The following is a 57,671-nucleotide window of genomic DNA, read 5'->3' on the forward strand; positions in this document are numbered from 1 at the left end:
AAAACTTTGCATTACCTGCTGCATGTAAGTAGTCAAGGCCAATTAATAACAACATGAATAGGAAAAACGAACCTGTTCCACCACCTAAGAAGCCATCATAATAACCAATAACAATTACACCAATAATAAAAAGTATCGCCTTTTTTAATGATAATTTTTTATATTGGTTAATATCTCCCCAATCTTTCTTTACAATGGAATACACTGTAACAAGAGCAAGAATGATAATAGCTAACGGCTTTAAATATTCTGGTGGTAAATAGGTCGCAGTTATTGCTCCGAAGATTGAGCCGATAAAGCTTAAAGGAAATAACTTTCCGACAATATCAAAATCCACTTTCTTTGCTTTAATAAACTTCATTGTACTTGTAAATGTACCAAAAGAACTTGCTAATTTATTTGTACCTAACGCAACCGCTGGATCCATTCCAACTGCTAGTAGCGCCGGTAAAGAAATCAAACCACCGCCACCTACAACAGAATCTATAAATGACGCAATTAAACCAAATACTATAATGATGAGTAGGATATTAATATCAAACTCCATCGTCTCATCTCCTCTACTTTATGAATACGACATCCCAACGTCTATTTTAAAGTAGATCATCCATCCATTCTTCTTTCTCTTTTTGAATATCATCATGTTTAGAAATTGTGATTGTTTCTACATTTTCTACCGCTTCATCAATTAATGGACCAAAATCAAAATTCGATTCAAAATATTCTACTTTTTCTAATTTTGGATTTGTTTTCGGGTTTTTCGGCGTAAAAATTGTACAACAATCTTCAAAAGGTTGAATCGATAAATCGAAAGTGTTAATAGCTTGTGCTTTTTTAACAATTTCATCTTTATCGAATGTTAATAGTGGTCTTAAAATAGGCATAGATGTAACACTATTTATTGCATACATACTGCCAAGAGTTTGACTAGCTACTTGTCCTAAGTTTTCTCCATTAACGATAGCATGTGCTCCAATATTATGAGCAACTTTTTCTGTAACTCGAAGCATCATTCTTCTCGTACTTGTCATTGTATAACTTTCTTCAACAACTTTATGAATTTGTTTTTGTAAATTCGTAAAAGGTACAATATGAAGTTTAATGTCCCCTGTTAAATAAGAAAGCTGTTTCGTTAAGTCGATAACTTTTTGTTTTGCTTGTTCACTAGTATATGGCGGGCTATGAAAATGAATAGCTTCAATTGTTACACCACGTTTCATTACTTCCATACCAGCTACTGGAGAATCTATTCCACCAGAAAGCATTAATAAAGTTTTACCCCCAGTTCCTACAGGTAAACCTCCTGCACCTTCTAGGACTTTATTATACATATAAATTGCATCTTTTCTTACTTCTACTTTAATTTTATGATCAGGCTGTTTAACATCAACCGTGATGTTGTTAGTGTTTTCGAGTACATGACCACCTAGAGCTTGGTTTAGTTGAAAAGTATCCATTTCAAATGTCTTATCTGCACGTCTAACATCTATTTTAAATGTGTCACCATCATTAAATTCATTCGCGAATTGAAGTGCAATTTCCTTCATAACATCTAACTCTTTTTCAATTCTTACTACTGGGCTAACTGAATGTACACCAAACACCGACGTTATACGTGTCATCATTTCTTCAATATCTGAACCTTCATAGACATCTATATACATTCTATCTCGATTAGCACGTACCTTATATCCTTGTAGTGGCATTAAGCGATCTTTAATGTTTGCTCTTAACTTATTTACAAACATCTTTCTATTGCCTGATTTTAAAGTTAATTCACCGTACCTAACTAATATATGATCATAATTCATTTTTTAATAACTCCTTTACTTCTATATATACTTTATTAAAGGCTTCTTTAAATGTTTCGATTTGTTCTTCTGTTATATCATACGTTATGCTAATTCTTATACTACCTTCTATACGACTATTACTCATACCCATAGCTTTTAGCGTTTCATTATGCGAGCTTTTTTTCGAAGAACATGCACTTGTAGTTGAAAGGTAAATATCAAATTTTGAAAAAGCATTAACCAATACTTCACCTTTTACTCCCGGAAATGAAATATTCAAAATATATGGAGCTGCGTCGGTCGGAGAGTTAATTACTATACCTTCATAATTTTCTATAAACGAACGAATTTCAGATCCCTTCGCATATAATACTTTACGATGTTGTTCACAATTCTCTTGCATAAATCTCATAGCTTTAGCTAAAGAAACATTAACTGGGGCATTTACTGTACCACTTCTAATACCGTATTCTTGTCCCCCACCAAATATGATTGGTTTAATAGATCTGAGTTGGTTCAACACTAAAATTCCAGAGCCTTTTAATCCATGGAATTTATGAGCGCTTAAACTATAACTATCCATTAAATTGATATCTAAAGGGATTTTACCAAATCCTTGAACACCATCTACATGAAAATGAACTTTAGGATAAGCTTCAAGCATTTTGCTAATCTCTTCTATAGGTTGAACTTGGCCCATTATATTATTGACATGCATACAAGTTACAAGGATGACATCATCATTAAGTAGCTTTTCTAAAGAATTTAAATCTAATTTACCATCAGCAGTTGTATTAATATATTTCAGGTTAAATCCTTGTTCTTCTAACGCTCGCACCGTTTCAAGTATAGATGGATGTTCCATTTTAGTTGTTAAAATCGTATTCCCAAATCTTTTCTTCGTTTGAGCCATACCTTGCAAGGCTATATTATTTGATTCAGTGGCTCCACTAGTAAATATGACATCAAATTTATCATTTAAATTTAAGTATTGTTTTATATTTTTTCTTGCTTTATCAATCAAATGTGCAATTTTTATTCCTGCACCATGAGGGCTATTTGGATTAAAAAAATAATGTTGGTTCATTTGAGTATATGACTTAATAACATCCTCATGAGGCTTCGTAGTTGCAGCATTATCTAGATATATCATACTGTCACCTCTTTTTTTCATTATATAATGATACCACAAGTCAAATGGTATAGATATACTTAAAAATGATAGAATAGCTAACGTGAAAAAATGAAGTTTGACAATTGATTATCCAAAAATAACAAGCTAGAACAATAATTTGTTCTAGCTTGTTATTATAAATATTTATTAATTTTGCTGATAAACTTCTTCTTCGATTTTATCACTGATTCCAGGTTCAACTTTTTCTAAAGCCGCTTCTGAAATTTCTATTGCACGTTTGTATCTATTATTAGCGAAAAGTCTTTCTGCTTCATTAAGACTTTTGTTTAATTCGTTATTTTCTTTTCTATATCTATTACCATATTGAATTAATGTTTCAGCATGAACTGCATTAATTAAAACGTCTGTTGTTTCATCTTCAAACTTATTCATTTGTAAAACGATATTGCTCACTTTATCTTTCACAAACTGAACATTAATCGGTCTTTGGCTAAAGATTTTATTAACTTCGCGTATTTCATGATCGATTTCATTTTTCATAATGATAAATCTTTCAGGTACGCTAGGTAAATTTGAAGCAAGTAGATTTCTGTATATTTCCTCTTTCTTAGATTGAACTCTAAGTGTGTTTTGTTGAGCTGTTGCTTCATCTTCACGTAATGAAACAAGGTGATTTTGAATTTTTTCTTGATTGTCATTAATAACTTTTACGTGTTCTTCAATATATAGTAAATTATCTTCGACTTCACTGTATCTAACACTTGCTTTTGCCATTTCACTCAAAATTTCATCATATACAGTTATTAAATTTTGAATCTCATTTTCATACTGTCTTACTTTATGAACATCTTCTTCAGAAATATAATAGTTTTCTTTTACATATTCAATTTCTGTTTGTAGCGTATAGTTCATATCTTTAGCATGGAATAATTCATCTGTAATAATTTCTTTGGATTGTTCAACTGTATTTTTAGATTTAACTTCATGTTCGATTAAATCGTACATATCATCTAATGAATCGTTAATCTCAGTAATAATGTTTTCAGCTTCACTTAGTTCTAATCTACCTATTAATGGTTCAACTAAATTCAATCTACCTCTTAAAGTTTGTAAAGTACTTTCTACTTTAACATGTTCTAAATTATAACCTTCTACTTTTAAATCACGACAACCAAATTTTAAATCTTGGAATTGTCCTGGTAATTCTTTTTGAACGTCTTTGATTAATAGAGGAATTTCATTCATGTCTTCTTGCATGCGTTTCATATCTGTATGTAATTGATCAATATGACCTTTTGCTTTAACATAATGTCCCTCATCAATAAGTTCTTCATACTGCTCAATTCTAGGATAAAATGCTTCGATATTTTTTTCGATTAAATCAGCTGCATCACCGAATTGGTGTCTGTTTGCTAACACTTCTCTTTTGGTTTCTCTGTAGATTTGCTTACATTCTTCATACAATTTATCGCTTGATTCTACTGTTGTAATTAATTCTGTAACACTCTGAGTTAAGCGCGTATATTTCTTTTCGATGCCATCCATAATCTTATCTGCATCAGCTATACTTTCTTCTGATTGCGAAAACTTAAATTTATCTAGCTCTGCATCGGCATCATGTATTTTAGCATCCACTACTTTCAAATCTTCTTGTAGCACTGTTTGCCACTCTCGTTTAAATTGATCATACTTATCTTTAGCTTCGCCGCGCACATTTAATTTTTTAAGTTTAGCTAACTCATCTTGAAACGGTAATTGTTTAATTTTTTGTTTACGCTGTTCAGTCTCAGTAATCAAATTTCGCTTTGATGTACGCAACCATAACATTATACCAATACCAATTAATATAATGATGATAATTGCAAGTGTTATATAAATTGCCATTATGTATTCTCCTCCTAAATCGTTCTCTTTATTATAACGTAAAATATTTATCCAACAAACCTTTTTCTGTGCAATTTGTATCTAAAGTTCTAAAATAGATTTATAATTTAAAAAAATAATGAAAAGAGGAATAAATATGTCTGAACATAATTTGAATTATTCACTATTAAGCAAACAATTAGATGGCCTTTTATCAGGTGAAAAAGACCTAATTGCAAATTTAAGTAATACATCTGCTTTTATTAATCAATTTTTACCCGAAATTAATTGGGTAGGTTTTTATCTTATTAAGAATAATGCATTAAAACTTGGTCCGTTTCAAGGATTACCTGCTTGCGTTGATATAGAAATTGGTAAAGGCGTATGTGGAACAGCTGTAGAAAATAACTCAACTCAGCTTGTAGATGATGTCAATGCCTTCCCTGGGCATATAGCTTGTGATGCAAACAGTAAATCTGAAATAGTTATACCACTATATTATAACAAAGAAGTTATCGGTGTGTTAGATATAGATGCACCAATAAAAGCAAGATTTACAGAAAAAGATAAAGATGGTTTAGAACAACTTGTGCAAGTACTCGAAAAGCATCTCTATATCTAAAAATAGTTTGACATTACCCATCAAGAACAGTATACTATTCTTTGTGTGAATTAACGGAAGTAGCAGTTAAATATTATAGGGCTCTATGTTATTCCCAGAGAAGGCGTGTTGTGTAACCGCGGCTGCAAGGTGAAGGCACACAAATATAACATATCCATATGAGCATTTAACATTCTTTCTTGTTTCTTCATAACAATCAAACAAGAAAAAGGAGGAACTTCAAAATGGCAAGATTTAGAGGTTCAAACTGGAAAAAATCACGTCGTTTAGGTATTTCATTAAGCGGCACAGGTAAAGAATTAGAAAAACGTCCATATGCACCAGGACAACACGGCCCTACTCAACGTAAAAAATTATCTGAGTATGGTATGCAATTACAAGAGAAACAAAAATTACGTTACATGTACGGAATTAACGAACGTCAATTCCGCACTATCTTCGACAAAGCTGGTAACATGCAAGGTGTTCACGGTGACAACTTCATGGCACTATTAGCTTCTCGTTTAGATGCTGTAGTATACCAATTAGGTTTAGCACGTACTCGTCGTCAAGCACGTCAATTAGTTAACCATGGTCACATCACTGTAGATGGTGGTCGCGTAGACATCCCATCTTACACTTTAAAACCAGGTCAAACTATTGGTGTTCGTGAAAAATCACAAAAATTAAACATTGTTGCTGAATCTGTAGAATTAAGTAACCACGTACCTGAGTACTTAACATTTGATGCTGATAAATTAGAAGGATCATTTGTACGCGTTCCAGAACGTAGTGAATTACCTGCTGAAATCAATGAACAATTAATCGTTGAGTACTACTCTCGTTAATAGTTTGAATTTTTATCCCCACTCCATTCGGAGCGGGGATTTTTTTATAAGATTTTATTCATTTAACCATTCACTTAAACTTTGAGGATAATCTGTAATAACGCCATCTACTCCAATTTCTATCATTCTTACAAAATTATGATAATCATTTACAGTGTAAGGTAATATTTTTAAACCATGCGCATGTATACTTTTCACAAACCCTTTCGTAAGCAATTTATAATTTGGATTTAAATACTGAGCATATTCACTTATTTTTTGTATTGTATCATTTCTAATAAGACGATGTCTTTTACTTATCAGCACACCAAGTTTTATATTTTTATTTAATTCTCGAACCTTTTTCACGCTGTTTCTATCAAATGATTGGATAATAATACGATTGATATCAAGTCCTGTCTTAATAATTTCATTTATTAATTCTTCTTCTATGCCTGGATATTTATCTGGATGTTTAACTTCTATTAGTAATTTAATATTGGTAGGCTTGATAAGCTGTAATACTTCTTGTAGCAATGGTATACGTTCTCCTATAAATTTCTCTCCTTTCCATTTACCTATATCATATTTTAATAATTCATCATAAGTTAAATCTTTAATGGTACCTTGTTCTAAAGTTGTTCTTTCAGTCGTAGGATCATGCATAACAACTAATTTTCCATCTTTAGTTCTATGTATATCAATTTCTAACATATCGATGTTTAATGTGAGAGCATATTTATAAGATGCTATCGTATTTTCAGGTATCAATGAAGGAACACCTCTATGTGCTACCTTAATTATTGAATTTATACTGTTCAGATTCATTGTCTACTCCTTAATTATCCGTCATAATGTAAAGTATACCTAAAATTATTTATTTAAAGAAAGGAAAAATAATTATGACTACACATATTTTTGACTTAAAAGGAACATGGACTAAAGGTAGAAATACTTCAGGCCATATTACAACTAATAATTTATCAACGAGAGTTTCGATTCCAGAGGTTATGGACGGACCTGAAATTGGCACAAATCCTGACGAAATGTTACTAGGCGCAGCTTCAACTTGTTATATGATTACTTTAGCGGCAATGATTGAGCGTTCTGAAATTGAAATCGAAAGAATTGAAGTTGATTCAAAAGGATATGTTGATGTAGAAAATGGTGTCATTACTTATAAAAAAATAGAACACTATCCTGTAATTTATATTGGGGAGGAACCTGATGAAGATTTACAAGGAAAACTTAAAAGACTTGTTCAAAAAGCAGAAGAATCTTGTATGGTGACACGTGCCTTAGCTGGAAATGTTCAAGTTATTGCCAGTGGTGAAGTAAGATATTGATATGAAAGCGTTTTAATCTGAATTTTCTATAAATTCACTATATTTTTATTATTTTCTTTGCTACAATATAGAACATAAATTCAATAAGGAGTGTATATAAATATGTATCAACATGATTCTTTATTACTCGCACCAGGTCCTACGACAGTTCCTAGGCAAATTCTAGAAAGTATGAACTTACCTATGACTGGTCATAGAACAAAGGAATTTAGTCAAATTATTCATCAAGCATCAAGAGATCTACAAACAATTTTTGGGGCTAAAAACCCTGTAGCTATCCTTACTTCTTCTGGGACAAGCGCTTTAGAGGCGGCAATGGTCAATATCGTAAACCCAGACGACCATATCGTGATTATAGTATCAGGCGCTTTTGGAGACAGGTTTAAAAAGATAGCTGCTTCCTATCCATTTAACGCTCATATTTTTGAAGTTGAATGGGGAAATGGTGTAGACATAGAAGAATTCGAAGCATATATTAATGCACTCGACGAAAATATAACTGCTGTATTCACTCAATTTTGTGAAACATCGACTTCAGTGAAACATCCTATCCGTGAATTAGGTAAATTAGTACATGATATTGATCCAAATATTTATTTTGTAGTAGATGGTGTAAGCATCATTGGTGCTGTAGACGTAGATATGGAAAGAGACAATATTGATTTATTAGTTGCGGGTAGTCAAAAAGCTATCATGCTACCTCCAGGTGCTGCTTTTGTAGCTTATAATGATCGATCTATAGAAAGATTTAAAGAAGTTACAACATCACGTTTTTATTTAGACTTAAATAAATACATTACTTCATTAAATGATGATTCTACTCCTTTCACACCAGCAGTTTCACTTATAAGAGGTGTTCAAACTTATTGCGATTTAATTAATGAAGAGTCATTCGAAAATACTATTAAGCGTCACGAAGTGTGTAAAGAAGCTGTTAGAGCTGGTATAAAAGCATTAGATATCGATTTATTAGTAGAAGATCAATTTGCATCCCCTACTGTTACAGCTTTTGTACCTAATAAAGAAGAAGTAAAACCAATTAAAGATGAATTACTAAATCGTTTTAATATAACAATTGCTGGTGGTCAACAACATCTTAAAGGTTCAATTTTAAGAGTTGGACACATGGGTAAAGTGTCGCCTAATGATATGTTGAAATTCATTAGTGCATTAGAAATTGTATTATCAGAACTAAGAAGTACATCCGTACTCGGAAAAGGTATCACAAAATTCCAGGAGGTAATTAATCAATATGTTTAAAGTTATAGTCGTAGACCCAATTTCAGAAGAAGGTCTAAAAAGTTTATTAGAACATGATAATTTTGAAGTTGATATTAACACAGGTCTATCTGAATCTGAACTTACTGAAATTATAGGCAATTACGATGCATTAATAGTAAGAAGTCAGACTCAGATAACTCCTCCTATATTAAGTGCTGCAAAACAATTACGTGTGATTGCACGCGCAGGTGTTGGCGTTGATAATATTGATGTTGATTATGCAACAAAAGAAGGAATATTAGTAATCAACGCACCAGATGGTAATACAATTTCTGCAACTGAACATTCTATGGCTATGATTTTAGCGATGGCTAGAAATATTCCCGAAGCTCATCGTTCATTGCAAGAAGGAAACTGGGATAGAAAAACATTCCGCGGTACGGAGTTATATCAAAAAACACTAGGTGTTATTGGTGCTGGCCGAATTGGTCTTGGTGTTGCAAAAAGAGCACAAAGCTTTGGTATGAATATACTCGCATTCGATCCTTATTTATCAAGCGATGAAGCAAAGCGTTTAGAGGTTACACGAGCTACAGTTGAAGAAATTGCAGAACAAGCAGACTTTATAACAGTACATACTCCTCTTACACCTAAAACTAAAGGTATTGTAAATGAGGACTTTTTCAATTTAGCAAAACCCAATTTACAAATCATTAACGTTGCTAGAGGTGGTATTATAGACGAAGACGCCTTAATTAAAGCATTAGATGAAGGTAAAATTGCTAAAGCTGCACTCGATGTATTTACAGAAGAACCAGCAAACAACACACCTTTAACGCAACACGATAAAATCATTGTAACTCCTCACCTAGGTGCATCTACAATTGAAGCACAAGAAAAAGTAGCGGTATCTGTGGCAAATGAAATCATTGATATTTTTGAAAATAATAATGTTTTACATGCTGTGAACGCCCCTCAAATTTCTGGTGATGTTGAAGAAGAATTAAGACCGTTTGTACAGTTAAGTAGAACTACTGGTGAAGTAGGTATACAATTATTTGATAAAGGACCACGTGAACTTAAAATTAAATATCATGGTGAAATAGCTTTAGATGATACTAGTTTAATTACACGTCAATTAGTAATGGGTGTACTAAAACAAGATTTAGGCGATCACGTTAACCTTATAAATGCATTAGTTTTACTAAATGAACAAGGTGTAACTTATCAAATTGAGAAGAATAGTAAAAAATATGGTTTCAGTAACTATATAGAACTTGAGTTAATCAATAAAGAACATTCAGTTAAAATTGGTTCAACCGTTCTTAATGGATATGGTCCTCGCATCGTAAAAATCAACGACTATCCGGTAGATTTCAAGCCTGAAAAACATATGTTAATTATTAATCATAATGACCGTCCAGGTATTGTTGGTAAAATGGGACAATTACTTGGAGAGCATAAAATAAATATCGCTTCAATGCACTTAGGTAGACATTCTATCGGCGGCGAAGCAATGATGGTACTTTCAATTGACCAAGAAGCAACTGATGAAACTATTTCAGACCTTTATGGCATTGATGGTTTCCAAAGAATTAATAAAGTAGAATTAGATAAACCAATAGATTAATCTATAAATATAAAAGGGAGTGGGACAGAAATCTCATTTTATTAAAAAGATTTCGTAGTCCCACCCCTGCAAGGATGACTTGGTATAAAAAAAGCTTGATATAAGCGCATTTTCATACCAGTCATCTACTGCCAATACAAAAAGAGAGTCTGGGACAATTATTTATGTCCCAGACTCTCTTTATTATCTTTATCAACTCTATTTAATTAGTATATTTCTAATATCCAATACATTATCTACTATATAATCTGCGTCATTTTCTTCTAATTCTGCTCTAGCTGCTTGCCCTTTCAGTCCTGTTAAAGTGCCTATGAAAGTTGCGCCTGTTTTCTTAGCGCTTAGAAGATCTGCTAACGAATCGCCTACTATATATATTTCTTTATCTTTAAATGCTTCTTCTTGATTATTAATATAAGTTAAATAATTTTCATCACTATTACCACCGTGTGCTATTAAATAGCTAAATGGGTTTGGTTTACCTAAAGGTTTGTGCTCTGGGTATGTAGTTTCAGCATTTAGCACTTCCGAAGCAGTACCAATATGATATTCATCAAATTGTGTTAACCAACCAATCGTTTCAAAAGGCACTAGTGTTTCTGTTCTTGGTCTCCCAGTTGCTATACCAATTTGAAAACCATTATTTTTTAAATCAGTTAATAATTCATTTACTTTAGTAATGTCTGCTAACACAACTTCTTCTTTTATGTAGCCTTTCTTAAAATCAGTTTTAGCTGATTTCTTTTCAACTTCTTCATATAGTTCGAAACCTAAATACCATTCTTGATAAAGTTCTTGAGCGATATCCCAGAAACGGCTTTTCAATTCAAAAATAGAAGCATCTTCAATATTTAATTGAGATTTTGCAAATTCAATTAAGTCAGAGTAAATATTTTCTTTACCAGAAGTTGCTTGAGATAAAAATTCAAGTGGCGTTTCAAGCTCGATATTATAGTTACTTAATTCTTTAGACCACCCTTTTAATGTTTCTATAGAAAAGTTTTGATTACTCAAGTCAAATTTACTTGTATTTGCTTTTTTTAATAAATCAATTAAATGTGTACTAATCACTATAAAAAGCATATCCCAATTGGAATTTAAACCTAATGATTTAAGTTGATTTAAAATTTTGTCATCTAGAAATACATCTTTTCTAATTTTTCTAATATCATTTTCACTTAAATGAGTTAAATCTATAGTGCTTTGTAAATTTAAAAATTGGTCACTATATAACATTTCATATACAGTTAAAGCCGAAACGTCAAAACACCTTTCTTCACTTAAAAACACACCATCTACATCGAACAATATTTGTTTCATAATATGCCTCCATTTTTAGAACATTCTGATTATAATTTTATCATATCTATATATTTAAAACAGTAGATATTGTGGTCCTTTTAAATGAAAACGTTTTATATTAAAATTCTATAAATATTTAAGAGAGCGAGGCAGAAATCTTATTAAAAAATAAGATTTCTGCCTCGCTCTCTTAAGATAAATTGTTATTTTTTATTAGCTTTATTAGCAATATAAGTTACTTCTTTTTGAAGTGTATTTGTTCTTTCTTCTAATAATTCCATTACTTTTGCAATTTTTTCACTTTTTTTCATATCACTAGGAAATTCACTTGGATTTATAGGATCGCCATATTTGATAAAAGATTTATGTCTAAATGTAAAAATAGACTTCACTTTTTTAGGCCCTTCAAACGCTGCAGGTATAATAGGTTTATTACTTAAGACAGCTATTGTTGCAGCACCTCTTTTTAGTGGCGCTTCACCCGCTTCTGCTCTATGTCCAGATGGAAATATTCCTACGCTTTTTCCTTGGTTTAGTAGTTTTACAGGTGTTTTTAAAGTGCTTGGTCCTGGTTTTTCTCTATCTACTGGAAAAGCATTTAACGAATGGAAAAACTTATCTGACCAGTCTTTAGAGAACAATTCTTTTTTAGCCATATAATGAATTTCTGTAGGATATAAACTTAGTGCTAACATAATTACTTCAACATAACCACTGTGTGTACATGTCACAATATATGGTTGTTCTGGTACTTTTTCTTTATTAATAATCACGAGTTGTTTTCCGAATTTTTGAAACACTGAATACAATACACTACTTGCAAATTTATACATATGTTGACCACTCTCTTCTTAATGATATTCATATTTTATCACTCTACAACTTTAGTCTCAAGTTTTCATACAAAATATTGTAACAATTAAAATACATCATATTATTGGCAATTTTTCTTGATTTCTATAATAATTATTTTATGGATAGCATTAAGGAGGCGTTAAGTAAACATGGATCAAAATGATCAAAATCAAAATTCAAATCAACTAAATGGTACTTCAAATGAATATTACTACAAAAAGAAAAATAATATTCCGTGGTACCAAAGTTGTCTTATTCCATTTTTATCAGGTATTCTTGGTGCAGCTTTAATACTTGCACTATTTTTTGGCGGTTCTAAATTATTGGATGTATTTAATTCAACCAATGATGATGCCAATGTTACAAACGCGCCAGCAAGTGAAAAAGGTGGAAACACTAAAGATAAGGAAGCGAAAAACAATTCGGTTTCTAAAATGGTCGAAGATGTCTCCCCTTCTATTGTCGGAGTTATAAACAAACAAAAAGTGAGTGGCTTAGAATCATTTTTTGGAGGTAATAATTCTGAAGGTTCAGATGAATCACAAGAAACTGGTGCCGGAACAGGCGTGATTTATCAAGTCGATAAAAATAGCGCTTATATTGTGACTAATAATCACGTTATTGAAGGTGCTAATGAAATTGAAGTTAGACTTCATAACGATAAAGCTGTAAAAGCTAAATTAGTTGGTAAAGATGTTATGACAGATTTAGCAGTACTTAAAATTGATGGTAAATATGATATTAATCCTGTTAAATTCGCAGATTCTTCAAAAGTTAAAGCTGGTGAAACTGTATTTGCATTAGGTAATCCTCTTGGTGTAGAATTTGCAAATAGTGTTACCCAAGGTATTATATCTTCTGAAGAACGTACTATGAATGTTCAAACATCTGAAGGTGTTACAGAAGCAACTGTTATTCAAACTGATGCTGCAATCAACCCAGGTAATTCTGGTGGTGCTCTTGTCGATTTAAATGGTAATTTAATCGGTATTAACTCTATGAAAATATCACGACAAGATGTTGAAGGTATAGGTTTTGCCATACCAAGTAATGAAGTTAAACATATCATTAAAGATATTATGGACGATGGAAAAGTAACTAGACCATACATTGGTATTAGTATGATTTCAATCGACGATATCCCTGACCAATATAAAAAAGAATTAAAACTTACTGTTGATAGTGGCGTATACATTTCAGAAGTTGACGAGAAAGCAAATAATGGAATTAAAAAGGGCGATGTCATCACTGAAATAGATGGTAAGAAAGTTAAAGATGATTCGGATATTCGAAATTATATTTATAATGACAAAAAACCAGGTGACAAAATCACTCTAAAAGTCGTTAGAGATGGTAAAGAAAAATCAGCAAAAGTCACATTAAAAGAACAGAATTAAAAACTAACTAGGGACATAAATATTAATTCAAAATAAATAAGCATATCACTTAACTAATATTTTAGTTCATAAGTGATATGCTTATTTTTATAAAAACATGACTATTACACATTTTAATGTCTCAGCCTGGTTCTTTATAATGGCAGTGTATGTGTTATTAGAATCCTCTGCCAGCACCACCGCCGGAGAAGCCGCCGCCTCCGCCGAAACCGCCGCCAGAAAATCCGCCACCGGAACTACCAGGTGGCCCACCAAACATAAACGGTCCAGCCGAACCTCTTCTCGTTCTTCTTCTTGTACCACCTCGTGGTGGTTTACCTCCACCATTTAAGAAATAAATAATGAAAAATATAATGATAAAAATAATAAATACTATAAAGGGAATTTTACCTAAACCACTACTTTGTGGTTCATCCTCAGTAAAATCTTTCCCGTCATATCCATAGCTTTTAGCAATTTCGTCCCAAACTGCATCATACAATTTAGTTAAACCTTTACTATAATATGCTTTAGATTTATTTTTATCGGAAGTTTTTGCTGCTTTTTCTTGATAAGGCATAAAATTATCATCTATTAATTGCCCTACTTTTGAATCATTTAATACGCCTTCAAGTCCATCTCCAACAGCTATATCTATACCTCTATTATTATTTTCATTACCATTATCTAAATTAAGTAGAATAACTATACCACGGTTATGTTTCTGGTCTCCTACTTTATAATGACGTCCTGCCTCGAGCGCATAGTCTTGCCTAGGTGTTTGACCAATTGATTTCATTGTCATTAACATAATATCTGCGTCGGTACCATCTTGTAGTTTTTGACCTTTTTTATTTATGTTGTTCTTATCTTTATCTAATACTAAATTAGCATGATCTTGAACAAATACTGGCTTTTCAAGTTTAGGAAATTTATCCGCTGCAAAAGCTGTCGAGCTAAACGTGAGTAAAATTGCGATTATTAATAAATTTACGCGTTTTAAAAATTGATTCATTAAGAATCATCTCCACCAAAGTCAACTTTAGGTGCATCTTTTGCTTCACCTTTTGCTTGGAAATATTCTTTCTTATCAAAATTGAATAAACCAGCTATGATACTTGATGGGAATTTACGTGTTGCTTGATTATATTCATTAATAGAATCGTTATAATCTTTTCTTGCAACAGCAATTCTGTTTTCTGTTCCAGCAAGTTCATCTCTTAAACCTGTGAATTGTTTATCTGCTTTTAAATCTGGATAATTTTCACTTATCGCTATTAATCGGCTTAATGCACTATTTACTTCATCATTTGCTTCTGCTTTTTCTTGTGGCGTATTTGCACCGGCTAATTTACTTCTTGCATCTGAAACATCTTTAAACACTTTCTCCTCATGTTTCGTATAACCTTTTACTGTATCAACTAAGTTAGGTATTAAATCTACACGTCGTTGTAATTGGTTGTCGATATTAGATAGAGATTTGTCCGCTTCTTCTTCTAATCCTACCAACCTGTTATATGGTCCAATCATAATTAAACCAAGAATAACGAATACTGCTACAACAGTAATTATAGGTGCTAAGTATTTTTTCATTATTAAACTTCCTTTCACTGAATTTTACACTATTCATTATACATTATATGGTAGATAAAACTATAATTCTACAATAGAAAAGGAGTGGTAAAGAAATCTAGTAGTTATAACAAGATTTCATTGTTCCTCTCCTTTTCTAAATTTTTATGAATATTTAACCATTGTATATTTCTTCTTACCTCTTCTTACAATTGTAAATTCATCTTCAATTTTGTCTTCAGAAGTTATTTCATGATTAACATCTTGGATTCTTTCACCATTTAAATATATTGCGCCATTATTAATGTCTTCTCTTGCCTGTCTCTTAGATGGAGATACACCCGCTTCTATAATAAACTCTACTAATTTAGTTGTTTCTTTACTAACTACAGCTGTTGGCACATCTTTGAAACCTGCTTCGATTTCATCTTTTGTTAAAGATTTAATATCTCCTTTGAATAAAGCATTTGTAATTCTTTTTGCTTCTTCTACAGCATCTGTACCATGGATAAACCCAACCATTTCTTCAGCAAGTACTTTCTGTGCTTCTCTTAAATGAGGCGCTTCTTCTACCGTTTTTTCTAATCTTTCAATTTCTTCTCTGTCTAGGAAAGTAAAGTATTTCAAGTATTTAACAACATCAGCGTCTTGTGAATTAATCCAGAATTGGTATAACTCGTATGCAGAAGTTTTACTTCTATCTAACCAAACTGTACCTGATTCTGATTTACCGAATTTTTTGCCATCTGCTTTTGTAACTAATGGAATTGTGAATCCAAACGCTTCAGTTTCACCATACATTCTTCTCATTAAGTCAAGACCCGTTGTAATGTTACCCCATTGATCTGAACCACCGATTTGCATTTTACAGTCGTAATTTTTATTTAAATAACCGAAATCAATAGCTTGTAAAATCATATAAGTAAATTCAGTGTATGATATGCCCGTTTCTAAACGTGCTTTTACTGAATCTTTACCTAACATATAATTCACACCAACATGTTTCGCATAATCTCTTAAGAAAGAAATTAAATCTATTTCTTTCAACCAATCTTTATTATTTACTAAAATTGCAGCATCTTCGCCTTCAAATTCAAAAATCTTATGCATTTGATTCATAATGCCACGAACGTTTTCTTCGACTTGTTCATCAGTCTGTAATTTTCTTTCCTCAGTTCTTCCAGAAGGATCACCAATCATACCTGTACCTCCGCCTACTAAAACAATAGGTGTATGACCATGATTTTGGAATCTTCTTAAAGTTAAATAAGGTAATAAATGCCCTATATGTAAACTATCTGCAGTTGGATCTGCACCACAGTATATTTTTACTGACTCTTTATTTAATAATTCTTCAATTCCCTCTTCATCAGTTTGCTGATAAACAAGGCCTCTCCATTTTAAATCTTCTAATAATGCATTTGCCATAATATTTTCCTCCTCCAAAATAAAAAAAATAAAAAAGCACCCTTACAATAAAATGTAAGGGTGCTTGAATACACGGTACCACCATACTTATGACATTATTATGTCATCTCTCATTAATGTTACGTACATTAAAAACGTAGAACTATTTTTTACAAGGTGTATTCACAATTACCTCTTTATCAGTTCCCAGCACCACTGACTCTCTTAAAAAGATAATAATCACTACTTCTCCTTTAGTTCATCACAATCTGCAATTAATTACAAAGTATAAAGCTAACAATTTTAAAAGTCAATATTATTTATATATGTTATAATTATGATGATTAGATTGGAGGTTAAAATTTGAGTTCAAATCAGTCTAAAAATAAATTCAAAGATCAATTTAATCGTTCAAGTAAGAAATATAAAAATACTTTTAAAGAAGCAAAATGGACTCCAAAACTAATATTCTTTACAACTTACCAAGTCATAAGCAATTTGTTTTTTATTATTCTTTTTATTAGTTGTTTATTACTAGCATTAGGTTTAGGTATTGGTGGCGGATACTTTGCAGGCCTCGTCAAAGATGAAAAAGTGATGTCTAAGAAAGAAATGAAAGAACAGCTTTATTCTATGACCGAAAGCACGTCTGTATATTTTGGTTCTGGAGAATCTCTTGGCCGATTAAAAAGTGATGTCCAAAGGGATGTTATTAAGGGAAATGAAATAAGTGATAATGTAAAAAACGCACTTATAGCAACAGAAGACGAAGAGTTTTACCAACATAATGGTATTGTACCAAAAGCATTTTTACGTGCCTCAGTACAAGAAGTACTAGGTAGTTCAAATTCTTCTGGTGGTAGTACTTTAACGCAACAATTAGTAAAAAATCAGTTATTAACAAATGAAACATCATTCGAACGTAAAGCAAAAGAAATGCTGCTATCTATGAATGTCGAAAAAAACTTATCAAAAGATGAAATTATAGACAGTTATTTAAATGTAGTATCATTTGGACGTAACTCTAATGGGTCTAATATTGCAGGTATTGAATCAGCTGCACAAGGTGTATTTGGAAAATCTGCTAAAAATTTAAATGTTGCACAATCAGCTTATTTAGCAGGATTACCTCAAAACCCATACACTTACACACCATTTTTACCAAACGGTGATTTAAAAGATGATAAATCATTAGAATTTGGTATTAATCGTCAGCACTATGTACTTAAAAGAATGTACCAAGAAGAAAAAATCAGTAAAAAAGAATACGATGAAGCTTTAAAATTTGATATTAAAAAATCATTTGTCGATAAAGTTGAAGAACCAAATCAAAAATATCCATTCTTAACTGAAGAAGTGGAAGATCGTACAATCGACATTTTAAAATATCATTTAGCTAAAAAAGATAACATTTCTAAGAAAGAATTAGACCAAACGCCAGTGTTAATGACTAAATATACTGAGAAAGCTAATAAAGCAATGCGTACTGAAGGATACAGGGTCGATACAACAATCGAAAAAGATATGTATGACACTCTTCAAGATGTAAAAAATAATTCAAATAGCTATTCTTGGGATAGAGAAGCAAGCTACACTAATGCGGAAGGTAAAAAAGCAACAAAAGATTTCCAACACGAAGTTGGTGCACTACTAAAAGAAAATGGTAGCGGTAAAATCTTAGCATTTGTAGGTGGTCGTGATTATGAAAAATCACAAATCAATCACGCAACAAAAGCAAAAAGATCACCTGGTTCTACAATGAAACCACTCTTAACCTATGCACCAGCATTTGAACATGGTTTAATCACACCAAACACTGCTTTACTAGATAAAAAGTTTGATATTAATGGTTATTCACCTGATAACTATGATAGAAGAGAGTTTGGACCCGTAACTGTAGATTATGCATTAAGAAATTCACTTAACTTAAGTACATTAAGATTATACAGTAACGTACAGGATTATAAACCATGGGAAAACCTTAATAAAATGGGTATGAACGTACCAGAAAACGTACAAGATGGATTAGCTCTAACATTAGGTACAGCTGACTTCACTTTAGGACAAGATGTTGATGGATTTAGTACTTTAGCTAATAAAGGTGAATATAACGATAGTTATATGATTGAATCCATTAAAACACGTGACGGTGAAGTTGTTTACCAACATAAGAAAGACCCTAAACGTATATTCAGTGAATCTACTACTTATTTAACAACTGATATACTAAAAGGTGTACTAGACGATGGGTCAGGTTATCAAATTAAAGATTCTTATGATGGAACATGGGCAGCTAAAACAGGTACATCAGAATCTGGTAAAGACAGCTTATTAGTAGGATATACACCGAAAGTAACATTAGGTATTTGGATGGGCTACGATCAACCAATTACATTTGACGAAGATAGTCATTATCAAATCTTTATGTGGAGAGATATGGTTAACGCCCTATCAAATACAGATAGAGAGAAATTAGGATATGACAGCGATTTTGAAAAACCAAGTACAGTTAGTGAGAAGACAATTTGTCAATACACAAATTCTACTGGTAGTTGTAGTAAAGGCGAATCAAAAGCTTCTACATTAATCTCTGATAAAGTAGATACTTCTGAAAAAGACATTTATTCAGAATCAGTATTGAAACGACTTGGTATTGCTGTAGATGGAAATACATCATCTAAAATCAAACCTAAAGAGAAAGTATCTAAAAACTCTAAAGAAGCTTGGTCATACAACTCAAGCGAAAATAAAAAAGCAGATTCAGATAGCGGTAAACCATCCAGTGGTACAAGTACTAAACCACCAAGTGGCGACTAACCCAGCAATCATAAAACGAATATAATAAAAATAGGTTGAGACAATTATTTATATCCCAGCCTGAAACTTAAAACATCAATCCTTTAGTTTTATAACTTTCGGATTGATGTTTTTTTATTTGATATATAATATTTTTTTTAGAATAAACCTTTCGCTGTGCCATCTTCATTAACATCCATATTCAAAGCAGCTGGTTGTTTCGGTAATCCAGGCATCGTCATAATATCTCCTGTCAATGCTACTATAAAGCCCGCCCCTGTTTTCGGCAATAATTCTCGTATTGTTATATCAAAATCCGTAGGCGCACCTAATTTTTTAGGATCATCGGTAAATGAATATTGTGTTTTAGCGACGCATACTGGATACTTATCCCAACCATTTTCTTTTATTGTTTTCAATTGTTTATAAGCTTTATCTGTAAATTTGACTGTACGACCACCGTAAACTTTTTGAACGATAGTTTCAAGCTTATCTTCTATAGACATTTCTAAACCATATAGTGGTTTAAATTGTTGAGGTTCTTCTAGTACTTTTAAAACTTCTTTTGCTAAATCTATACCACCTTTACCACCTTTTTCCCAAACTTCAGTTAAAGCAACTTTCACACCTTGCTCTTTACACCAATCTTCAACAAATTTTACTTCTTCATCCGTATCATGAATAAAAGCATTGATTGCTACAACTGGTTCTACACCAAATTGTTTAATATTTTCAATATGTTTATTTAAGTTTACAATACCTTTTTTGACTGCTTCTACATTCTCAGTTTTTAGTTCATTTTTTGAAACGCCGCCGTGCATTTTTAAAGCTCTAATAGTAGCAACAATTACAATAGCACTTGGATCAAATCCTGCTTTACGCGCTTTTATGTCTAAAAATTTTTCTGCCCCTAAATCGGAACCAAACCCACTCTCTGTTACAACAACATCCGCTAGTTTACGCGCAGTGTTTGTTGCAATAATTGAATTACAACCGTGAGCAATATTAGCAAATGGCCCACCATGTACTAGTGCTGGTGTACCTTCAATAGTTTGAACAATATTAGGTTTGATAGCATCTTTTAAAATGAGCGTTAAAGCTCCTTCTACTTTTAAGTCTCTTACTGTTACAGGTTTTTTATCGACTGTATAACCAACAGTTATATTGGCAAGGTTTTCTTTCAAATCTTCTATTCCGTTTGAAAGACAGAATATCGCCATTATTTCAGACGCTACCGTTATATCAAATCCATCTTCTCTTGGAACACCTCTACCTGGTCCACCTAGTCCAACAACTACTTGTCGTAGTTCTCTATCGTTCATATCTAATACACGTTTCCATTCAATTCGTCTTGAATCTATATTGAGTTCATTACCATGATATATATGATTGTCTATAAAGGCAGATAATGCATTATTAGCAGTTGTAATAGCATGTAAGTCACCATTAAAATGCAAATTAATTTCTTCCATTGGGAGTACTTGAGCGTAACCTCCCCCAGTTGCTCCACCTTTCATGCCAAAAACAGGTCCCAGTGAGGGTTCACGTAGAGCTACCATAACTTTTTCATTCAATTGATTTAAAGCATCAGCTAGACCTACTGTTACAGTAGATTTCCCTTCTCCTGCTGGTGTGGGACTTAACGCTGTAACTAATACAACTTTCCCTTTTTCTGTTTTGTCTTTTAATTTTGTAATATCAACTTTCCCGCGAAAATGTCCATAAGGTTCAAGTGCCTCGTTTGTTATGCCTACTTTTTCAGCTATTTCATTAATGCGTTTTAACGTACTTTGATTTGCAATTTCTAAATCTGATAAATGACTCAAGCTCATTCACTCCTTAAAATTAAATAACAAATTCATATGTATATCTTTTCAACTTATATCTTTAGCATATACAAATATGCATAAAAAGTCGATTAATATTATTGTGAAATTCATATGAAATACCGTTGTTAAAAATCAAATTTTTGACATAAAGAAAGCCAAGAAACTCCCTTATATTTAAAGGGTTATTCTTGGCTTTTTAACATGATTAATATTAACTTATTCTTCTAAAGTAGATAAATCTCCTGCTGGTAAGTCTAGTTCCCAAGCTTTTAATACACGTCTCATAATTTTACCTGAACGTGTCTTAGGTAATTTATCCTTAAATTCTATCTCACGAGGTGCTGCATGCCCAGCTAAACCTTCTTTAACAAACTTTCTTATTTCTTCTTTTAATTCATCAGATTCTTCATATCCATCTCTTAAACCAATGAATGCTTTAATGATTTCTCCACGAACCGGATCTGGTTTACCTATTACACCCGCTTCAGCAACTGCTGGGTGTTCAACAAGTTTAGATTCAACTTCAAACGGTCCTACTCGTTCACCTGCAGTCATGATGACATCATCAACACGCCCTTGGAACCAGTAATAACCATCTTCATCTTTATAAGCTGAATCTCCAGAAACGTACCATTCGTCGTTAATGAAATATGAATCATATTTAGGCTGGTTATTCCAAATTGTTCTCATCATTGAAGGCCAACCTTTTTTCAGAGCTAAATTACCCATTCTATTTGGTGGTAGTTCATTACCTTGATCATCAACAATTGCTGCTTCAATACCTGGTAACGGTTTACCCATTGAACCAGCTCTAATATCCATTGAAGGATAGTTAACAATCATGTGTCCACCTGTTTCAGTCATCCACCAAGTATCATGTACGCGGTGATTGAATACATTATAAGCCCATTTAATCACTTCTGGGTTTAGTGGTTCACCCACTGAAAGAACATGTCTTAATGATGAAAGGTCATACTTTTTAACAATGTCATCACCAGCGCCCATTAACATTCTTAGTGCAGTTGGTGCTGTATACCAAATTGTAACGTTGAATGTTTGGATGAATTCATACCATCCTTCAGGAGAAAATCTTCCACCTGCCACACAATTTGTTACACCATTTAGCCATGGACTAAAGATACCGTATGATGTTCCTGTAACCCAACCTGGATCAGCAGTACACCAGTATACGTCATCTTCTTTAAAATCTAAAACATATTTACCAGATATATAATGAACTAACATTGCTTCTTGTACGTGTAATACACCTTTAGGCTGTCCTGTTGAACCTGAAGTGTAATGTAAAATTAATCCGTCTTCTCTATCTAACCATTCTATTTCAAATTCACTATCAGCTTTTTCGAGTTCTTTATTGAAGTCAACATACTCTTCAGAAACATTTTCATCAACAATTACAATATGTTCTAAATTCGGTAATTCATCTTTAGGTATACGATCTACTAGATCATTAGTTGTGATGATTACTTTAGCTTCACTATTTTCTAAACGATCTTTTACCGCTTTTTCCATAAACGCTTCAAACAATGGTCCAACAATACCACCAATTTTTAATGTTCCTAACAAAGCAAAATATAATTCTGGTGTTCTTGGCATAAATATAAATACACGGTCGCCTTTTTCAACATTTGCTTTATCTTTTAAAAGATTAGCGGCTTTATTACTAGCAATTTGTAAGTCTTTAAACGTATAACTATCTTGTCTATTTTGATCTTTATAGTGGAGTGCAAATTTGTCCCCTTTACCATTGTCCACATGACGATCTATACATTCATATGCCATGTTTATTTTACCAGTTTCACTCCAACTGAAATTTTTCTCAATATCTTTCCAGTTATGATTATTAACTGCATTCTCATAATTTGATAGATTATAATCTTCGTTTAATGCTTCGTATACTTCGACTTTCATCTAAATCTCCCCTTTTATAAATGTAATCGTTTCCAATAAAGCCTGAGTCTATTATAATATAAGTAGATGATACTTTTCAAAAAAATTTGATTATTCAAAATAAACTTTATATTTACACATTACCATATTAATAGGAAGGAGGTATACTATGGACTATAAAAAGACCTTCATATCAGAAACTATACCCTTTACATCTGATTCTAATATAACAATTGAAGGTCCTGTAGAACCCGAAAAATTAAAAGAAATGACTTTTGATGAAGGGCTAGATAGTTTTCGCGTACCTAAGGAACAATTTGAAGCGCTAATAGAAATTTCTGAATTACCTGAAGGAAGAATTATTGTATGTAGAATAGATCAACATATTATCGGTTATACAACTTACGTTTATCCTGATCCACTTGAGCGTTGGTCAGATGGTAACCTACCCTATATCCTTGAGTTAGGTGCTATTGAACTTTCTTTAGAATACAGAAAATATGGACTTGGAAAGAAAATGCTTAAATTAGCTATGAACTCACCAGAAATGGAAGATTATATCGTTATCACTACAGAATACTATTGGCATTGGGATTTAAAAAACAGTGGTTTAGATGTTTATGAATATCAAAAAATCATGCATAAAATGATGGCAGAAGGTGGTTTAGAAGTATTTGCGACTGATGACCCAGAAATAATCAGCCATCCTGCCAATAGTTTAATGGCAAGAATAGGAGCAAATATTAGCCAAGAGCAAATGGAAGCATTCGACAGACTAAGATTTATGAATCGTTTTTTCTTTTAAGGAGGTATATTATGTTAGTTGAAAAAATTATGACTTCACCTTGTACAACAATTCAAGGTAACCAATCTATTGAAAATGCTTTAGAACTTATGACACAAAAAGAAATTAGGCATTTACCAATTGTAAATGAAAAAGACGAATTGTTAGGAATTATTTCAGATAAAGATATAAAAATGGCTTTACCAAGCATTTTATCTGATGAAGACCCAAATAATAGTTTAAGTTTATCTGTTTCTAAAATTATGAGAAGAAATGTTATTAGATGTCATCCTTTAGATTTTGTAGAAGATATAGCTTTAGATTTTTACGAAATGGCAATTGGAGCTATACCAGTTCTCCGTGATAATAAAGTTATTGGTATCGTCACACAAAAAGATATGTTAAATACATTTTTAGAACTAACTGGTGTTACAATTCCTGGTTCTATAATTGAAGTACATATTGACGATAAAATTGGTGCATTACACGATATTACTGCTATATTTAAAGAACAAAATATTGATATATTAAACGTCCTTGCTTATGCTGATCAAGAAAATGTTAAGAAAAGATATCTTATGTTACGAGTAAAATCAATGAATCCTGAAAAAATATATAAATTATTGGAAGAAAAAAATTACCATGTCATATATCCATTTGGTATAAGAAATGACTAATGTTAAATATGTGTATTCAGAGGATTTATTGAAATATCGTTTTTCAGATAGTCACCCTTTCAATCAAATGCGTTTAAAGTTAACGACTGATTTGCTTATTGACCTAGGTGTGCTTAAATCTGAACATTTGATACAACCAAGAATAGCAACTGACGAAGAATTAGAACTCGTTCATGAACCGAGCTACATAGAAGCTATTAAAAAAGCAGGCAATGGAGATTTACCAATAGAAGAATATGATAAATATGGATTAAATAGTGAAGACACCCCTCAATTTGTAAACATGCATGAAAATAGTGCAAGAGTTGTAGGTGGAACTTTGAATGCAGTTGATGCAGTTATGTCTGGTGAAGCAAAGAGAGCATGCCATTTAGGTGGTGGATTACATCATGGATTCAAAGGGAAAGCAAGTGGATTTTGTATTTATAATGACAGTGCTGTTGCAATACAATATTTACAATCCAAATATAAACAAAGGGTTTTGTATATTGATACAGATGCACATCATGGAGATGGCGTTCAATGGTCATTTTATACTAATGAAGATGTAATGAATTTTTCTATTCATGAAACAGGTCGATATTTATTCCCCGGAACAGGTGCCATTACTGAGCGTGGAGATGGTAAAGGATTTGGTAGAACTGTAAACATACCATTAGACGCATATACGGAGGATGAATCATATATAGACGTATTTAAAGAAACTGTAGAAGCTGTATGTAAAGCTTACAAGCCAGATATTATACTAAGTGTAAATGGTGTCGATATTCATTATTTAGATCCACTCACGCATTTAAGTTGTACTTTGAATACGTTATATCAAATACCATATATCGTAAAAAATCTAGCAGACGAGTATTGTGATGGTAAAGTCATTATGATCGGTGGAGGCGGATATAATATTTGGAGAGTTGTACCTAGAGCTTGGTCTCATGTTTGGTTTGCTTTAAATGATCTTGATACCCCAAAAGGAAATATACCACAGACTTGGCTTGATAAATATCAAAGCAGCGCTCCGTTTCCTTTACCAAAAACATGGATAGATGAAAAAGATGATTATATGGAAATACCAAGAAAAACCGAAATAACTGAAAAAAATAATAACACGAAATTAAGAATTTTAGAGTGGTATAAATAAAAAAGAGGGAGATTCGTTTATCGAATTCCCTCTTTTATTATTTAGTTGTGCCTCTATATTCTATTCTATACGGCAATATAACATTAGGCTCGTCAATTTGTTCGTCATTCATATATTTAGTTAACAACCTCATTCCAACAGCTCCAATGTCATAAAGCGGTTGAGTAACACTTGATAATTGTGGTCTAACCATATGAACAAGTCTTGTGTTATTAAAGCTGACAACTTGCAATTCTTCAGGTATTTTAACACCTGCATCTTGAGCAGCATGAACAATACCAATTGCTTGTTCATCACTTATACAAAGAATTGCATCAGGATTAGCTTGAGATACTGTCTCATATGCTTTACTGCCATCTTTATATGTTTCATTACCAACATATTTAGCATTGTCATTAATATCTAGACCAGCCTCTTCTAATGCAGACTCAAGACCTTGGATAGCATCGTCTTGGGCTTTCTCTGAGTATCCACCACCGACGAATGCAAACTTCTTAGCACCGTTCTCAATAAGTGTATTTGCTATTTCTTTACTAGCTTGTGTGTAATTAATGTTTACAGATGCTAATTTTGATTCTTTATCATTTGTTCCAGATACTACAACTGGTACAGATGATTTCTCAATTAACTCAACAGTTTCGTCAGTTAATGTTCCACCAAGGAAGATAATACCATCAACTTGTTTACTCAATAAGTTGTTAAATATTTCTTGTTCTTTATCACTATCGTTATCAGAGTTAGAAATAATTGTATGATATTTATACATTGTTGCTATATCTTCTAACCCTCTTGCTAATTCAGAATAATAAACATTCGAAATATCTGGTATAATTACGCCAACTGTTGTAGTTTTTTTACTTGCTAAACCACGTGCAACAGCATTTGGTCTATAGTTTAATCTCTTAATAACTTCGTTTACTTTATCTCTAGTTGACGGTTTAACATTTTGGTTACCATTTACAACACGAGATACAGTAGCCATTGAAACTTTTGCTTCTCTTGCTACATCATATATTGTTACAGTCATAATATCCTCCCATTTTTGAAAACGTTTTCTAGTACATTCTATCACGTTTTCATATTGTTTTCAAAGCATATGAAAGCGAACTCACAATTACTCATTATAAGATATTCATAAACTCTTGTCGATAAAAGAAACTTAAGTTTTTAAAAGAAAGTGTAAAATGAAAATTGTTTTTCAGAAAACGGCGATAAATTAAACTATACCACATAAAGCTTATGTTTTTCCATAATAAAATCCCTCTAAAGTGAACACATATTATGTTTACTTAAAGGGATAATATTAATAAATATTTTTTAATTGAGCTTATTTCTCATAAAGTTTTGCAGCTTTTACAATTTCTTTGTAAAATGCATCAAACTCATTTAAATCCATTTGTTGTCCAGCATCACTTAATGCTACTGATGGATCTGGATGTACTTCTGCCATAACACCATCAGCTCCTACTGCTAATGCTGCTTTAGCACATGGTAACATGATATCTTTACGGCCAGTACTATGTGTAACGTCAACCATAACTGGTAAGTGTGTACCTTGTTTTAAGATTGGAACAGCTGAAATATCTAAAGTATTTCTAGTTGCTTTTTCATACGTTCTAATACCACGTTCACATAGGATGATATTGCTATTACCTTGTGAATGTATGTATTCTGCAGCGTAAATAAATTCTTCAATAGTTGCAGATAATCCGCGTTTTAATAATACAGGTTTATTCGTTTTGCCTGCTTCTTTTAATAACTCAAAGTTTTGCATGTTACGAGCACCTATTTGGAATACATCTAAGTAGTCGTCTGCCAATTCAAAGTGAGCAGGGTTTACGATTTCACTTACAACATTTAAACCGTATTTATCTTTAGTATTTTTTAAAATTTGTAGACCTTCTTCTCCAAGCCCTTGGAAATCATATGGAGATGTACGTGGTTTAAATGCGCCACCTCTTATGAATTTCTCACCTCTATTAGCTAAATCTTGTGCTACTGTATCTACTTGTTCTTGTGACTCTACAGAACATGGACCAAATACAAATTGCTTTTTATTATTACCTACTATTGCACCATTATCAAACTGTACGATAGTATCTTCTGGTTTTAATTTACGAGAAACATATAAATGTTTTTCATTTTCAGATTTTTGTAAATCAGTTGAAGCTTTAAATATTTCTTTAAATAATTGCTTAATAGTATTATCGTTAAATGGTCCTTTATTAGCGTCAATTAATTTATTTAACATTTCTTTTTCACGCTGTGGATCATAAACTTGAGTACCTTGTTTACTTTTTTCTTCACCGATCTTTTTAGCTAGGTCACCACGTTCTGATAACAATCCTAAAATTTCGTCATTAATTTCTTCTACTCTCTGTCTTAAATTCTCTAATTCATTTGTCATCCTCTTCACCTCATGTAAACAATTTAACTCACATACTTTAAAGCGATAAAATATATAAGTGATTAGATAGTAGTATAACAATTAAAATCGAGCTATTCAACCTTAATTGTTATTTTTCTGAAAATAATTATAATTTATGTTTATGTTATATATAATACCTCATTTGTATAAATATTAAAAAGAAAGTGGGACAGAAATCTCATTTTTTAAAAGAGGTCGTAATCCCACCTTAGTCAGCTACTGCCAATATAATAAATCAGGCTGAGACATTAATATGTCTCAGCCTGGCTTCTATCTTTAATGCTTACTTTTTATCAAAAGTCTTTTTTTCTACTACTGTTTTAGGCCCTTTTAGCTCTTCATCATTAACTTCAGACTTAATCGCACCTTTTTGTGCTTTTAATTCTTCGTCATCGACATCGTCAGCTGTTACAACATTTTTGTTTGCTTTCTTTTCAGCTTGTTTAGATTTTACTTCGTCAGCTTTTTTCTTTGTTTCTGTTTTTTTCTCTTCAGCTTTAGCTTTAGCTTGTTCTGCTTTATCAGCTGCTTCTTCTTTCTTTTCTTCAGTTTTAGCTTTTACTTCTTCTTTTTTGTCTTGAGCTTTAGCTTTTACTTCTTTTGCTTTTTCAGTTGCTTCTTCTTTCTTTTCTTCTGCTTGTGTACGAAGTTCTTCAGCTTTTGTTTGAGCTTGAGCTTTTAAATCGTCTGTTTTAGTTTTAACATCTTCAATAATTTTATTTGACTGTTCGCTTAGATCATCTTGAAGAGCTCTACCTGATTTAGGAGCTAATAATAAACCGGCAATCCCACCTACTACGGTTCCTAAAATCACACCAAATACAAAATCTCTACCACTTGTATTATTTTCATGTTTTGCTTCATATGTTTCTAAACCATGTGTATATAAATCTCTATTATATTGATTTTCCATCAATAAAACCTCCTGTTTAAATTAATTAATGTTAATAGACAATAAAATGTTTGAGGCTGAGGCATTTAATTATGTCTCAGCCTCATTAACTTTATTTTTTCAATCCTGCATTAATTTTATCTTCGTCTAATTTATCACCAGACGTCGTTTGTTCATTATAATCTTTAGGAACTTCCGCTTCATAATCTTTAGAAGTCGTTGTACCATTTTTAAATGAAGCATAACTTCTACGATTCTTTCTCATTTGCCATTTGTCTGCAACTTCCATTGCAACATTTGACCATTGTACTACTTGAGAAATTTTATCTTCATTTTGAGAGATATTATGCGTAATTGAATTTGTAACTCTATCTACTGAAGAGTTAAGTGTTTGTACTGAATCTCCAACACCTTTAACTGCATCTACAACAGAATTTAAACGTAATGATTTATCTTGAATATCTTCAGTTAAGCGGTTTGCTTTGTGAAGTAAGTCAGTTGATTCACGTGTAATTCCTTGTATTTGGCCTTGAATGCCATCTAAAGTTTCATTGATTCCTTTAACTGTTTTTAATAATTGCACTAAGAACATTGCTAATACTACACAAATAACTAAAAATGCAATAGCAGCAATAATACCTGCTAATGGTAATAACCAATCCATACTGAACGCCTCCTAATAATTATAAAACTTAATATGATTTACTAATATTTAATACCCTTAATCATTATGCATAAACATAATATTATGATTCAGTAAGAGTACTCACATAGGCTCTTTGAACTTTTTGTATGTCTCCAGCGCCCATAAATAGTATAACACCATTTGAATGGTTTTTAAGTTGTGAAACTGTTTCTTCACTAATTAATTTTGAATTTTCAATTAACGCTTGTAGATCATTTATTGTTAATTCACCTTGTTGCTCTCTTATAGAACCAAATATATCACATAAATAAACTTGATCCGCTTGATTTAAGCTTTCTGCAAATTCATTTAGAAATGTTTCAGTTCTTGAAAAAGTGTGTGGTTGAAATACTGCAATCACTTCTTTTTCAGGATATTTTTTTCTCGCTGACTCAATTGTAGCATTAATTTCCCTTGGATGATGTGCATAATCATCTATTAAAACTTGATTATCATAAAAACTTTCACTAAATCTTCTTTTTACACCGCCAAATGTTAATAATGCTTCTTTTATATTATTAATATCTAAGTTTTCTAAATAACATACTGCAATAACTGCAAGTGCATTTAATACATGGTGGTCTCCATACATAGGTGTCGTAAATGAACCTATATATTGCTTACCATTTTTAAAGTAAACATCAAAAGTAGTGCCTTTTGAAGAAGTTTGAACGTTTTCAGCATAAACATCATTTTCATTTTCAAATCCATAAAAATAAATCGGAATATCTGCTTTTATTTTTCTTAATTCTGCGTCGTGGCCCCAAGCTATAATAGCTTTCTTTACGTTATTTGCCATTTCTTGAAAGGCATTCGTCACATCTTGTAAATTCTTGAAGTAGTCGGGGTGATCGAAATCAATATTTGTCATAATTGCATAATCAGGGTAGTAACTTAAGAAATGCCTTCTATATTCACATGCTTCAAATGCAAAATAAGAACTATCAGGTAAGCCCATACCCGTTCCATCCCCAATTAAAAATGATGTTTTTTGATCACCATTCATAACGTGAGAAAGCAAACCAGTTGTTGAAGTTTTTCCGTGAGCACCTGTTACTGCTACAGAAGTATATTGAGACATAAATTCACCTAAGAATATGTGATATCTTTTAACTTCAAGACCTAACTCGTATGCTTTAGCAATTTCGGGATGAGTATCAGGAAAAGCATTTCCAGCTATAACTGTCATACCTTCATGAATATTTTCTACATCAAAAGGTAATATTTTTATTCCTTTATTTTTCAATGCAATTTCAGTAAACACTGTATTTTCTATATCAGAACCTTGTACATTATGGCCCATGTCATGCATAATTTGTGCTAAAGAACTCATTCCAGCCCCTTTTATTCCGACAAAATGAAATAATGTCATTTCATGTCACTCCTTCTATTTCTTATATGTTAGTTTTTCCATTTTCTAATGTATCTTTTGAAATTAAAACCTCTCTCGGTTTCGAGCCATTTGGTCCTGAGATAAAGCCGTTTGCTTCTAAGTTATCAATCATTCTAGCAGCTCTATTATAACCAATTTGAAAATGCCTTTGTATCAATGACGTAGATATATGACCTTCATTAACCATAAATTCACATACATCATCAAATAGTGCATCAGCTGGTTGCTCATTCACTTTTTTCAATAATGTTTCTTGTTTGAATAAATAGTTAGGTTCCATTTGATCGCTTACATAGGAAACTGTCTCGTCAATTTCATCATCTGACACAAATGCACCTTGTACTCTAATCGGTTTATTCATACCATTTCCTAGATATAACATATCACCGTTACCAAGTAGTTTTTCAGCACCACCAACATCAAGAATTGTTCTAGAATCTATAGAAGATGAAACCATGAATGATATTCTAGTAGGAACATTTGCTTTTATCAATCCTGTAATAACATTTACAGATGGTCTTTGTGTAGCTAAAATCATGTGAATACCACACGCTCTTGCTTTTTGTGCAATCCTAGCTATTGATTGTTCAACTTCTTGTGGAGACATCATCATTAAATCTGCTAATTCGTCTATTACAATTACAATTTTAGGCATGCGTTTTTCATAAGTGGCTTTCTTATTATAAGCCGTAATATTTCGAACATGCAATTCCGCAAACTCTTTATACCTTTTTTCCATTTCTTCTACAGCCCATTTAAGACTTGCTGTAGCAGCTTTAACATCTGTAATAACTGGTGAAACTAGATGTGGTAAATCGTTATATGGCGCTAGTTCTACCATTTTTGGATCAATGAGTAGCAACTTCAATTCATCAGGATGATTTTTGTATAACAAACTCGTCAAAATTGCGTTGATACATACTGACTTTCCTGAACCAGTAGCTCCAGCTATTAATGCGTGCGGTGTTTTTGAAATATCCATTAATAAAGGTTCATTATTAATCTTAAAGCCCATAGCTACTGTTAATTTACTTTCAGCTTGTTGAAAAGCTTTAGATGTAATCATTTGACCTAATGGTATTTTTCTAGGTGTTTGATTTGGCACTTCAATACCTACTAAACTCGTTCCTGGAATTGGCGCTTCGATTCTTATATCTTTTGCTGCTAATGCCATTTTTATATCATCTTGAAGTGCTGTAATTCTTGAAACTTTAACGCCTTTTTCTACAGATAGTTCAAAGCGAGTTACAGTTGGCCCTTGTATCATATTGACAACATGAGCAGGTACATTAAAGTGATAAAACGCTTCGTCTAATTCTTTTTTCTTCTCTTCTAACCATTCTGTATTATCCTCTTGTTCAACTACATCGTCTAAAATTGTCAATGGTGGTAATACAAATGATGGTCCTTTACGTTTTGTCACTGTTTCAAGGCTCTCGTTGTTGAAATCAATATTCGTCTGATTATTTTCAGAAGCATTATTCACTTTAGTTTCTTGCTTTACATTTGTTGAAGTCTGATTTTTAAATGTATGATATTTCTTTTTATCTGAAGGCGTCATAACAACATTAAATGGAGATGATTTTTTATTATTAGGTTTAAGTACTGGTTCTAAAGATTTCTTTTTATTTTTTGGTTCATCTCTCAACTGTGGCTTATCTTCAAGTTCTTCGTTTGATTCAGAGATTTCAACTTTAGATTGAGTATCTTCAGTTTCATTTAATTCTTTTTCTGATGTCGTAAACTCATCATCTATAAATGACAGTTCTTCGTCGTCATCTTTTTCTTCAAAGTCTTCATTAGTGGTTTCTGGGACTTCTTCAAATTCAATATCATCTTCTACAAAATTATCTTCTTTGAAATTATCGTTATTTTCATTTCCATTAAAGGCAGACTCTACCCCTTCTATAACTTCTTCTTCAAAATATTCATTAGAGTTTTCTGGAACTTCCTCAAATTCAATATCATCTTCTACAAAGTTTTCTTCTTCGATACTATTATATTCACTTTCATTAGGAACACGCTTTATTTCTGTATCTTCAACTTCTTCAAATTGTAAATCTGAGGATTTCGCTGTTTCTTCTACTGGTTCTGTATTTTCAGATTGATTATCTAAAGACTCATTATTTGATTCTTCTGTAGCTAATTCTGTTAATTCTTCAAACTGTACGTCTAAATCTTCTGAGTTTTCTTCTTTAGCTGGTTCTATTCCATCGATTTCTTCAACATCAAGATTTTCTTCTTGTTGTTGTTTTTGTTCTTCTGGTTCTTCATCAATATCCAAATTTATTTCTTTAAATTCATATGTAGTCATGTCGTTTACATCTGGTTGCAATGACTCTTTAGAGCTTTCTTCTTCAAATTTCAACTCATTTTCGTCACTGTTAGGTTGTGTAATATAATCATCTGATGACTTAATGTCTTCAGTTGTAGTTTCTTCAGTGTTATCTTCCGGCTCTTCATCGATTTGATTATTTTTAATAAAAGATGCCTGTTTTTTGAAAAATTCGTCTTGTTGTTTAATTTGAGATTTTTCTTCTTCAGATTGAATATTTTGTAGTTCTTGTTCTCTTTTTTCTCTTAAAGCTTTTTCAAATTGTTTTTTCTTTTGAAGCTTCTTTTCTCGCTCTTTTCTAATTTCAGAAACAATTTGAGAAGCGTATATATTTTCAATATTTATAGTATTGTCCGTCTTTGAATAAGTGGGCGTATCACGTACCACTTCACTATTGCTACTTTGATTATCAGTGCTCTCATATTCGTTACTATCTTTGTTATCTTCTTCTTTGATGTTAGAAGTATCAGGTGTAGAAGGTTCTTTCAAACCACTGTTTGGAACATCTTTTTGTTTTCTCATTCCAAATATAGCAGAAGGCACTTCTGAAGCGTGAAACTTAGGTTGATTTAAAGAAGATAATCTTCGATTGAAAGCATCGTCTTCTTTATCATGAACAGATTTCTTTTTGAAAACTGAAGAATATTGTTCAGTGCTAGAAGGTCTTGTTAAACGTTTGTTCTCATAAACACCCTTGTCTTTTTTAGGTTGTGGTTCAGAGGGTGCTTCTTCTCCGTCATGACTTCTTCTGCGACGCCTTCTTCTATTTGTAGGATATGACGCTTCATTTTCATTATAAAATCGCTCATCATAGTAGTTATATTCTTGTTGTGAATCATGCTCTTGATCAGAATTTTGTTCAGTCTCTGTTTCAGTTTCAGTGTCAACATCCATATCTATTGGAAATCTAAATTTACCTCTTGGTCTTTTATAAATTTCTTCGTTTACTTCTTCATCTTCTGAACCATGGTCAAAAGAAATATTTTCATTTTCTTTTTCTTTATTTTTTTGTTTATTTTTAGACTGACCGAATATATCATCAAACCAACTCATAGGTTCACTACCTTTCATCTTCAAAAAATGGTGTTCCTACAGTATAACTATCATCTAATACCATTATACCTTTTTCTTTCGGAGCACCTTCTAAATCTAGCTCTTTCATAGAACAAACCATGCCACTTGAAGGAACGCCACGTAATTCTGCGTCTTTAATAATCATACCACTTGGCATAACTGCTCCTACTTTAGCTACGACTACTTTTTGATCTTGCTCTATATTTGGAGCTCCGCATACAATTTGTAATGTTTCGTTTCCAACATCGATTTTACATACAGATAATTTATCTGCATCCGGATGTTTAGATTTTTCTTTAACAAACCCTACTACAAATTTAGGTGATAAATCAACTTCTAATTTATAGTTGATATTATTCTTTTCTAGTAAATCTTGAATACTACTAACATGTTTTTCTTCAGTTTTGATATTTCCATTTCCTTCAATTTGAACATATTTAGAAGCATTAAAAATATTAAAACCAACAATGTTGCCATCGCTTTTTATAATTGTAATATCATTTTGATTTTCATATTCCAAATTTTCTGTTGATGGTTCTAATGAAACTAACAATACATCCCCAATACCATTTTTATTATAAAATAAATTCATAATTATAACTCCTTATCATTTCTTTTCATTATTTTTCATATTTTTAAATATTTCTCTATTTTTTTCTAATCTTTCTATTACTTCTTTATTTCTTTTACGTGAATGATTTTTACCTAATATAAATATAGGTTCTAATGGTTCATCCGGTTTGTAAGAGAATGACAGCGAAGTTATAGGCACTAAACCATTTTGGAAGAAATGCATATTCATTTGCGCTACCACATCATAGCCTATTTCATTTTTGATGTCACAAATAACCAACACATCTTGATGAGGTGTTGCAAGAAGCATTTCTCCTTCGATATTTTGATAAACATCCTTAAGGAATGACTGATTTAAAATTCTAGAAGCATCATATCCATCATTTGTATTCACAAAATAAAATGTATTGCCTTGTACTTCATCAGATTTATATGATGTTTTTCTTTTTTTAATGTTAAATAAAGCTTGTTCTTTTATTTGATTATGAGACATATTTAGTTCTTCTAACATAGATTCATCGATTAATCTATAAGTGTTGCCTAAATCCAACGCATAATAAATGTTTGTTTCGGCTGTATGTTCATCTATTATAAATGGAGTACCTTCTTTAGTTTCTTTATGGAAACTTGTAGATCTAATTACAGGTAATATTTCTATTTTACTGATTTCCTTAGTAGATTCATCTTGCATTGCATGAATTGTTTCAGTTACATAATAAACAATTTCATCTACAATTTTATCTCCACTATTTTTATACTTTGCAATAATTGGTGAAATTTTTACTGATAAACCTTTTTGGTTATCTTTACGTTCAATTCTTAAACTTTCATCTTCTCTATCAAACTTGAAATTAGCATCTAATGATTTCAAGCGTTCTTTTAGTAAATCTCTCATTTGAAAGACATTCATACATAACACTCCTATTTTTATACCTTTATCTAGTTTACAACAAATTAGCGCCATGTTACAGTGATAAACTTATTTAAATCAATGAAAAAAGTAGGTTTCGAGAAATAAAATCAACTTTTATTTCAACCTACTTTTTTTCAATTTATTTCTTCAATCCTTCTATAAATTCACTTATTTGTTCTATAGTTTTTCTTTCTTTTCCAACATATCTTCCTAGTTCTTTTTGATTATCAAATGCTACAAAACTCGGAATACCCATCACACCAACTTCTTGGCATAATTCAATAAATTCATCTCTATCTACCGAGACGAACTGATAATCATTGTATTTTTGTTCTAATGCCGGTAAATCTGGGTCAATAAAATGGCAATCAGGACACCATGAAGCCGTGAACATGAAAACGGTTGAGTCATTTGTTAATTGATTAAATTCTTCTATCGATGTTAATTGTTTCATTTTTTTACACTTCCTATCATAATTGTTTGTTGTCCACCTTTAATCATATGATATCTTTTCAGTATATGATAAACAAATAAACTGACTACAGCCGGTAATAAGAAATGGAAGAATAGAATTTGTAACCATACTTCTGTAGATGCGCCCATCGTTTGTATTGTCATAATTTGACCAACAAACCCACTTGAACCCATGCCAGCTCCAGCTGCATTATTTTCCATCGGCCAAAACACTGTCATTATTGGAGCTACTACAATACTGGCTACTACAGGTGGAATTAAAATAAATGGGTGTTTTAAGTAATTTGAAATTTGTAACTTACTTGTTCCAATTCCATGTGCAATGATACCTGAAATACCATTATCTCTATATCCTGTTACTGCAAATCCTACCATGTGACAACATCCGCCAATAGTGGCTGCTGCGGCGGCTGTTCCACTCAAACCTAACATTAAAGATAAAGCTGCACTAGAAATCGGACTAGATAAAGTCATTCCTACTAAACAACTTACGAATATTCCCATCAATAAAGGCTGTTGTTCCGTGCTTATTTGGATCCAATTTCCTAAGTGTTTCATAAACGCATCGATAAATGGTGCGATAAATTTCGCAATACAAACACCTACTAATAATGTCAAAATTGGAGACAAAATAATATCTATTTTAGTTTTCCCTGAATATACTTTTCCTAATTCACTTGCAAAGACTGAAGATAAATAACTGCCAACCGCTCCTCCTTGTTCGTAACCATACATACCAGTTACTACTGTTGCAAAAATGATGAGTGGCGAGGCACCTAAACCATAACTAACAGCTACCCCTACCCCAGCTCCAGTTAAATTTTGTGCTAACTTTCCTATTTCAATCATTATTGATGTATCAAAATATGTATTCAATGTACGGCCAAGTGTTTCAATTATAAGCCCTACAATTAAAGTACTAAATAAACCTAAAGCCATATAACTTAATCCATCTATAATCGTTCTACTAAAAAAAGATTTTATTTTGATCATTATTCACACTCCTTAAAAAAGATTATACTATAAAAAAACACATATCATTATTAAATTTAATATTAATAACGACATGTGTCTTATATAATTAACCTTAATAATAGCGAGATGTTATATTTAACTATCTGCTAGTTTATTTAAATTCTAATTATATTTTAAATGTTCGATTTTTTCTTTATTAATGTCTTGAACAATTTCTACTAATAATTGTTTAGCATTTAAATAATCTCTAACATCATATATCGCTTTACTTGTATGAATATAACGTGCACAAACACCAATAACTGCAGTTGGTATACCTGTTAATGCTTTATGAATCTCACCGCCATCTGTACCTCCCGGTGATTGGAAATATTGATGATTAATATCTTTTTCTTCAACTATATTAATTAAATAGTCTCTCATTCTTTCAGATAAAATCATAGTTCTATCAAGAATTCTTATTAACACACCTTCACCTAGTGCTCCAGATAATCCGATATGACCTTTCATATCATTGGCAGGTGAACAGTCTACTACTAAGGCTAAGTCAGGTTCTATTAAGTTAACACTTGCTGAAGCACCGCGTAATCCAACCTCTTCTTGTACGTTAGCGCCTACATATAAATCAACATCTAAATCAATATCTTTAACTGCTTCTAATAATTCTAACCCAACTAAACATCCATATCTATTATCCCATGCTTTAGCTAAAATTCTGTTTTCAGTGAGTTGCTCTAGATTTGTTCTAGGTACAATTGTATCTCCAATATTGATTCCCATATCTTTAAGTTGTTGCATATTTTCTGCTCCAACGTCTAACAACATATCTTCAATTGCAACACCAGATTCTTTACCAGTTCTAAAATGTTTCGGAATACTACCTACTACGCCATTGTAATATTGATTATCTCTTGTTTTTAATTGTAACGTTTGTGATAGCCATACATCAGATGATACACCACCTAAAGGTGTGAATTTCAACATGCCTTCTTTTGTCATTTCTGTTACCATAAATCCAATTTCATCCATATGGGCTGCAACTAAAACTTTTGGTGCATTTTCTTTTTTAGATTTTTTTATACCATAAATACTCCCCATATTATCGCCGATTATTTCGTCAACAAAAGGTTCCATTTGTTCTTTTAAATATTCACGAGCTTCACCTTCAAAGCCAGGTACAGCATGTAATTCAGTCAAAGTTCTCATTCTATTTATTGTTTCTTGTCCAATTTGTGTCATAATGATTCTCCTTGCTAAAATTTTATCTATCATTCTTTCTTTATGGTACACTAGATTTAAGTTAAAGGAGGCATGGTCATGCAAAATAATAAGTTGCGACTAGTCATGTTATTGTTTTCAATTTTTACTGGTATAGGGATTCTTACAGCATTAATTTACTTTAAACAATTTAAACATTACAGCTGCGAAGAAATTTTAAAACAAGTAAAAAGCCAATTTAATGACGTTGAAGGTTCTTACATTTTACATATCCCAAAGACCTACCAAAAGTTTGGTATTGAAACTAAAGTAGTTCATGGTGGAATAACAATTAACAAAAATGGTAGCCCAGTCCATTACGAATTTATTGCCGATGCTTTCAACGGTCAAGTTATAGACATTTATGAAATTTAATTTTCAAAGAAAACATAACGTACATTTTTTGTACGTTATGTTTTCTTTATTCTATTTCATCGTTGTCTAAAGCGTTAAATGATTGTTTAATAGCTTCTAATCCACCAATTAATTTATCTTCACTACATGCTACATTAAGTCTAAAGTGATGACTTTCATCAAGCTCATATGAATTTCCAATACCAGTCGCGATTTTACCAACAGACTGTAACGCTTTTTGTACTTTTTCCTCGCTATAACCACTATTTGAGAAATCAATCCATGCTAAATATGTCGATTCAGGCTTAATAAAACTTAATTGATCTGACATTTCATTATCTACGAATTCTTTTAAAATTCCCATATTTCGTTCTATATGGTCGTTTAATTGATCAACCCACTCTTCAGCTTGGTTATATGCAACTTTTACCGCCTCTACCGCTAAAGTATTAGCAGCTGCAAGTCCATAATAAGTTCCTAGTTTTCTATTAAATTGCATTGTAAAATAGCGATGTTTTGTAATCATATAGCTACTTGCTAAACTAGCTAAGTTAAATGTCTTTCCTAAGCCTGTTACCACTAAAATTGGAGAATCTAACTGCATAAGATTTGCCATAGAATAAAAGCCGTTTTCACTTCTTACAAAATCCATATGAATTTCATCAGAAACTATAAACACATCATGTCTCTCACATATTTCTTTTATTTGCTCACATTCTTCTTTAGTCCAAACTTTACCTGTTGGATTGTGAGGATTACAAAATACTAAAACTTTCACATCTTCCCTAGAAGCTACTTTTTCAAATTGTTCTACGTCTAATTTATAGCCTTCATCAGTTTGGATAAGAGGAGATTCAACTACCTCTCTTTTATTTCCTTCTATAAGGTTAAGAAAAGCATTATAAGATGGTGTATGAATAAGAACACCTTCTCCTTCTTTCGTAAATTCACGAATCACTTCTGTGACTGTGAATAATATACTTGGCACATAGTATATATCATTTTTTTGAACGTTAACGCTGAATCTTTTTTTATACCAATTTTTAATCGCATTTAAATATTCATCTTGTTTCCACACTAAATAACCAAAATGTGCTTGATTTAATTTATTTTTCAAATGTTCTATAATAAATTCAGGCGTTTTAATATCCATATCAGCTATCCAAAATGGTTCTAAATTCTCGTAATCATATACTTTTTGTTGCCCGTCATAAGCAACTGTAGCTGTACCTCTTCTATCGATAACTTCATCAAAATTATACTTCAATTAGCTCATCCCTTCTGATATCGTTTTTAATTTTTCTCGTTTCATCATCAATCTTAACTGCAAAATGATTAATATCGTGATAAAACAAGAACCAATAATTTTCTTTTATATATTTTTGCATTAATCTTTCTTTAGCATTAATAGAATCCATAGGATAATCGTCATATGCTGTAACCCAAAGTGGATTTAAGTGTGCAAATGTTGGAAATATATCTGCCATATGAACTGCTTTTTCCCCATTGCTTTCAATTTCAATAACTGAATGTCCCGCGCTATGGCCTCCTGTATGCTTCATCGTTATACCAGGTATAACTTCAAATTCATCTTTGAATGTAACAACTTGATGTTCAATATTTTTATGGTTTTCTTCCCAATAAGTAGACTTACTTCTAATATTAGGAGCTCTCATTTCATTCCACTCTATTTGCGAAGTGTATATGACAGCATTTTTAAATACAGATTGACCATCCGGCGTTGTTAGCCCACAAGCATGATCAAAGTGCATATGTGACATAATTACAATATCTATATCATCAACTGTTAAGTTAAATTGTTCTAAAGAACCATGTATATCACTTTCATATGTAGCTCCATAATTACGTTTTTGTTTTTCAGTAAATTTTCCATTACCCACACCAGTATCAATAATCATATTATGATTATTATTTTGTATTAAAATAGGATGACATACTAGTGGTATTTGGTTGCGTTCATTACACGGATACTTCTTCGTCCATAATGGTCTTGGTACAACACCAAACATGGCTCCACCGTCCATATTCGTAATACCACCTTGTAATGGATATAAATTGAATTCTCCAATATTAAACAATATATTCCCCTCCATTCATTATTATTATTTTATCATTTATTATTATAATGAACACCCATCAAGGTTTAGATAAATATGTTTTGTGATGGTAAAAGAATAGTTGTGAGTCGCTATGTTGCATGTCGACCGTGTCTTGCAACTTTCGGGAGCGCTATGTTGCACATGGACATCGTCTTGCTACATTTCGAAACTGTACTTCGGCTTTTAATACAATTTTAAAGTTTTAAGTAATACTTTCTTGGCTTGCCTTCAATAAATTCAAAATATTTATTACAAATTCTTCTCAGTGTGTGTTTATTATTAGTACTACACCATCTTTCTGCATCTTGTAATGTAAATGGTTCGCCTTTACAAATAAACAGTTCTTTTAAGTTATACAAATATATACTTCTTCTACTAAACTTATTTGAGCAGATAGTACAACATACACTTTTCTTCTTCTCGCTTATGTTTAGTTTATCAACGCTTTTACAATTCGGGCACTTCAAGCCATGTTTAATATCATCAAATGGGACTCTCTTATTATTTTGATATATGTCAGAAAAAGTATTCTTTTCCTCTTCAATTATTTTTAAAATTCTATGATTTTCTGCTGTTTTATAATTTTTGAACAATCTTTGGATTTTATGTAATTCAGTTGGTAATAGAACTTCATATTGGGGCGGTATTTGGGATTTTAAAGTAAAAGTGGGATTAGTATAGTCTTTATTTCTCTATTAATTTCACATTTCTTTAAAAGCAGTTGTAATTCATTATTAGCTCGATATAACTGTTGAAATGGTGTATAAAACATACTTCCATAATCATTTATAAATTGGTCGTTTTTTATATAGTAATCACCACTATAATTTTTTATTTCAAAGTGATAAACATAATCATCAAAAACGACTAAAAAATCTATTTGTACTCTATTATTTATATTAAGTTCAATATTGTAGAGAAATGGTAAATGATTAATTAGTTTTAGTTTTTGATAAATAATTACTTCGCCTTCTAGTCCCTTCAAAAAAGTAGCCATTTGACTATCAAGTGAACTTTTATCAATTCTATTAGTTAAAGAAGTAAAATATACTATATTTTGCATCGGCAAACCTCCAATATTTTTTATATAATTATAAACGCTTTTTATTATATAGAAAAGAAAAAAAGGACGAGACATGGCTGTCTCGTCCTTTTTAACTACATTACTTAAAACTTGCTTCCATACGATAGATTCTAAATCCTCTGTTTGAGAATTTGTCTTCATATTCTGTGCGTATGTTCTCTTCTGGTTCATTTTCATGTAAGTTTAAATTGATTAAGTCGAATGTCATTCCGAAGGCTGACATACTTTCTAAACTATATTCGAACAATCCTTGGTTATCTGTTTTAAAGTGGATTTGTCCGTCTTTTTTTAATATATGTCGATAGATTTCTAAAAACGATGAAAATGTTAATCTACGTTTTGTGTGACGTGTTTTCGGCCATGGATCAGAAAAGTTTAAATAAATTCTCGATACTTCATTTTCTACAAAGTACTCTGTAAGTAATTTAGCATCTTGATTAATCAACTTAATATTCTCAAGTTCTAATTCTTTTACTTTTTCTAATACTCGAACCATGACGTTTTTGTCTCTTTCTATTGCAACATAATTAATTTCTGGATGACGTCTTGCCATTTCAGTTATAAACCTACCCATACCTGTACCAACTTCGATGTGTATTGGTTGGTCTTTTTCAAACCATTCAGCCATTTTATACTGCTGATTCAAATCAACATCAACAATTTGGGGATGACTTTTTAAGAAATCATCTGCCCAAGGTTTATTTCTCATTCTCATTCAAAGTAACTCCTTATATAAATACATTTCGATTCATGACTTCACTTAAGAAATTCAACCAATCATTCATATCATTATAGCGTTTTTTTTCTTCGTACCACTCAACCATAGCAATAGCCTGTATAAGCGTATACCATTTCATTCTTTTCTTTAAGTCATGTGTATCATTAATACCATACTTACTTAACCAATCAACCCAATCTTTTTCATCAACATAAGTATACAATATCATACCTATATCTATAGCAGGGTCAGCAATCATCGCGCCTTCCCAATCTACTAAGTATAATTCGTCTTGATCAGATAAAAGCCAATTATTATGATTCACATCGCCATGTATAACAGTATAGAAGCGACTATCTAGCATTGGCATATTTTCTTCTAAATATAGCAACGCTTTTCTAACAGTTCTATTCGCTAATACATGCCTAGATAAAGAACTATTAATTTTATTAAATAATAACTCTGGGTGCATAGGTTTCATTTCCATACGCTTTAACATATTAAGTAATTGTTTTGAAGAATGTATTTTTTTAAGAAGTTTGGCAACGCGGTTAGAATTCATTTCATCTTGGACTAACTCTCGACCATTTTTCCAATGTTGTGCAGTTACAACTTCTCCAGTTTCAATTCTTTTTGTCCAAACTAATTTTGGTACAATCCCTTCAGCTGACAAAGCTGTTAAGAAGGGGCTTGAATTTCTTTTTAGGAAGAGTTTGCGGCCGTCTTGTTCTGCCATATATGCTTCACCAGATGCCCCACCTGCTGAGTCTAATGTCCATCCTAATTGATAAAAATGTTCCAACCTATCCACCTCACTTTCAGAAAAAGAAAAAGACTCATGAACATCAATTTTCAAGAGTCATTACTTAATCTTAAAAAACCCGTTTATTTTTTGTCATTTTAGTGCGCTTGATTTAAATTTTATTATTTTTCTGTGCAGATTTCAACCACATAAATGAAAACTTTGGGGTATTTTGAACCTATTCAGATACAAAATATCTATAAAGTTCAGTATTTACGTGGTTTACACTATATTAATAAATTACACTAAAATATTTTTTCTATGTTTGACTCTATATAATTGTTAAACGATTTTTGTAATTCTTTTGTAATTTTACCTACTGTACCATTAGAAATGAATGTGTCATCCACTTGAATTACCGGCATAACTTCAATTGAAGTACTTGAAACTATAACTTCATCAGCACTTTTCAAAAACTCTACATCAAAAGGTTCCTCAACAAATGGTATATTCAATTCGTTAGCTATCTCATTGATAACTCTTCTTGTAATACCATTTAAAATTAAATTATTCGCTGGGTGTGTATATATTTTACTGTCTTTTACAGCAAAAACATTGCTAGAACTTCCTTCTGTTACAATTCTATCTCTATGCATGATAGCTTCTCCAGCATCACTTTGAGTTGCTTTCTCTTTAGCTAAGACATTACCGAGTAAATTCAAGCTTTTAATATCACATCTTAGCCATCTAATATCATCTACAGTAATTGCTTTTATGCCATTTTCTAATTCATCGTATGGTCTTTCATAACTTTTAGAAAATGCTGAGAATACAGGTTTCGTGCTCGCTTCTGGGAAAGGATGATTTCTTGGTGCGACTCCTCGTGTTACTTGGATATATACGCCACCATTTTTGACGTTATTTTTTTCTGCCAATTCTTCAATTAATTCTGTTAAGCTTTTTACAGTATAATCTTCTAAATTTAAGCCGATTTCCTTTGCACTTCTGAATAAGCGTTCAAAGTGTTCTTTAGCTGTGAATGCATTACCGTCATAGATGCGTATATATTCGTATATACCATCGCCGAAATTATAACCTCTATCAGTATAACTAACCTTGCCTTCTGATTCATCTACAAATTCATCATTAATATATACAAATGTCACTCTACATCATCCTTTACACAAATATTATATATAGCTTTTAAATAAATAGCAGTTGCATCAAATAATTGTTTTTTTGTAATATATTCATTTTTTTGATGCATTAAATCTTCTGATTCTTTAAACATTGCTCCAAATGCAACGCCTTTATCTAGATTGCGAGCATAAGTGCCTCCACCAATTGTAAACGGCTCTGATAAGTCTTTAGTTTGGTTGCGGTATGCAGACAATAATTTATCGATAAACGGATCATTCTTATCTACATAATGAGGTTCCTGATGTTTATCCATATCTATTTCAAATCCTCTATCTGCAATTTCTTCAGTAAATCGTGTTAAAGATTGTTCAAAGTTGAAACCTTCTGGATATCTCAAATTAATACCAAATTGTCCACCATCAACATCAGTATAACTCATTATTCCAGTATTAGTAGTTACTTCTCCCATTTCTTCAGTCGCAAATTTCATACCCATTTTTTCACCATTTGGCGAATTTACTAAATAATCATTGGCAAATTTCACATATGAATTTGCATATTTATCTAAATTTAAATTGTTTAAAAATTGTATTAAAAGTAAGCCTGCGTTAATACCTTGTGATGGATCCATACCATGAGCCGATTTACCATGAACAGTTAAATTCAAGAAACCTTCATCTATTGAAGTTTCACCTTCAATTTCATTCTCTTCTAAAAATGTTTCGAAATTTTGAACAACGTTTGTCATTTGTTCTTTAATTAAAAGTTTGGCTTGAGCAGTATCAGGTACCATGTTAAAACGTTCACCCGAGAAGAATGCTTTTAATTCAACTTCAGGCTCATCATCGTCTTCTTCATAACCAGATTGTAAAATATTAAAAGTGACGATTCCCTTTTCACCATAAATTAATGGAAACTCTGCATCAGGAGCGAAACCGATTGTAGGCATTTCTTCAGTTTCAAAATACCTATCAGTACACTGCCAATCAGATTCCTCATCTGTTCCTACAATGATATGTATTCGTTTTTTCCAATCTACTTTCATATCTTCTAATATTTTTACAGCGTAGTAAGCTGCAATTGTAGGACCTTTATCATCTAAAGTACCTCTAGCGATAATAGTATCTTCAGTTTCTACTGGGTCAAATGGATCTGTGTCCCAACCGGCACCTGCTGGTACTACGTCTACATGACATAAAACTCCTAATAAGTCATCACCTTTACCCGCTTCGATTCTTCCGACTATGTTTTCAATATCTTTATAACTAAACCCATCTCTTTCTCCGAGTTTATACATGTAATTCAGTGCTTTTTTCGGACCTGGGCCAACTGGTTCATCAACATTACTTTCTGCATCATTTCTTACACTTTCAATGCTTAATAAACCTTTTAAGTCTTCAACAATATCTTTTTCATATTCTTTAACTTTATTTCTCCACATCGGAAATCATCTCTTTCTTACTTGAATAGTTATCTATATGATACATGAAAATTTTAAAAATATGAAATAGAAATACCAAAAATTCTTAAGTTTTTTAACTACTTATTATTTCCTTATACATACGACTATAGTCGTGTGTATTTAACATTTTTATTTCCCAAATTTTTATCGACCTTATAGAGTAAAAAAGACCGACAAAACTGTCGGTCTTAAAATAAATTATTATTTTTTTAAATCTTCTTCAGTCACAATTCTTAAATTGCCGTTTGCTGTTCCACCTTCATCATCGAATTTAGCTTCACGTAAATCAGTATTATCACTATCATCTTTCTTCAAACGTGATTTTGCATCTGAAGCATAGCCTTTAGGATTTTCTTTAGCTTTTTTCAATTCTGTTTTAGCTTTTTCTTTATAAGACTCTGGATCTTCTTTGTATTTAGAATATTCGTTTTGTGCCTTACCTTTTATTTCAGACGCTTTTTCTTTTGCTGATGCTTTATAATTTTCAGGGTCTTCTTTATATTTATCATATTCATTTTTTAGCTTATCTCTGTTTTCTTTTTTAGATAATACTACTGCTGCTGCAGTTCCCCCTAATACAACTAATGTTCTAAATAATCCTGCTTTTTTAGCCATTTTATATCCACCTCTATTTATTTAATAATACTAGTTTACCCAACACAGTATTTTTCAAACATATAATTATTCTTATAATCCTAATAATTTAAAATCTTCTTCAAGTAAATGTCTATATTCACCTAAAGCTAATTCTTCATCCAAGTTCAAATTATTTATTTGAATTCGTTTTAAATACGTAACTTCACAATCAATTGAATGAAACATTCTTTTCACTTGATGAAATTTTCCTTCATAAATCGTCACATATGCTTTTGATTGAACATCATCTTCTATAATTTCTAATTCGCTTGGAGATGAAGTGAAGTCACCTAGATCTATTCCATTTTTAAAAATTTCAATCGCTTCTTCTTTTATATGACCATCAACTTCAGCATAATATTTTTTTGGCACTTTATGTTTAGGATTCATTAGTTGATGAGAAAATTTCCCGTCATTTGTTAGTAATAATAACCCTTCTGTGTCTTTATCTAATCGTCCAACTGGGAATAAATCCATATGCATATATTCTGGAACGATATCGATAACTGTTTCGTGCTCATCATCTTCAGTTGCTGATATAAATCCTGCTGGCTTGTTCATCATTAAATAAACAACTGGTTCGTATTCTATAGGTATTTCATCAAAAACGACAATATCTTCTTCTGGATTAATATGAATATCTGGTTTTTTAACCAGTTCATCATTAACAGTTACTAAATTTTGTTTTACAAATTTTTTAACTTCTTTTCGAGTTCCAATTCCAGCATTAGCTAAAAATTTATCTAGTCTCATTTCTACACCCACTTAATTTTACGTCTTATTTTAGCAGTTAAATCACCAAAGAATTCATCAGCTAAACGAGAACGCATTGTTAAATAACCATATACAATCATGCCAACTAGAGCACCTACTATTAATACGATTAAAGCACCCAATTTCGATGTTGGATCAATAATTAATGAAATAATAAAGTAACTTAATTCTACGAACAACATCATGATAATTGTATAAAATAGAATTCTCAATGTATGTTGAATTGTTACATTAAACTTATAATTAGCATGTTTCCAAAGAACAAAACAATTTAATGCTACTGCGATCAATAGTGCAATTGCAGTACCTAATACTGCTCCTAAAGTATTAAAAGCAATAATTAAAGGTAAATTGATGATTGCTTTAACGCCTAATGCGCCAATCACTATCCATACTGTTAATGCTTGTTTATCAATACCTTGAAGCATCGATGCTGTTACTGATAATAACGCTATTAATATACTAACTGGTGCATACCAGAATAGAATTTCTGTACCCATTGGACTATAACTATAAAACACATTATACAATGGTTGTGCTAATACCATAATACCTAATGAAGCTGGAACAGTTAAATATAGTAGTACTCCTAATGATTTTCTTATTTGTATATGCATTTCATCAATTCTTCCTGAATTGTAAGTGTTAGTAATAAACGGTACTAAACTTACAGCGAAACCTGCCGCTAATGAAGTAGGAATCATTACAATTTTATTAGTAGTCATGCTAAGCATTGTAAAATAAACATCGTGAAGAGAACTATTTACTCCAGCTATAGCAAGTCCAGTATTATGTGTAAACTGGTCTATTAAATTTATGATTGGAAAACATAAACTTACAATTACAAATGGAATACTGTATTTAATGATTTCTTTATATATTTTGACATAGGAAACATCTATATCGCTCGTATCTTGTGCAACTTCTGCTTTAATTAAATGTCTACGTTTTATCCAGTAATATAATAACGTTAATAGGGCAACAATCGCACCTATCCCAGCTGCAAAAGTAGCAACTTGGTTCGCTACTAATACTGAACCATCCATTACATATAGAACAATGTAACTTCCGCCTAAAATAAATGCAATTCGAGCAATTTGTTCAGTCACTTCAGAAACTGCAGTAGGACCCATTGAGTTGAAGCCTTGGAAAATACCTCTCCAAGTTGCTAATAAAGGAATAAAAAGAACAACAAAACTAATAGTACGAATTACATTAGTAATATCTTCAACTTTCCATCCACCTTCTATACCACCTTTGTTTGCTAATGTTAATTGAGCTATCGTTGGTGATAAGAAGAACAGTAATAAGAATCCAATTAAACCAGTAATAGACATTACTATAAAACTCGACCGGTATAATTTTTGACTTACTTTATAAGCACCTAATGCGTTATATTTAGATACATATTTAGCAGCTGCTAATGGTACACCAGCAGTTGCGATTGTTATCATGATTGTGTATGGTTGATAAGCATATGTAAATGGTGCAAGATTTTTTTCATCGCCGATTATAGCGTAAAAAGGAATTAAGTATAAAATACCTAATATTTTTGTAATTAAAATACTAGCTGTGAGTAAAAATGTCCCTCTCACAAGCGCTTTACTCTCTGACATATTTTCATCCCTATCTCAATTTACTTTTAAATTTAATAATAACAGGTTTATTTCTATTGTACTACTTTTTTTAAAAACCATTATTCGTTAAAATATCATTACATAAATCTTTGGAGGTAACTTATGTATCATACAATTATAATAGGCGCAGGACCAAGTGGTTTAATGGCTGCCTACAGTGCCAGTAAAGATGGTCAAAGCGTTCTATTAATAGAAAAGAAAAAAGGCCTCGGCCGAAAACTACGTATATCTGGTGGTGGCAGATGTAACGTTACAAATCGACTCCCATACGAAGAGATAATAAAAAACATTCCAGGAAATGGAAAGTTTTTATACAGCCCATTTTCGACTTTTGATAATGAATCTATTATTGATTTTTTCGAATCTCGTGATGTAAACCTTAAAGAAGAAGATCATGGACGCATGTTCCCTGTTTCAAATAGAGCACAAGATGTAGTCGATGCACTCGTAAAAGCCATTAAAGATAACGGCGTTGAAATTCGCCAAGAAACTACAGTATCATCAATCGAAAGTGAAAATCAACAAATAACTGGTGTAACATTACAAAATGGTACTTTCATACCTTCACAAACAGTTATTATAGCATCCGGTGGTTGTAGCGTCCCACATACAGGTTCCACTGGAGATGGCTACAAATTTGCTGAACAACATGGACATACCATAACTGAATTATTCCCAACTGAAGTACCTATCAAATCAAGTGAGCCATTCATTAAAAATAAAATATTACAAGGTCTCAGTTTACAAGACATAGGGCTTTCCGTTCTAAAGAAAAATGGAAAACCAAGAATTACACATCAAATGGATATGTTGTTTACCCACTTCGGTGTTTCAGGACCAGCTGCATTAAGATGTAGCCAGTTCGTATATAAAGAACAAAAATCACAAAAGAAACAAGAGATTAAAATGGCTATTGATGCCTTTCCAGAAATAAAACAACATGATTTAGAACAACAAATTATAAAAAAATTAAAAGACGAACCAAATAAAGCTATTAAAAATGCGTTAAAAGGTTTAATACAGGAACGTTATCTGCATTTTCTATTAGAACAGTCAGATATAAATTTGGATGTAACTTATCACAATTTATCACAACAATCTATCAAGACTTTCGTAGAAAACTTAAAAGCATTCACTTTTACTGTTAACGGAACTTTACCAATCGATAAAGCATTCGTTACTGGTGGTGGCGTAAATATAAAAGAAATCGAACCAAATAAGATGCATTCAAAAATTTGCTCTGGCTTATTCTTCTCAGGTGAAGTGTTAGACATTCACGGTTATACAGGTGGATATAATATAACAAGTGCACTTGTTACTGGTTATGTTGCCGGGCATAACGCTTCGTTATATAATTCTTAGGAATTACATCGCTAACGAGCATGTTTCCATACTCTTGCTCGTTAGCGCTATACTCTCTTCACATTAAGCATAAATAAATCAAGGGTAAGACATTATTAATGTCTTACCCTTGTTTTTCATAATAGTTAATATTGCGAGTTTATTTAAACTCTTTTATTTTCAAGTCCTTCGTCGCCCCACGCATTCATGCCTCCTTCAACGTTCACAGCGTCTATATCATGGTCGTTTAAATATTCTACAACTTTAGCGCTTCTAACGCCACCAGCACATACTATATAATATGTTTCATTTTCTTTAAAATGATTTAATTCGTTTGGTATTTCTCCCATTGGGATGTGTTTTGCACCAGGTATTACACCCATTGCTACTTCTTCGTCTTCTCTAACATCTACTATGTTAATAGGACTGCTTGAAGTTATTTTGTCTGCTAATTCTTTAATTGTTATTTCTTCCATTTTGATTACACTCCTCTTTTTAATTTGCTACAATATTAACCAATTTTTGAGGTACGGCAATCACTTTACGTACTGTTTTGCCTTCAATTGCTTGTTTCACTTTATCAATTTCTAAAGCAAACTGTTCCATTTCTTCTTTAGATAAATCTTTAGAAACTTTAGTTTTTTCTTTTAATTTACCATTAACTTGAATAACAATTTCTACTTCATTGTCTACAAGTAAAGAAGGATCAAATGTTGGCCATTCTTCATAAGCAATCGTATCGTCATGTCCTAATTTTGCCCATAGTTCTTCTGAAATATGAGGTGCTATAGGCGATAACATTTTCACAAAGCCTTCAACATAAGCTTTACTTAATTTATCTTGCTTATAACAATCATTGATAAACACCATCATCTGACTGATAGCTGTATTAAAGTTCAATGTATCGAAATCTTCAGTTACTTTTTTAACAGTTTGATTGTAAACTTTATCTAATTCAGGTGTTTGTTCGTCTACAACCTTATCTGTAAGTTGATTTTCTTCTGTTACAAGTAATCTCCAGATTCTATCCAAGAAACGACGTGAACCATCTAAACCATTTTCACTCCAAGCGATTGCCGCATCTAAAGGTCCCATAAACATTTCATATAGACGCAATGTATCTGCACCGTGAGATTTAACGATATCATCCGGATTAACAACATTACCTTTAGATTTACTCATTTTCTCATTACCTTCACCAAGTATCATGCCTTGGTTATATAATTTTTGGAATGGTTCTTTAGTTGGAACTACACCGATATCGTAAAGAACTTTGTGCCAAAATCTTGAATATAATAAGTGTAACACTGCATGCTCTACTCCACCAATATATAAATCTACAGGCAACCAATGTTTTAGTTTTTCGGGATCTGCTAACATTTCATCATTGTGAGGGTCTATATATCTTAAATAATACCAACAACTACCAGCCCATTGTGGCATAGTATTCGTTTCGCGACGACCTTTCATACCTGTTTCTGGATCTACTACATTAATAAATTCATCAATATTAGCTAATGGTGATTCTCCTGTACCAGATGGTTTAACTTGGTTAGTTTCTGGTAATAACAACGGTAATTCTTCCTCAGGTACAGTGGTCATTGTGCCATCTTCCCAATGTATTACTGGAATTGGTTCACCCCAATAACGTTGACGACTGAATAACCAATCTCTTAATTTATAGCTAATTTTCTTCTCACCGATACCTTTTTCTTCTAACATTTCAATTGCTTTAGGTACCGCTTCTTCTTGAGTTAGACCATTTAACTTGTCTGAATCTATCATTTTTCCATCTTCATCATATACAGTAACGATGTCTAAATTGAATTTTTCAGCAAATTCTCCATCTCTTTCATCGTGTGCTGGAACTGCCATAACAGCGCCTGTACCATAACTAATTAATACATAATCAGCAATCCATATAGGCATTTTTTGACCTGTAAATGGATTAGTTGTAAATGCTCCAGTAAATACACCGCTTTTATCTTTTGCTAAATCTGTTCTTTCTAAGTCAGATTTACGAGAAGCTTCAAGTTTATATTGATCTACTGCTTCTTTTTCATCTTCAGTAGTAATTTTATCTACTAATGGATGTTCTGGTGATAACACTGCAAAAGTAGCACCAAATATTGTGTCTGGACGAGTTGTAAATACGTTAAATGATAAGTCTGTATCATCTATGTTAAATGTTAATTCTGCACCTTCTGAACGACCAATCCAGTTTCTTTGCATATCTTTAATAGATTCAGGCCAATCTACGTCTTCTAAATCTTCTAGTAATCTATCAGCATACTCAGTTATTTTTAATACCCATTGTCTCATTGGCTTACGTACTACTGGGTGTCCACCACGTTCTGACACACCATCGACAATTTCTTCGTTAGATAATACTGTACCTAAAGCTGGGCACCAGTTAACTGCTACTTCATCTACATATGCTAAACCTTTATTGTATAACTGAATAAAAATCCATTGAGTCCATTTATAATATTCAGGATCTGTTGTATTGATTTCTCTATCCCAATCATAAGAAAAGCCAAGTTCTTGAATTTGTCTCTTGAACGTAGCTATGTTCTGAGCAGTAAATGCTTTAGGGTCATTACCAGTATCAATAGCGTATTGTTCTGCTGGTAAACCAAACGCATCCCACCCCATTGGATGTAAAACGTTATACCCTTGCATACGTTTATATCTTGAAATAATATCAGTCGCTGTATAACCTTCTGGATGTCCTACGTGTAATCCAGCTCCTGATGGATATGGGAACATATCTAAAGCATAAAATTTCTTTTGACCTAAATTGTCATTTGTTTTAAATGTTTTATTATTTTCCCAATAATTTTGCCATTTTTTCTCGATTTGTTGATGATTATAATTCATTAATTGTTCCTCCTGTAAAATAAAAAAAGCCACCCCAAACCATAGTTACAGTTGGGACGACTAAAATATAATGCCGCGGTACCACCCAGAATTCACTTAAAAAGTGCACTTCATTTATATGGTTTAAGATTGCTTTAATTTAATACTATCATCTGGTAAGTTCACTTAATGGATATCATCAGTTCCCACCACCACTGACTCTCTAAAGATTCGCATTAAAGTTACTACTCCTATACATTCTTAATATTATTCAATTTCTAAGGAATTTGCAAGTTTTATTTCATTTTATGCAACATTCCCCTTTTTTATTCCTTTGTCGTAAATTATTAAGAAATAATAACCGACAAGAATTAAGGCAATCATGCTAAAGAACATGACTTTCATATCAAATACATCTACGATAACACCACCCACTACAGGCCCAAAAGCTTTACCTACAGTTGAAGATGCATTTACAATACCTTGATATGCTCCCATACGACCTTTAGGTGCAAGTTTATTCGCAATTGCCGGAACTGCTGGCCAAACAAACATTTCACCGAAAGTTAAAATAACCATACCTACAACGAACATCGTAAATTGTTCCGCCACACTTGTTACTAAATAACTAACTATAAAAATACCTAATCCAACACTCATTTGTAATTTTAAACGTTCTTTAAAACGATTAATAAATGGTGCGATTAATGGTTGTCCAGCTAATATTAACACGCCGTTGACAGTCCAAAGAAGACTATATTGCTTCAAGGAGATGCCTACTGATTGTGTATATGTCGCAATTGTCGTTTGCCATTGAACATAACCAATCCAACATAAGCTAAACATCACACATAATAAAATCAGTGCTTTGAATTTCTTTTTATCTTTAACTTCTACAGCACTTGAAATACCCTCGTTATTTTTCACATTTACATTTAAATCTACATTATAATAACGTAAAGCTATAATAATGAATACAACATATAATAACAAATTAGCCATAAATATATATTTAAAGCTGAAGTCTGCTACAAAACCACCAGCTGCAGCACCAATAGAAACACCTAAATTTTGAGCTAAATAAATAGCATTAAATGTTGTTCTTCCTCCATTAGGCCAGCTTGCTGCAGCCATCGCATAAATTGCAGGTACGATTATGCCACCACCGAATCCTAGAATAACTAACCAGAAAGGATACCACGGCCAGTCATTTAAGAAATTTAAACCAACTAAACTTCCTATATTTATAATAGAAGCAAATATGATAGATCGAAAACCACCAATTTTATCAAATAAAGAACCGCCCAGTAAATTTCCGATTACGCTCCCAAATGCGTTAATCATTAATACAACACCGGCGGTACTTAAACTTTTATTTAATTCCTCATTCATATATATCGTATTTAAAGGCCACAAAAAACTAGCGCCCGTTATGTTAATTGCCATTCCAATAATAAGCCACTTTACGATTTTCGGCATTTTCAAAGGGCATCACTCCCGTCAATTTTTTTCTCAATTTGAATAGTCTAAACCTTTTTCTGCAAAAGTTCAATATTATATGTTAAAATGCTTTAGATAAGTTTGTAGAACAGGATGTGAAATAAATTGACAGAACAATTCCGCTTTGCCTTTGATAACAAAAGATATCATACATGGAATTATCATTTAAAAAATAAATTTGGTGAAAAAATATTTAAAATAGCACTCGATGGTGGATTTGATTGTCCAAACCGAGATGGTACCGTTGCTCATGGTGGTTGTACTTTCTGTTCAGCTGCTGGTAGTGGTGACTTCGCTGGTAATAGAGCTGAACCAATTCATGTACAATTTAAAGAAATTAAAGATAAAATGCATGAAAAATGGTCTGAAGGTAAATATATCGCCTATTTCCAAGCTTTCACAAATACTCATGCCCCAGTCGAAGTGTTACGAGAAAAATACGAAGCAGCATTGTCTGAAAAAAATGTTGTAGGTTTATCTATAGCAACAAGACCAGATTGTTTACCTGATGATGTTGTTGAATATTTAGCTGAATTAAATGAACGTACATATTTATGGGTAGAATTAGGATTACAAACTGTGCATCAAGAAACTTCTGATCTTATAAATCGTGCACATGATATGAAATGCTACTATGAAGGTATAGAAAAATTAAGAAAGCATAACATCAACATATGTACACATATTATTAATGGTTTACCTGGTGAAGATTATAATATGATGATGGAAACAGCTAAAGAAGTAGCTCAAATGGATGTTCAAGGAATTAAAATCCACCTTCTACATTTATTAAAAGGTACGCCAATGGTTAAACAATATGAAAAAGGTATGCTTGAATTTATGACACAAGAAGATTATACAAATCTTGTTTGTGATCAATTAGAAATTTTACCAGAAGAAATGATTATTCATAGAATTACTGGGGATGGCCCTATTGATTTAATGGTTGGTCCAATGTGGAGCGTTAATAAATGGGAAGTATTGAATTCTATAGACAATGAATTAAAAGCGCGTGGGACAATGCAAGGTTCAAAATTCATTAAAGCTGAGAGCGTTCAATCATGATTGTAGAAGGAATATTGCCATTTGCTAGGCATTTAATTTCAAGTCATATAGATAAAAATAGTATCGTAGTTGATGCAACATGTGGTAATGGAAATGATACTTTATTTCTTGCCAATCAAGTAACAAACGGTCAAGTTTATGCTTTTGATATTCAAGAAGAAGCTATTAATAGTACTAAAGAAAAGACCCAAGCATTTAACAATATTCAATATTACTTAGAAGGACATGAAAAAGCTGCTGCCATCATTTCTACAGAACATACTAGTATCGACGCATCTATCTTTAATTTAGGCTATTTACCTAAAGGAGACAAAAGTATTACAACAAACTCAAATACTACCATATCAGCTATTCAATCATTATTTGAATTAACTAAAAAGAATGGCATTATTGTGCTTGTTGTTTATCCAGGGCATCCAGAAGGACAAATCGAATCAAATGATGTATTAAACTTTGTTAAAAATATAGATCAAAATGAAGCACATGTACTTAACTATCAATTTATTAACCAAAAGAATAATCCTCCATATATTATAGGTATAGAAAAAAGAAATTAATAAGAGAGCTAGGGATATATATCCCTAGCTCTTTTTTGAATATAACTTATAAAACAAGAGCTATTATTCCTTATTGGATTAACTATAACATTAACTTAAGAATGAACTTTTATCCCCTTGCTCAACTACAACTAATATAATAGAAGAGCCCGAAACAAATTCATGTCCCGGACTCTTTTTACATTTTATAAATTAAATAAGTGGAAGTATATGTAGTTTCGTTTAGATATTACATGTATTAACTATAGATTTGAATTGCTCTTCAAACAAAGTTTGTCTTTTTTTAATTTCCTCACAAGCATATTTAATTAAGTCATTTTTATGCTCGTCAAACTCTTGATTAACTTCTACGATAACTGTTCTTTCATCATCTTCCGGCCTTGTCTTTTTAATCCAACCTTTTTTAACTAAATTATTATATAACCTAGTTCTTTTATATGGTTTGATATCAATGTGTTCGTCCAATTCTTTTAAACTCATTGAACCTTTGTTCCATAAAACTACTAATGTTAAAAATTCTTCTTTTTCAATTTGAAATTCCTCTTCAATATTATCAAAAATATTATTTATATTTTTTTGAATATCATCTAATAAGATTAAGTCACTTATATCGCCCTCTTTATATC

General features: G+C 31.9%; 51 protein-coding genes, 1 pseudogene and 1 other annotated feature (2 of these 53 cut by a window edge). Of the genes and pseudogenes, 14 read left to right on the plus strand and 38 right to left on the minus strand.

Features of this window, described 5'->3' with window-relative positions:
- From ACO6VN_RS07935 to ezrA, 4 genes are all read right to left on the minus strand, one after another.
- Window positions 1-547 carry the 5' portion of a sulfite exporter TauE/SafE family protein gene (locus tag ACO6VN_RS07935; RefSeq protein ID WP_017000631.1) on the minus strand. It extends 227 nt beyond the left edge of the window, so only the first 547 of its 774 coding nucleotides appear in the window; its start codon is at window positions 545-547; its stop codon lies off the left edge, out of view.
- A 46-nt stretch (window positions 548-593) separates the two neighbouring features.
- Window positions 594-1,811 carry a tRNA uracil 4-sulfurtransferase ThiI gene (gene thiI, locus ACO6VN_RS07940; RefSeq protein ID WP_070044696.1) on the minus strand — a complete coding sequence of 406 codons (1,218 nt, stop codon included), beginning with the start codon at window positions 1,809-1,811 and terminating at the stop codon, window positions 594-596.
- Window positions 1,801-2,946, minus strand: a complete 1,146-nt coding sequence (locus ACO6VN_RS07945) for a cysteine desulfurase family protein (RefSeq protein WP_194201356.1) — start codon at window positions 2,944-2,946, stop codon at window positions 1,801-1,803. Before ACO6VN_RS07945 ends, thiI begins: the two co-directional genes overlap by 11 nt.
- Before the next feature lie 168 nt (window positions 2,947-3,114).
- The gene (gene ezrA, locus ACO6VN_RS07950; protein ID WP_064211086.1) at window positions 3,115-4,812 is read right to left on the minus strand and encodes a septation ring formation regulator EzrA; all 1,698 of its coding nucleotides are present in this window, start codon (window positions 4,810-4,812) and stop codon (window positions 3,115-3,117) included.
- 136 nt (window positions 4,813-4,948) lie between these two features.
- Here ezrA and ACO6VN_RS07955 point away from each other — a divergent pair, with 136 nt between their 5' ends.
- Entirely contained in the window at window positions 4,949-5,413 is a 465-nt protein-coding gene (locus ACO6VN_RS07955) for a GAF domain-containing protein (RefSeq protein ID WP_017000628.1), read from the plus strand.
- 224 nt (window positions 5,414-5,637) lie between these two features.
- Window positions 5,638-6,240 carry a 30S ribosomal protein S4 gene (gene rpsD, locus ACO6VN_RS07960; protein ID WP_017000627.1) on the plus strand — a complete coding sequence of 201 codons (603 nt, stop codon included), beginning with the start codon at window positions 5,638-5,640 and terminating at the stop codon, window positions 6,238-6,240.
- 54 nt (window positions 6,241-6,294) lie between these two features.
- Here rpsD and ACO6VN_RS07965 read toward each other — a convergent pair whose 3' ends face one another.
- Entirely contained in the window at window positions 6,295-7,047 is a 753-nt protein-coding gene (locus tag ACO6VN_RS07965; protein ID WP_017000626.1) for a glycerophosphodiester phosphodiesterase, read from the minus strand.
- 74 nt (window positions 7,048-7,121) lie between these two features.
- On the opposite strand from ACO6VN_RS07965, the gene ACO6VN_RS07970 reads away from it, so the two are divergent.
- The 3 genes from ACO6VN_RS07970 (at window position 7,122) to serA (ending at window position 10,416) form a co-directional block, all read left to right on the plus strand.
- Window positions 7,122-7,565, plus strand: a complete 444-nt coding sequence (locus ACO6VN_RS07970; protein WP_194201357.1) for an SACOL1771 family peroxiredoxin — start codon at window positions 7,122-7,124, stop codon at window positions 7,563-7,565.
- Window positions 7,566-7,667: 102 nt separating this feature from the next.
- Entirely contained in the window at window positions 7,668-8,825 is a 1,158-nt protein-coding gene (locus tag ACO6VN_RS07975; RefSeq protein WP_422404448.1) for a pyridoxal-phosphate-dependent aminotransferase family protein, read from the plus strand.
- On the plus strand, window positions 8,818-10,416 hold the full coding sequence (gene serA, locus ACO6VN_RS07980; RefSeq protein ID WP_422404449.1) for a phosphoglycerate dehydrogenase: 1,599 nt from the start codon (window positions 8,818-8,820) through the stop codon (window positions 10,414-10,416). The genes ACO6VN_RS07975 and serA overlap by 8 nt, the downstream gene beginning before the upstream one ends.
- 198 nt (window positions 10,417-10,614) lie before the next feature.
- Here serA and ACO6VN_RS07985 read toward each other — a convergent pair whose 3' ends face one another.
- The gene (locus ACO6VN_RS07985) at window positions 10,615-11,733 is read right to left on the minus strand and encodes an HAD family hydrolase (protein WP_194201359.1); all 1,119 of its coding nucleotides are present in this window, start codon (window positions 11,731-11,733) and stop codon (window positions 10,615-10,617) included.
- A 185-nt stretch (window positions 11,734-11,918) separates the two neighbouring features.
- The gene (locus ACO6VN_RS07990) at window positions 11,919-12,548 is read right to left on the minus strand and encodes a lysophospholipid acyltransferase family protein (protein WP_064204360.1); all 630 of its coding nucleotides are present in this window, start codon (window positions 12,546-12,548) and stop codon (window positions 11,919-11,921) included.
- A 171-nt stretch (window positions 12,549-12,719) separates the two neighbouring features.
- On the opposite strand from ACO6VN_RS07990, the gene ACO6VN_RS07995 reads away from it, so the two are divergent.
- Window positions 12,720-13,967: a S1C family serine protease gene (locus ACO6VN_RS07995; protein WP_064204361.1), complete on the plus strand. Its 1,248-nt coding sequence runs from the start codon at window positions 12,720-12,722 to the stop codon at window positions 13,965-13,967.
- Window positions 13,968-14,124: 157 nt separating this feature from the next.
- On the opposite strand, the gene ACO6VN_RS08000 is transcribed toward ACO6VN_RS07995, so the two are convergent.
- The 3 genes from ACO6VN_RS08000 to tyrS all read right to left on the minus strand — a co-directional run bounded on the left by ACO6VN_RS08000 (window position 14,125) and on the right by tyrS (window position 16,946).
- Complete coding sequence (locus ACO6VN_RS08000; RefSeq protein WP_422404450.1) at window positions 14,125-14,961, minus strand: TPM domain-containing protein; 837 nt, start codon at window positions 14,959-14,961, stop codon at window positions 14,125-14,127.
- Window positions 14,961-15,539 (minus strand): LemA family protein, encoded by a 579-nt coding sequence (locus ACO6VN_RS08005; protein ID WP_194201361.1) that lies wholly within the window; start codon window positions 15,537-15,539, stop codon window positions 14,961-14,963. Before ACO6VN_RS08005 ends, ACO6VN_RS08000 begins: the two co-directional genes overlap by 1 nt.
- A 144-nt stretch (window positions 15,540-15,683) precedes the next feature.
- Window positions 15,684-16,946 (minus strand): tyrosine--tRNA ligase, encoded by a 1,263-nt coding sequence (gene tyrS / locus ACO6VN_RS08010; protein WP_194201362.1) that lies wholly within the window; start codon window positions 16,944-16,946, stop codon window positions 15,684-15,686.
- 53 nt (window positions 16,947-16,999) lie between these two features.
- Window positions 17,000-17,188 (minus strand) — a binding site (T-box leader).
- Window positions 17,189-17,288: 100 nt separating this feature from the next.
- On the opposite strand from tyrS, the gene ACO6VN_RS08015 reads away from it, so the two are divergent.
- Window positions 17,289-19,742 (plus strand): transglycosylase domain-containing protein, encoded by a 2,454-nt coding sequence (locus ACO6VN_RS08015; protein WP_017000617.1) that lies wholly within the window; start codon window positions 17,289-17,291, stop codon window positions 19,740-19,742.
- A gap of 137 nt (window positions 19,743-19,879) precedes the next feature.
- Here the strand turns inward: ACO6VN_RS08015 and ACO6VN_RS08020 are convergent, their stop codons facing one another.
- The gene (locus ACO6VN_RS08020; protein ID WP_017000616.1) at window positions 19,880-21,547 is read right to left on the minus strand and encodes a formate--tetrahydrofolate ligase; all 1,668 of its coding nucleotides are present in this window, start codon (window positions 21,545-21,547) and stop codon (window positions 19,880-19,882) included.
- A 219-nt stretch (window positions 21,548-21,766) separates the two neighbouring features.
- Entirely contained in the window at window positions 21,767-23,479 is a 1,713-nt protein-coding gene (gene acsA, locus ACO6VN_RS08025; RefSeq protein ID WP_422404451.1) for an acetate--CoA ligase, read from the minus strand.
- A 148-nt stretch (window positions 23,480-23,627) separates the two neighbouring features.
- Between acsA and ACO6VN_RS08030 the strand changes: the two genes are divergently transcribed.
- The 3 genes from ACO6VN_RS08030 to ACO6VN_RS08040 are packed head-to-tail and all read left to right on the plus strand — an operon-like array spanning window position 23,628 to window position 26,057.
- On the plus strand, window positions 23,628-24,263 hold the full coding sequence (locus ACO6VN_RS08030) for a GNAT family N-acetyltransferase (protein ID WP_210618640.1): 636 nt from the start codon (window positions 23,628-23,630) through the stop codon (window positions 24,261-24,263).
- Between the two features lie 11 nt (window positions 24,264-24,274).
- Window positions 24,275-24,919 carry a CBS and ACT domain-containing protein gene (locus ACO6VN_RS08035; protein ID WP_017000613.1) on the plus strand — a complete coding sequence of 215 codons (645 nt, stop codon included), beginning with the start codon at window positions 24,275-24,277 and terminating at the stop codon, window positions 24,917-24,919.
- Window positions 24,912-26,057 carry an acetoin utilization protein AcuC gene (locus tag ACO6VN_RS08040; RefSeq protein WP_194201365.1) on the plus strand — a complete coding sequence of 382 codons (1,146 nt, stop codon included), beginning with the start codon at window positions 24,912-24,914 and terminating at the stop codon, window positions 26,055-26,057. The genes ACO6VN_RS08035 and ACO6VN_RS08040 overlap by 8 nt, the downstream gene beginning before the upstream one ends.
- Before the next feature lie 37 nt (window positions 26,058-26,094).
- Here ACO6VN_RS08040 and ccpA read toward each other — a convergent pair whose 3' ends face one another.
- The 11 genes and pseudogenes from ccpA to ACO6VN_RS08095 form a co-directional block, all read right to left on the minus strand.
- Window positions 26,095-27,084 carry a catabolite control protein A gene (gene ccpA, locus ACO6VN_RS08045; RefSeq protein WP_017000611.1) on the minus strand — a complete coding sequence of 330 codons (990 nt, stop codon included), beginning with the start codon at window positions 27,082-27,084 and terminating at the stop codon, window positions 26,095-26,097.
- A gap of 300 nt (window positions 27,085-27,384) precedes the next feature.
- A complete protein-coding gene (locus ACO6VN_RS08050) occupies window positions 27,385-28,464 on the minus strand; it encodes a bifunctional 3-deoxy-7-phosphoheptulonate synthase/chorismate mutase (protein WP_064204367.1) in 1,080 nt (359 codons plus the stop codon).
- 304 nt (window positions 28,465-28,768) lie between these two features.
- Window positions 28,769-29,398 carry a YtxH domain-containing protein gene (locus tag ACO6VN_RS08055; protein WP_422404452.1) on the minus strand — a complete coding sequence of 210 codons (630 nt, stop codon included), beginning with the start codon at window positions 29,396-29,398 and terminating at the stop codon, window positions 28,769-28,771.
- Window positions 29,399-29,489: 91 nt separating this feature from the next.
- On the minus strand, window positions 29,490-30,041 hold the full coding sequence (locus ACO6VN_RS08060) for a DUF948 domain-containing protein (protein WP_017000608.1): 552 nt from the start codon (window positions 30,039-30,041) through the stop codon (window positions 29,490-29,492).
- Window positions 30,042-30,123: 82 nt separating this feature from the next.
- Window positions 30,124-31,434 (minus strand): UDP-N-acetylmuramate--L-alanine ligase, encoded by a 1,311-nt coding sequence (gene murC, locus ACO6VN_RS08065; protein ID WP_064205241.1) that lies wholly within the window; start codon window positions 31,432-31,434, stop codon window positions 30,124-30,126.
- A 22-nt stretch (window positions 31,435-31,456) separates the two neighbouring features.
- Window positions 31,457-34,171, minus strand: a pseudogene (locus ACO6VN_RS08070) (DNA translocase FtsK); the annotation flags it as partial.
- 679 nt (window positions 34,172-34,850) lie between these two features.
- Entirely contained in the window at window positions 34,851-35,456 is a 606-nt protein-coding gene (gene ytpR, locus ACO6VN_RS08075; protein WP_017000605.1) for a YtpR family tRNA-binding protein, read from the minus strand.
- A gap of 15 nt (window positions 35,457-35,471) precedes the next feature.
- The gene (locus tag ACO6VN_RS08080; protein ID WP_017000604.1) at window positions 35,472-36,347 is read right to left on the minus strand and encodes a DUF1444 domain-containing protein; all 876 of its coding nucleotides are present in this window, start codon (window positions 36,345-36,347) and stop codon (window positions 35,472-35,474) included.
- Window positions 36,348-36,489: 142 nt separating this feature from the next.
- Window positions 36,490-36,804 (minus strand): thioredoxin family protein, encoded by a 315-nt coding sequence (locus tag ACO6VN_RS08085; protein ID WP_194201369.1) that lies wholly within the window; start codon window positions 36,802-36,804, stop codon window positions 36,490-36,492.
- The gene (locus ACO6VN_RS08090; protein WP_017000602.1) at window positions 36,801-37,817 is read right to left on the minus strand and encodes a PTS transporter subunit IIC; all 1,017 of its coding nucleotides are present in this window, start codon (window positions 37,815-37,817) and stop codon (window positions 36,801-36,803) included. Before ACO6VN_RS08090 ends, ACO6VN_RS08085 begins: the two co-directional genes overlap by 4 nt.
- 144 nt (window positions 37,818-37,961) lie before the next feature.
- The gene (locus tag ACO6VN_RS08095; RefSeq protein WP_194201370.1) at window positions 37,962-39,038 is read right to left on the minus strand and encodes a M42 family metallopeptidase; all 1,077 of its coding nucleotides are present in this window, start codon (window positions 39,036-39,038) and stop codon (window positions 37,962-37,964) included.
- A 78-nt stretch (window positions 39,039-39,116) separates the two neighbouring features.
- Between ACO6VN_RS08095 and ACO6VN_RS08100 the strand changes: the two genes are divergently transcribed.
- Window positions 39,117-39,431 carry a hypothetical protein gene (locus ACO6VN_RS08100; protein ID WP_017000601.1) on the plus strand — a complete coding sequence of 105 codons (315 nt, stop codon included), beginning with the start codon at window positions 39,117-39,119 and terminating at the stop codon, window positions 39,429-39,431.
- 46 nt (window positions 39,432-39,477) lie between these two features.
- Here ACO6VN_RS08100 and ACO6VN_RS08105 read toward each other — a convergent pair whose 3' ends face one another.
- The 11 genes from ACO6VN_RS08105 to ACO6VN_RS08155 form a co-directional block, all read right to left on the minus strand.
- Window positions 39,478-40,677, minus strand: a complete 1,200-nt coding sequence (locus ACO6VN_RS08105; RefSeq protein ID WP_422404453.1) for a MalY/PatB family protein — start codon at window positions 40,675-40,677, stop codon at window positions 39,478-39,480.
- Window positions 40,667-41,509 (minus strand): YtnP family quorum-quenching lactonase, encoded by an 843-nt coding sequence (locus ACO6VN_RS08110; RefSeq protein WP_422404454.1) that lies wholly within the window; start codon window positions 41,507-41,509, stop codon window positions 40,667-40,669. Before ACO6VN_RS08110 ends, ACO6VN_RS08105 begins: the two co-directional genes overlap by 11 nt.
- 215 nt (window positions 41,510-41,724) lie before the next feature.
- The gene (locus ACO6VN_RS08115; RefSeq protein WP_194201373.1) at window positions 41,725-41,889 is read right to left on the minus strand and encodes a hypothetical protein; all 165 of its coding nucleotides are present in this window, start codon (window positions 41,887-41,889) and stop codon (window positions 41,725-41,727) included.
- A 296-nt stretch (window positions 41,890-42,185) separates the two neighbouring features.
- Window positions 42,186-42,593: a nuclease-related domain-containing protein gene (locus tag ACO6VN_RS08120; RefSeq protein WP_194201374.1), complete on the minus strand. Its 408-nt coding sequence runs from the start codon at window positions 42,591-42,593 to the stop codon at window positions 42,186-42,188.
- Between the two features lie 100 nt (window positions 42,594-42,693).
- Window positions 42,694-43,329 (minus strand): tRNA (guanosine(46)-N7)-methyltransferase TrmB, encoded by a 636-nt coding sequence (gene trmB / locus ACO6VN_RS08125; RefSeq protein ID WP_017000074.1) that lies wholly within the window; start codon window positions 43,327-43,329, stop codon window positions 42,694-42,696.
- Between the two features lie 13 nt (window positions 43,330-43,342).
- On the minus strand, window positions 43,343-44,134 hold the full coding sequence (locus ACO6VN_RS08130; protein WP_017000073.1) for a phosphotransferase family protein: 792 nt from the start codon (window positions 44,132-44,134) through the stop codon (window positions 43,343-43,345).
- Window positions 44,135-44,379: 245 nt separating this feature from the next.
- On the minus strand, window positions 44,380-45,240 hold the full coding sequence (gene dat / locus ACO6VN_RS08135; RefSeq protein WP_194201375.1) for a D-amino-acid transaminase: 861 nt from the start codon (window positions 45,238-45,240) through the stop codon (window positions 44,380-44,382).
- Window positions 45,237-46,655 (minus strand): dipeptidase PepV, encoded by a 1,419-nt coding sequence (gene pepV / locus ACO6VN_RS08140; protein ID WP_422404455.1) that lies wholly within the window; start codon window positions 46,653-46,655, stop codon window positions 45,237-45,239. Before pepV ends, dat begins: the two co-directional genes overlap by 4 nt.
- A gap of 222 nt (window positions 46,656-46,877) precedes the next feature.
- On the minus strand, window positions 46,878-47,291 hold the full coding sequence (locus ACO6VN_RS08145) for a YtxH domain-containing protein (protein ID WP_194201376.1): 414 nt from the start codon (window positions 47,289-47,291) through the stop codon (window positions 46,878-46,880).
- Window positions 47,292-47,363: 72 nt separating this feature from the next.
- Entirely contained in the window at window positions 47,364-48,065 is a 702-nt protein-coding gene (locus tag ACO6VN_RS08150) for a pseudouridine synthase (RefSeq protein WP_422404456.1), read from the minus strand.
- 2 nt (window positions 48,066-48,067) lie between these two features.
- Window positions 48,068-49,702 carry a putative polysaccharide biosynthesis protein gene (locus tag ACO6VN_RS08155; RefSeq protein ID WP_194201378.1) on the minus strand — a complete coding sequence of 545 codons (1,635 nt, stop codon included), beginning with the start codon at window positions 49,700-49,702 and terminating at the stop codon, window positions 48,068-48,070.
- Between the two features lie 123 nt (window positions 49,703-49,825).
- On the opposite strand from ACO6VN_RS08155, the gene ACO6VN_RS08160 reads away from it, so the two are divergent.
- Entirely contained in the window at window positions 49,826-51,085 is a 1,260-nt protein-coding gene (locus tag ACO6VN_RS08160; RefSeq protein WP_216683582.1) for an NAD(P)/FAD-dependent oxidoreductase, read from the plus strand.
- A 143-nt stretch (window positions 51,086-51,228) separates the two neighbouring features.
- Here ACO6VN_RS08160 and ACO6VN_RS08165 read toward each other — a convergent pair whose 3' ends face one another.
- The 3 genes from ACO6VN_RS08165 to ACO6VN_RS08175 form a co-directional block, all read right to left on the minus strand.
- On the minus strand, window positions 51,229-51,540 hold the full coding sequence (locus ACO6VN_RS08165; RefSeq protein WP_017000068.1) for a rhodanese-like domain-containing protein: 312 nt from the start codon (window positions 51,538-51,540) through the stop codon (window positions 51,229-51,231).
- A 19-nt stretch (window positions 51,541-51,559) separates the two neighbouring features.
- Complete coding sequence (gene leuS / locus ACO6VN_RS08170; RefSeq protein WP_422404457.1) at window positions 51,560-53,944, minus strand: leucine--tRNA ligase; 2,385 nt, start codon at window positions 53,942-53,944, stop codon at window positions 51,560-51,562.
- 285 nt (window positions 53,945-54,229) lie between these two features.
- Window positions 54,230-55,408 (minus strand): MDR family MFS transporter, encoded by a 1,179-nt coding sequence (locus tag ACO6VN_RS08175; RefSeq protein ID WP_194201381.1) that lies wholly within the window; start codon window positions 55,406-55,408, stop codon window positions 54,230-54,232.
- A 120-nt stretch (window positions 55,409-55,528) separates the two neighbouring features.
- On the opposite strand from ACO6VN_RS08175, the gene ACO6VN_RS08180 reads away from it, so the two are divergent.
- Window positions 55,529-56,488 (plus strand): TIGR01212 family radical SAM protein, encoded by a 960-nt coding sequence (locus ACO6VN_RS08180; protein ID WP_017000066.1) that lies wholly within the window; start codon window positions 55,529-55,531, stop codon window positions 56,486-56,488.
- Window positions 56,485-57,045 carry a class I SAM-dependent methyltransferase gene (locus ACO6VN_RS08185; protein ID WP_064205231.1) on the plus strand — a complete coding sequence of 187 codons (561 nt, stop codon included), beginning with the start codon at window positions 56,485-56,487 and terminating at the stop codon, window positions 57,043-57,045. The genes ACO6VN_RS08180 and ACO6VN_RS08185 overlap by 4 nt, the downstream gene beginning before the upstream one ends.
- 222 nt (window positions 57,046-57,267) lie before the next feature.
- Here ACO6VN_RS08185 and ACO6VN_RS08190 read toward each other — a convergent pair whose 3' ends face one another.
- A protein-coding gene (locus tag ACO6VN_RS08190; protein WP_017000064.1) for a transcriptional regulator, SarA/Rot family crosses the window boundary here: on the minus strand, window positions 57,268-57,671 show its 3' portion. The gene runs 4 nt beyond the window's last position; only the last 404 of its 408 coding nucleotides appear in the window; its start codon lies off the right edge, out of view; the stop codon is at window positions 57,268-57,270.

The sequence above is a fragment of the Mammaliicoccus sp. JADD-157 genome (genome assembly GCF_049310805.1).
Taxonomy (GTDB): Bacteria; Bacillota; Bacilli; order Staphylococcales; family Staphylococcaceae; genus Mammaliicoccus; species Mammaliicoccus lentus.

Excerpts from the sequence above, each read along its gene's own strand:
- acsA (WP_422404451.1), bottom strand. The coding sequence starts at position 23,479 with ATGAAAGTCGAAGTATACGAAGCATTAAACGAAGATTATAATCTATCA.
- ACO6VN_RS07970 (WP_194201357.1), top strand. The coding sequence starts at position 7,122 with ATGACTACACATATTTTTGACTTAAAAGGAACATGGACTAAAGGTAGA.
- tyrS (WP_194201362.1), bottom strand. The coding sequence starts at position 16,946 with ATGGCAAATGCATTATTAGAAGATTTAAAATGGAGAGGCCTTGTTTAT.
- pepV (WP_422404455.1), bottom strand. The coding sequence starts at position 46,655 with ATGTGGAGAAATAAAGTTAAAGAATATGAAAAAGATATTGTTGAAGAC.
- ACO6VN_RS08050 (WP_064204367.1), bottom strand. The coding sequence starts at position 28,464 with ATGACAAATGAATTAGAGAATTTAAGACAGAGAGTAGAAGAAATTAAT.
- ACO6VN_RS08085 (WP_194201369.1), bottom strand. The coding sequence starts at position 36,804 with ATGAAACAATTAACATCGATAGAAGAATTTAATCAATTAACAAATGAC.
- ACO6VN_RS08120 (WP_194201374.1), bottom strand. The coding sequence starts at position 42,593 with ATGCAAAATATAGTATATTTTACTTCTTTAACTAATAGAATTGATAAA.
- ACO6VN_RS08150 (WP_422404456.1), bottom strand. The coding sequence starts at position 48,065 with ATGAGACTAGATAAATTTTTAGCTAATGCTGGAATTGGAACTCGAAAA.
- ACO6VN_RS08185 (WP_064205231.1), top strand. The coding sequence starts at position 56,485 with ATGATTGTAGAAGGAATATTGCCATTTGCTAGGCATTTAATTTCAAGT.
- ACO6VN_RS08000 (WP_422404450.1), bottom strand. The coding sequence starts at position 14,961 with ATGAATCAATTTTTAAAACGCGTAAATTTATTAATAATCGCAATTTTA.
- ACO6VN_RS07965 (WP_017000626.1), bottom strand. The coding sequence starts at position 7,047 with ATGAATCTGAACAGTATAAATTCAATAATTAAGGTAGCACATAGAGGT.
- ccpA (WP_017000611.1), bottom strand. The coding sequence starts at position 27,084 with ATGACTGTAACAATATATGATGTAGCAAGAGAAGCAAAAGTTTCAATG.
- ACO6VN_RS07955 (WP_017000628.1), top strand. The coding sequence starts at position 4,949 with ATGTCTGAACATAATTTGAATTATTCACTATTAAGCAAACAATTAGAT.
- ACO6VN_RS08030 (WP_210618640.1), top strand. The coding sequence starts at position 23,628 with ATGGACTATAAAAAGACCTTCATATCAGAAACTATACCCTTTACATCT.
- ACO6VN_RS08090 (WP_017000602.1), bottom strand. The coding sequence starts at position 37,817 with ATGATCAAAATAAAATCTTTTTTTAGTAGAACGATTATAGATGGATTA.
- ACO6VN_RS08165 (WP_017000068.1), bottom strand. The coding sequence starts at position 51,540 with ATGGAAGAAATAACAATTAAAGAATTAGCAGACAAAATAACTTCAAGC.
- leuS (WP_422404457.1), bottom strand. The coding sequence starts at position 53,944 with ATGAATTATAATCATCAACAAATCGAGAAAAAATGGCAAAATTATTGG.
- rpsD (WP_017000627.1), top strand. The coding sequence starts at position 5,638 with ATGGCAAGATTTAGAGGTTCAAACTGGAAAAAATCACGTCGTTTAGGT.
- ACO6VN_RS07985 (WP_194201359.1), bottom strand. The coding sequence starts at position 11,733 with ATGAAACAAATATTGTTCGATGTAGATGGTGTGTTTTTAAGTGAAGAA.
- ACO6VN_RS07995 (WP_064204361.1), top strand. The coding sequence starts at position 12,720 with ATGGATCAAAATGATCAAAATCAAAATTCAAATCAACTAAATGGTACT.
- ACO6VN_RS07975 (WP_422404448.1), top strand. The coding sequence starts at position 7,668 with ATGTATCAACATGATTCTTTATTACTCGCACCAGGTCCTACGACAGTT.
- trmB (WP_017000074.1), bottom strand. The coding sequence starts at position 43,329 with ATGAGAATGAGAAATAAACCTTGGGCAGATGATTTCTTAAAAAGTCAT.
- ACO6VN_RS08005 (WP_194201361.1), bottom strand. The coding sequence starts at position 15,539 with ATGAAAAAATACTTAGCACCTATAATTACTGTTGTAGCAGTATTCGTT.
- thiI (WP_070044696.1), bottom strand. The coding sequence starts at position 1,811 with ATGAATTATGATCATATATTAGTTAGGTACGGTGAATTAACTTTAAAA.
- ACO6VN_RS08155 (WP_194201378.1), bottom strand. The coding sequence starts at position 49,702 with ATGTCAGAGAGTAAAGCGCTTGTGAGAGGGACATTTTTACTCACAGCT.
- ACO6VN_RS08160 (WP_216683582.1), top strand. The coding sequence starts at position 49,826 with ATGTATCATACAATTATAATAGGCGCAGGACCAAGTGGTTTAATGGCT.
- ACO6VN_RS08080 (WP_017000604.1), bottom strand. The coding sequence starts at position 36,347 with ATGAATGTCTTTCAAATGAGAGATTTACTAAAAGAACGCTTGAAATCA.
- murC (WP_064205241.1), bottom strand. The coding sequence starts at position 31,434 with ATGACATTATTTCATTTTGTCGGAATAAAAGGGGCTGGAATGAGTTCT.
- ACO6VN_RS07945 (WP_194201356.1), bottom strand. The coding sequence starts at position 2,946 with ATGATATATCTAGATAATGCTGCAACTACGAAGCCTCATGAGGATGTT.
- ACO6VN_RS08060 (WP_017000608.1), bottom strand. The coding sequence starts at position 30,041 with ATGGATTGGTTATTACCATTAGCAGGTATTATTGCTGCTATTGCATTT.
- ezrA (WP_064211086.1), bottom strand. The coding sequence starts at position 4,812 with ATGGCAATTTATATAACACTTGCAATTATCATCATTATATTAATTGGT.
- ACO6VN_RS08035 (WP_017000613.1), top strand. The coding sequence starts at position 24,275 with ATGTTAGTTGAAAAAATTATGACTTCACCTTGTACAACAATTCAAGGT.
- ACO6VN_RS08100 (WP_017000601.1), top strand. The coding sequence starts at position 39,117 with ATGCAAAATAATAAGTTGCGACTAGTCATGTTATTGTTTTCAATTTTT.
- ACO6VN_RS07990 (WP_064204360.1), bottom strand. The coding sequence starts at position 12,548 with ATGTATAAATTTGCAAGTAGTGTATTGTATTCAGTGTTTCAAAAATTC.
- ACO6VN_RS08145 (WP_194201376.1), bottom strand. The coding sequence starts at position 47,291 with ATGGCTAAAAAAGCAGGATTATTTAGAACATTAGTTGTATTAGGGGGA.
- ACO6VN_RS08095 (WP_194201370.1), bottom strand. The coding sequence starts at position 39,038 with ATGACACAAATTGGACAAGAAACAATAAATAGAATGAGAACTTTGACT.
- ACO6VN_RS08055 (WP_422404452.1), bottom strand. The coding sequence starts at position 29,398 with ATGGAAAATCAATATAATAGAGATTTATATACACATGGTTTAGAAACA.
- serA (WP_422404449.1), top strand. The coding sequence starts at position 8,818 with ATGTTTAAAGTTATAGTCGTAGACCCAATTTCAGAAGAAGGTCTAAAA.
- ytpR (WP_017000605.1), bottom strand. The coding sequence starts at position 35,456 with ATGAATTTATTTTATAATAAAAATGGTATTGGGGATGTATTGTTAGTT.
- ACO6VN_RS08040 (WP_194201365.1), top strand. The coding sequence starts at position 24,912 with ATGACTAATGTTAAATATGTGTATTCAGAGGATTTATTGAAATATCGT.